Source organism: Amycolatopsis sp. NPDC057786 (assembly GCF_042797905.1).
GTDB lineage: Bacteria > Actinomycetota > Actinomycetes > Mycobacteriales > Pseudonocardiaceae > Amycolatopsis.
The window spans coordinates 284,667-329,533 of the sequence record NZ_JBHVKW010000001.1 but is presented as its reverse complement, the minus strand read 5'-3'; the positions used below and the strand labels follow the sequence as shown (position 1 = coordinate 329,533).

The 44,867-nt window shown below is 68.3% G+C and carries 46 protein-coding genes and 3 tRNA genes; 22 read left to right on the top strand and 27 right to left on the bottom strand.

What is annotated here, in order from left to right; genetic code table 11:
- Positions 1-153: 153 nt before the first annotated feature.
- Entirely contained in the window at positions 154-855 is a 702-nt protein-coding gene (locus ACFVM3_RS01670) for a hypothetical protein (RefSeq protein WP_378434577.1), read from the top strand.
- Here the strand turns inward: ACFVM3_RS01670 and ACFVM3_RS01665 are convergent.
- On the bottom strand, positions 825-1,487 hold the full coding sequence (locus ACFVM3_RS01665) for a response regulator (protein WP_378434575.1): 663 nt from the start codon (positions 1,485-1,487) through the stop codon (positions 825-827). The genes ACFVM3_RS01670 and ACFVM3_RS01665 overlap by 31 nt on opposite strands.
- Positions 1,484-2,743, bottom strand: coding sequence for a sensor histidine kinase (locus ACFVM3_RS01660; RefSeq protein ID WP_378434573.1), 1,260 nt, complete (start codon positions 2,741-2,743; stop codon positions 1,484-1,486). Before ACFVM3_RS01660 ends, ACFVM3_RS01665 begins: the two co-directional genes overlap by 4 nt.
- A gap of 132 nt (positions 2,744-2,875) precedes the next feature.
- Here ACFVM3_RS01660 and ACFVM3_RS01655 point away from each other — a divergent pair, with 132 nt between their 5' ends.
- From ACFVM3_RS01655 to ACFVM3_RS01635, 5 genes are all read left to right on the top strand, one after another.
- Positions 2,876-3,559 (top strand): DUF998 domain-containing protein, encoded by a 684-nt coding sequence (locus tag ACFVM3_RS01655; RefSeq protein WP_378434571.1) that lies wholly within the window; start codon positions 2,876-2,878, stop codon positions 3,557-3,559.
- A complete protein-coding gene (locus ACFVM3_RS01650) occupies positions 3,510-4,382 on the top strand; it encodes an ATP-NAD kinase (RefSeq protein ID WP_378434569.1) in 873 nt (290 codons plus the stop codon). Before ACFVM3_RS01655 ends, ACFVM3_RS01650 begins: the two co-directional genes overlap by 50 nt.
- Before the next feature lie 72 nt (positions 4,383-4,454).
- The gene (locus ACFVM3_RS01645; protein ID WP_378434567.1) at positions 4,455-5,732 is read left to right on the top strand and encodes a GAF domain-containing protein; all 1,278 of its coding nucleotides are present in this window, start codon (positions 4,455-4,457) and stop codon (positions 5,730-5,732) included.
- Positions 5,733-5,838: 106 nt separating this feature from the next.
- Positions 5,839-7,233, top strand: a complete 1,395-nt coding sequence (locus tag ACFVM3_RS01640; protein ID WP_378434565.1) for a hypothetical protein — start codon at positions 5,839-5,841, stop codon at positions 7,231-7,233.
- Positions 7,233-8,198, top strand: coding sequence for a glutamate ABC transporter substrate-binding protein (locus ACFVM3_RS01635; RefSeq protein ID WP_378434564.1), 966 nt, complete (start codon positions 7,233-7,235; stop codon positions 8,196-8,198). The genes ACFVM3_RS01640 and ACFVM3_RS01635 overlap by 1 nt, the downstream gene beginning before the upstream one ends.
- 43 nt (positions 8,199-8,241) lie before the next feature.
- Here ACFVM3_RS01635 and ACFVM3_RS01630 read toward each other — a convergent pair whose 3' ends face one another.
- From ACFVM3_RS01630 to ACFVM3_RS01620, 3 genes are all read right to left on the bottom strand, one after another.
- Complete coding sequence (locus tag ACFVM3_RS01630) at positions 8,242-9,717, bottom strand: PPE domain-containing protein (RefSeq protein ID WP_378434562.1); 1,476 nt, start codon at positions 9,715-9,717, stop codon at positions 8,242-8,244.
- 19 nt (positions 9,718-9,736) lie between these two features.
- Complete coding sequence (locus tag ACFVM3_RS01625; RefSeq protein WP_378434560.1) at positions 9,737-10,177, bottom strand: hypothetical protein; 441 nt, start codon at positions 10,175-10,177, stop codon at positions 9,737-9,739.
- 92 nt (positions 10,178-10,269) lie between these two features.
- Positions 10,270-10,821 carry a DUF3558 family protein gene (locus ACFVM3_RS01620; protein ID WP_378434558.1) on the bottom strand — a complete coding sequence of 184 codons (552 nt, stop codon included), beginning with the start codon at positions 10,819-10,821 and terminating at the stop codon, positions 10,270-10,272.
- Between the two features lie 2 nt (positions 10,822-10,823).
- Here ACFVM3_RS01620 and ACFVM3_RS01615 point away from each other — a divergent pair, with 2 nt between their 5' ends.
- On the top strand, positions 10,824-10,943 hold the full coding sequence (locus ACFVM3_RS01615) for a hypothetical protein (protein ID WP_378434556.1): 120 nt from the start codon (positions 10,824-10,826) through the stop codon (positions 10,941-10,943).
- A 400-nt stretch (positions 10,944-11,343) separates the two neighbouring features.
- On the opposite strand, the gene ACFVM3_RS01610 is transcribed toward ACFVM3_RS01615, so the two are convergent.
- Positions 11,344-12,096 (bottom strand): ESX secretion-associated protein EspG, encoded by a 753-nt coding sequence (locus ACFVM3_RS01610; RefSeq protein WP_378434554.1) that lies wholly within the window; start codon positions 12,094-12,096, stop codon positions 11,344-11,346.
- A 135-nt stretch (positions 12,097-12,231) separates the two neighbouring features.
- On the opposite strand from ACFVM3_RS01610, the gene ACFVM3_RS01605 reads away from it, so the two are divergent.
- On the top strand, positions 12,232-14,907 hold the full coding sequence (locus tag ACFVM3_RS01605) for a tetratricopeptide repeat protein (protein ID WP_378434552.1): 2,676 nt from the start codon (positions 12,232-12,234) through the stop codon (positions 14,905-14,907).
- 23 nt (positions 14,908-14,930) lie between these two features.
- Here ACFVM3_RS01605 and ACFVM3_RS01600 read toward each other — a convergent pair whose 3' ends face one another.
- The 6 genes from ACFVM3_RS01600 to ACFVM3_RS01575 form a co-directional block, all read right to left on the bottom strand.
- Positions 14,931-15,515 (bottom strand): PaaI family thioesterase, encoded by a 585-nt coding sequence (locus ACFVM3_RS01600; protein WP_020633063.1) that lies wholly within the window; start codon positions 15,513-15,515, stop codon positions 14,931-14,933.
- A gap of 9 nt (positions 15,516-15,524) precedes the next feature.
- On the bottom strand, positions 15,525-16,940 hold the full coding sequence (locus ACFVM3_RS01595; RefSeq protein ID WP_378434550.1) for an MFS transporter: 1,416 nt from the start codon (positions 16,938-16,940) through the stop codon (positions 15,525-15,527).
- Positions 16,941-17,154: 214 nt separating this feature from the next.
- Complete coding sequence (locus ACFVM3_RS01590; RefSeq protein WP_378434549.1) at positions 17,155-17,613, bottom strand: hypothetical protein; 459 nt, start codon at positions 17,611-17,613, stop codon at positions 17,155-17,157.
- A gap of 4 nt (positions 17,614-17,617) precedes the next feature.
- Positions 17,618-18,175, bottom strand: a complete 558-nt coding sequence (locus ACFVM3_RS01585) for a SigE family RNA polymerase sigma factor (protein WP_378434547.1) — start codon at positions 18,173-18,175, stop codon at positions 17,618-17,620.
- Complete coding sequence (locus tag ACFVM3_RS01580) at positions 18,176-18,529, bottom strand: hypothetical protein (RefSeq protein ID WP_378434545.1); 354 nt, start codon at positions 18,527-18,529, stop codon at positions 18,176-18,178.
- A gap of 294 nt (positions 18,530-18,823) precedes the next feature.
- Complete coding sequence (locus tag ACFVM3_RS01575; protein WP_378434543.1) at positions 18,824-20,065, bottom strand: Ig-like domain-containing protein; 1,242 nt, start codon at positions 20,063-20,065, stop codon at positions 18,824-18,826.
- 421 nt (positions 20,066-20,486) lie between these two features.
- Here ACFVM3_RS01575 and ACFVM3_RS01570 point away from each other — a divergent pair, with 421 nt between their 5' ends.
- A complete protein-coding gene (locus ACFVM3_RS01570; RefSeq protein ID WP_003097368.1) occupies positions 20,487-20,690 on the top strand; it encodes a cold-shock protein in 204 nt (67 codons plus the stop codon).
- Positions 20,691-20,809: 119 nt separating this feature from the next.
- Here ACFVM3_RS01570 and ACFVM3_RS01565 read toward each other — a convergent pair whose 3' ends face one another.
- Positions 20,810-21,229, bottom strand: a complete 420-nt coding sequence (locus ACFVM3_RS01565) for a hypothetical protein (RefSeq protein WP_034310430.1) — start codon at positions 21,227-21,229, stop codon at positions 20,810-20,812.
- 518 nt (positions 21,230-21,747) lie between these two features.
- Here ACFVM3_RS01565 and ACFVM3_RS01560 point away from each other — a divergent pair.
- The 4 genes from ACFVM3_RS01560 (at position 21,748) to ACFVM3_RS01545 (ending at position 22,519) form a co-directional block, all read left to right on the top strand.
- On the top strand, positions 21,748-22,005 hold the full coding sequence (locus ACFVM3_RS01560) for a hypothetical protein (RefSeq protein ID WP_020633070.1): 258 nt from the start codon (positions 21,748-21,750) through the stop codon (positions 22,003-22,005).
- 234 nt (positions 22,006-22,239) lie between these two features.
- Positions 22,240-22,312, top strand: a tRNA-Glu gene (locus ACFVM3_RS01555).
- Positions 22,313-22,340: 28 nt separating this feature from the next.
- Positions 22,341-22,414 (top strand) — tRNA-Asp (locus tag ACFVM3_RS01550).
- Between the two features lie 31 nt (positions 22,415-22,445).
- A tRNA-Phe gene (locus ACFVM3_RS01545) sits at positions 22,446-22,519 on the top strand.
- 131 nt (positions 22,520-22,650) lie between these two features.
- Here the strand turns inward: ACFVM3_RS01545 and ACFVM3_RS01540 are convergent.
- On the bottom strand, positions 22,651-23,430 hold the full coding sequence (locus ACFVM3_RS01540) for a S1 family peptidase (protein ID WP_378434541.1): 780 nt from the start codon (positions 23,428-23,430) through the stop codon (positions 22,651-22,653).
- A 157-nt stretch (positions 23,431-23,587) separates the two neighbouring features.
- On the opposite strand from ACFVM3_RS01540, the gene ACFVM3_RS01535 reads away from it, so the two are divergent.
- Positions 23,588-24,409 (top strand): arylamine N-acetyltransferase, encoded by an 822-nt coding sequence (locus ACFVM3_RS01535; RefSeq protein ID WP_378434539.1) that lies wholly within the window; start codon positions 23,588-23,590, stop codon positions 24,407-24,409.
- 3 nt (positions 24,410-24,412) lie between these two features.
- Here the strand turns inward: ACFVM3_RS01535 and ACFVM3_RS01530 are convergent, their stop codons facing one another.
- From ACFVM3_RS01530 to ACFVM3_RS01515, 4 genes are all read right to left on the bottom strand, one after another.
- Positions 24,413-24,712 carry a GNAT family N-acetyltransferase gene (locus tag ACFVM3_RS01530; RefSeq protein ID WP_378434537.1) on the bottom strand — a complete coding sequence of 100 codons (300 nt, stop codon included), beginning with the start codon at positions 24,710-24,712 and terminating at the stop codon, positions 24,413-24,415.
- Positions 24,709-27,486, bottom strand: coding sequence for an EAL domain-containing protein (locus tag ACFVM3_RS01525; RefSeq protein ID WP_378434535.1), 2,778 nt, complete (start codon positions 27,484-27,486; stop codon positions 24,709-24,711). The genes ACFVM3_RS01530 and ACFVM3_RS01525 overlap by 4 nt, the downstream gene beginning before the upstream one ends.
- A 431-nt stretch (positions 27,487-27,917) precedes the next feature.
- Positions 27,918-28,160, bottom strand: a complete 243-nt coding sequence (locus tag ACFVM3_RS01520; protein WP_378434533.1) for a hypothetical protein — start codon at positions 28,158-28,160, stop codon at positions 27,918-27,920.
- 90 nt (positions 28,161-28,250) lie between these two features.
- A complete protein-coding gene (locus tag ACFVM3_RS01515; protein WP_378434531.1) occupies positions 28,251-29,600 on the bottom strand; it encodes a nucleobase:cation symporter-2 family protein in 1,350 nt (449 codons plus the stop codon).
- Between the two features lie 131 nt (positions 29,601-29,731).
- Here ACFVM3_RS01515 and ACFVM3_RS01510 point away from each other — a divergent pair, with 131 nt between their 5' ends.
- The 3 genes from ACFVM3_RS01510 to ACFVM3_RS01500 all read left to right on the top strand — a co-directional run bounded on the left by ACFVM3_RS01510 (position 29,732) and on the right by ACFVM3_RS01500 (position 32,813).
- The gene (locus ACFVM3_RS01510) at positions 29,732-30,946 is read left to right on the top strand and encodes an NAD(P)/FAD-dependent oxidoreductase (RefSeq protein WP_378434529.1); all 1,215 of its coding nucleotides are present in this window, start codon (positions 29,732-29,734) and stop codon (positions 30,944-30,946) included.
- Between the two features lie 32 nt (positions 30,947-30,978).
- Positions 30,979-31,698 carry a Clp protease N-terminal domain-containing protein gene (locus ACFVM3_RS01505; protein ID WP_378434527.1) on the top strand — a complete coding sequence of 240 codons (720 nt, stop codon included), beginning with the start codon at positions 30,979-30,981 and terminating at the stop codon, positions 31,696-31,698.
- Positions 31,699-31,853: 155 nt separating this feature from the next.
- Entirely contained in the window at positions 31,854-32,813 is a 960-nt protein-coding gene (locus ACFVM3_RS01500) for a hypothetical protein (protein ID WP_378434525.1), read from the top strand.
- An 81-nt stretch (positions 32,814-32,894) separates the two neighbouring features.
- On the opposite strand, the gene gndA is transcribed toward ACFVM3_RS01500, so the two are convergent.
- Positions 32,895-34,334: an NADP-dependent phosphogluconate dehydrogenase gene (gene gndA / locus ACFVM3_RS01495; protein ID WP_378434523.1), complete on the bottom strand. Its 1,440-nt coding sequence runs from the start codon at positions 34,332-34,334 to the stop codon at positions 32,895-32,897.
- 450 nt (positions 34,335-34,784) lie between these two features.
- Positions 34,785-35,693 (bottom strand): MBL fold metallo-hydrolase, encoded by a 909-nt coding sequence (locus ACFVM3_RS01490; RefSeq protein ID WP_378434521.1) that lies wholly within the window; start codon positions 35,691-35,693, stop codon positions 34,785-34,787.
- Positions 35,694-35,912: 219 nt separating this feature from the next.
- Between ACFVM3_RS01490 and ACFVM3_RS01485 the strand changes: the two genes are divergently transcribed.
- The 3 genes from ACFVM3_RS01485 to ACFVM3_RS01475 are packed head-to-tail and all read left to right on the top strand — an operon-like array spanning position 35,913 to position 38,459.
- The gene (locus ACFVM3_RS01485) at positions 35,913-36,770 is read left to right on the top strand and encodes a helix-turn-helix transcriptional regulator (RefSeq protein ID WP_126733165.1); all 858 of its coding nucleotides are present in this window, start codon (positions 35,913-35,915) and stop codon (positions 36,768-36,770) included.
- Position 36,771: 1 nt separating this feature from the next.
- Positions 36,772-37,587, top strand: a complete 816-nt coding sequence (locus tag ACFVM3_RS01480; RefSeq protein ID WP_378434519.1) for an SAM-dependent methyltransferase — start codon at positions 36,772-36,774, stop codon at positions 37,585-37,587.
- A gap of 14 nt (positions 37,588-37,601) precedes the next feature.
- Complete coding sequence (locus ACFVM3_RS01475) at positions 37,602-38,459, top strand: SAM-dependent methyltransferase (protein ID WP_378434517.1); 858 nt, start codon at positions 37,602-37,604, stop codon at positions 38,457-38,459.
- A gap of 4 nt (positions 38,460-38,463) precedes the next feature.
- On the opposite strand, the gene ACFVM3_RS01470 is transcribed toward ACFVM3_RS01475, so the two are convergent.
- The gene (locus ACFVM3_RS01470) at positions 38,464-38,727 is read right to left on the bottom strand and encodes a hypothetical protein (RefSeq protein WP_378434515.1); all 264 of its coding nucleotides are present in this window, start codon (positions 38,725-38,727) and stop codon (positions 38,464-38,466) included.
- Positions 38,728-38,732: 5 nt separating this feature from the next.
- Entirely contained in the window at positions 38,733-39,005 is a 273-nt protein-coding gene (locus tag ACFVM3_RS01465; RefSeq protein ID WP_378434513.1) for a hypothetical protein, read from the bottom strand.
- 350 nt (positions 39,006-39,355) lie between these two features.
- On the opposite strand from ACFVM3_RS01465, the gene ACFVM3_RS01460 reads away from it, so the two are divergent.
- Positions 39,356-39,610 carry a DUF397 domain-containing protein gene (locus tag ACFVM3_RS01460; RefSeq protein WP_364200540.1) on the top strand — a complete coding sequence of 85 codons (255 nt, stop codon included), beginning with the start codon at positions 39,356-39,358 and terminating at the stop codon, positions 39,608-39,610.
- A gap of 58 nt (positions 39,611-39,668) precedes the next feature.
- Here ACFVM3_RS01460 and ACFVM3_RS01455 read toward each other — a convergent pair whose 3' ends face one another.
- The 5 genes from ACFVM3_RS01455 to ACFVM3_RS01435 form a co-directional block, all read right to left on the bottom strand.
- Positions 39,669-40,217: a hypothetical protein gene (locus ACFVM3_RS01455; RefSeq protein ID WP_378434511.1), complete on the bottom strand. Its 549-nt coding sequence runs from the start codon at positions 40,215-40,217 to the stop codon at positions 39,669-39,671.
- Positions 40,210-41,343 (bottom strand): hypothetical protein, encoded by a 1,134-nt coding sequence (locus ACFVM3_RS01450; protein ID WP_378434509.1) that lies wholly within the window; start codon positions 41,341-41,343, stop codon positions 40,210-40,212. The genes ACFVM3_RS01455 and ACFVM3_RS01450 overlap by 8 nt, the downstream gene beginning before the upstream one ends.
- An 18-nt stretch (positions 41,344-41,361) precedes the next feature.
- Positions 41,362-41,769 (bottom strand): FixH family protein, encoded by a 408-nt coding sequence (locus tag ACFVM3_RS01445; protein WP_378434507.1) that lies wholly within the window; start codon positions 41,767-41,769, stop codon positions 41,362-41,364.
- Positions 41,766-43,214: a hypothetical protein gene (locus ACFVM3_RS01440; protein WP_378434505.1), complete on the bottom strand. Its 1,449-nt coding sequence runs from the start codon at positions 43,212-43,214 to the stop codon at positions 41,766-41,768. The genes ACFVM3_RS01445 and ACFVM3_RS01440 overlap by 4 nt, the downstream gene beginning before the upstream one ends.
- Before the next feature lie 84 nt (positions 43,215-43,298).
- Positions 43,299-44,174 carry an alpha/beta fold hydrolase gene (locus ACFVM3_RS01435; protein WP_378434503.1) on the bottom strand — a complete coding sequence of 292 codons (876 nt, stop codon included), beginning with the start codon at positions 44,172-44,174 and terminating at the stop codon, positions 43,299-43,301.
- A 54-nt stretch (positions 44,175-44,228) separates the two neighbouring features.
- Here ACFVM3_RS01435 and ACFVM3_RS01430 point away from each other — a divergent pair, with 54 nt between their 5' ends.
- Positions 44,229-44,765: a CGNR zinc finger domain-containing protein gene (locus ACFVM3_RS01430; RefSeq protein WP_378434501.1), complete on the top strand. Its 537-nt coding sequence runs from the start codon at positions 44,229-44,231 to the stop codon at positions 44,763-44,765.
- Positions 44,766-44,867: the final 102 nt, after the last annotated feature.

Sequence of the window (44,867 nt, the reverse complement as noted above, 5' to 3'; positions counted from 1 at the left end):
GCCTCCTTCCTTGCGCCAGGCGCAAGGAAGGAGGCCATCATGTACTCACGGTCGGCCCTAACCGTCCTCGTGGTCTGATCCTGACGAAAGTGCAGGCTCCCGCCTGACCTTCGCCCGCTGTCCAGCGTCGTCCCTATCGGCGACGCTTCCGCCATGAACGGGAAAACCGGCCGATGGATCGGCGGACTGGCACTGATTCTCGCCCCGCTCGTGTGGTTCGCGGGCCTGTTGCTGCGGCATCTGGTGCTCAAGGACTTCACGCCGGAGCAAGTCGCGTGGTTCGACCAGCAGCCCTTCGCCGCGCCCGGACAGCTGGCCGCGTACGCCGCGAACCCGGGCTTCGTAACGGCCGCGTACTCGGTCTTCCTCCTGGGAGCGGTCCTCCTGTTGCCGGCCTTCCTGATGCTGGCGAAGGTCGTCGCGGCGAAGGCGCCGGCGCTGGCCGCCTGGGGTTTCCTGCTACTCGCGTTGGGTTTGTTCGCGCGGGTCTACTTCGCCGGTGTCGACCTGAACGCCTTCGAGCTCGTCGACAAACTCGGTCTGGACCAGGCGACGAGGCTGGTGATGGACGACTACGTCGACCTCTCGTACGGGTTGTGGCGGCTCCCGGTCACCGCGTCGGTCGGCCAATACGCCGGGGGATTGCTGCTGGCCATCGGGGCGTTCCGGGCAGGCACCTTCGGCATCGCACGGGCGCTGCTGTTCCTCTGGCCGTGCACGCTTTGGATGGGAGTGCTGAAGGAAAGCGAGTTCCTGAGCGTCGTCACCGCGGTGGCTCTCGGCCTGGCGCTCGTCCCGCTCGGCGTCCGCGTGCTGTTCGACCGTCAGGTGGGGGAGACGAGCCCCGCCTCGTAGGCGAGGACGATCGCCTGTGCCCGGTCCCGCAACCCGAGTTTCGCCAGTATCCGGCCCACATACGTCTTGATGGTCTGCGCCGAGAGCACCAGATCCGCGGCGATCTCCGGATTCGACCGTCCTTTCGCGATCAACCGCAGCACTTCCCGCTCGCGTTCGGTGAGCACGTCGAACCTCGCCGGGGACGGCCGCGGAACCGGCGCGCTCGCCACGAAGTTCGCGATGAGCCGCTTCGTGACCGCGGGGGAGAGCAGGGCGTCACCGGCGGCGACCACTTCGATGGCGTTGATCAGTTCGGCCGACGGCGCGTCCTTCAACAGGAACCCGCTCGCGCCCGCCCGCAACGCTTCGTAGACGTAGTCGTCCAGATGGAACGTCGTCAGGACGAGCACTTTCGGCTTCTCGCCGTCACCTTCGAGCAGTCGCCTGGTCGCTTCGAGACCGTCCATCACCGGCATCCGGATGTCCATCAGGACGACGTCCGGGGGCGTGGCCAGCGCGGAGACGCCCGCGAGCGCCGCGATCCCGTCGCCCGCTTGGCCCACCACGTCCAGACCCGGTCGCGCGTTCAGCAGGCCGGCGAAACTCTCCCGCACCAAGGCCTGGTCGTCGACGATGAAAACGGTCGTCACGTGTCGTCCACCCCCGGGAGATCCAGCTTGACGGCCACGCGGAAACCGCCGTCGGCCCGCGGCCCGGCCTCGTGGGAACCGCCGATCAGCGTAACGCGTTCGGCGATCCCGGCGAGGCCGGTGCCGTCGCTCGAACCAGGCTCGGTGGGCCGTGCGGGCGGTCCGTTCTCGACGAGGATCTCGAGCTCGGCGGGTTTTCGCCGCATCACGACGTCCACTTCCGCACCTGGGCTGTGCCGGGCCGCGTTGCTCAGAGCCTCCTGAAGGATCCGGTACGCGGCCAGTTCGATCAGCGCGGGAACGCCTTCCCCGCCGGAGATCTCCGCGCGGACCTCGATTCCGGAGGCCCGGCAGCCGTCGATCAGCGACGGCACCTCCGCGAGCCCCGGCTGTGGTTCGTGCTCCGGCTCGGCCTCCGCGTCCCGCAGCACGCCGACCAGCCGCCGGGCCTCGTCGAGCGCTTCCCTCGCCGCGACCCCGATGGCGCGGAACTCGTCCTCCGCGGCCTCGGACACGTCCGGGACGCGGTAGCGCGCGCTGTCGGTCCGCAGCGCGATCAGCGAAAGGTGGTGGCCGATGATGTCGTGCAGTTCCCTGGCGATCAACGCGCGTTCCTGCAACGAGGCCCGTTTCGCCCGCTCCTCGACCGTCGTGCGCTCGGCCGCGTCGGCCTGCTCCAGTGCCCGGCGGCGTTGCTGCATCCCGTAGCCGGCCACGATGGTCGCGGCCACCACGATCAACGACCACACCAAGGTCTTCGTGCCCGCGCGCGGTAACTGCGCGATGCCCGCCGCGACGGCCAGCGTCACGGCGATGGTCGAGATCCCCCTGCCCTGCCCGGGTTTCGTGCGGGCGAGCGTCAACGCGAGCACCGGGAGATACGGCAGGACGTGGACCTGCAACGGCCAGTCCGACAGGGTCGGGCCGAACAGCGTGCGGCCGGCGGGGAAGTTGACCGCGATGATCGCGCTGACCATCCCCGCCGCCGCCACCCGGACGGCGGTCAGCGGACGCTTGACGACCAGCAACGGCGGCACGATCTGCAGGAGCAGCAGGAAGAAGACCAGCGGCACGCTGCTGCCGCCGAGGTAACGCGCCCATGTGCCGTAGGTCAGGCCCACCAGCACCGTGAGCGCGGATCCGGCGAGGAGTGTCTTGACCCAGACCGGGCCGCGCCACCAGGCCGACGGCGGTTCCAGATCGGCGTCGCGTCCGGTGAGGAGCGCCCACCCCAGTGAACCGCCGTACGAGTCCATGGCTCGACGCTAACGACGCCGCGGACCGGGCACATCCCCTCGTTGGGGACACCGGGAGTCCCCAACGAGGTGACGCGGACTGCTCGCTCGGGCGGGATGTGCCGGACGGTGGCACGCGGTCAGGCTCGCCTCATGAACGACATCAGAGGGCTGATCCGGCTGTCCGCGTTCGCGTGGCTGTCCGTGGGACTGGTCATCGCGGTCTACGTCGAGATCGTCAACGCCGGCGCGGTCGATCCGCTCGCGACCACCTTCAGCGAGTACGTCCACGTCGGCGAGGGCACGCGGCTCGTCGGGGTCGCCATGCTGGCCGTCGGCTTCGGCGCGCTGACCGTCGCGGGCGGCGTCCACCTGTCCGGGGCGGTGTGGGCGGCCAGGCTCGTCGCCCTGTTCGGCATCGGGCTGTGCGTGCTCGCGGTGTTCCCGCAGGAGCCGATGGATCAGCCGCTGACCTGGTACGGCGCGATCCACCGGCATGCCGCGCTCGCCGCCTTCGCCGCGTTGCCGCTGGCAGGACTGGTTCTCGGCGCGGCCCGGCGGCTGTCCTACGCCGCGCTGGCCGCGATGGTCGTCTTCGTCGCGACGTTCCTGGTCGACGCCCGCGCGGTGAGCGGGCTGGCCGAACGGATCCTGCTGATCCTCGAGCTCGCGCTGCTGGTCGCCTTCACCCGCCGCGGTGGCTTTGTGATGCAACCTCGTGCAACTCTTTCTTTCGTGGCCCGGACGTCGTTTCCTTGTAGGGACTTGGCGCGGCAGCGGAGGACATGTGGGCGAAGCGGTTGCGGGGATCGTGGCGAACCCCGCTTCGGAGCGTGACATCCAGGGCCTGCGTTCGGCACTGAGGGTGGCCGGCGTCGGCCGCGTGATGGTGTGGACCGACGCGGGGAAGACCATCGGCGCGGTCCGCCGGATGGTGGACGCGGGTGCCAGCGTGATCATCTGCCTCGGCGACGAGACCATGATGCGGGCGGCGGCGGCCGCCTGCGGCGACGTGCCGCTGCTGATGTTGCCCGCCGGAGGCGCCGACGAGTCCACCGTCGCCGGGCTCGCCGCCGGGCTCGTGGCCACCCATCAGGTGGACACGGACCTGGTCACGAACCGCGCGACCGTGCTCGAGGTCGTCACCAAGGCCCGCCGCGAGATCGCGCTGACCGACGTCAGCGTGTGCTCCGAGAGCCGGTGGGACTCCGCGTCGCTGACCGAGCTGTACTGCACGTTCGCCGTGCCGGACGGGGTCGGGCTGTCGAGTATTCCCGGGCGGCTGTGCCCCAGTCCGAAGTCCACTGTGGATGGTGTCGCGGTGTCGCTCGGGCCGGTCGACGAGACGCCGTACGTCGTGCAGGCGCCGATCGCGCCCGGCGAGGTCCGGGCGGTGGGCGTCCGTGGCTGGAGCGTGCTGTACGCCGGGGTCCGGGTCGATCTCGCCGCCGCCGGCGGCTCCATCGCGCTCGACGGCCAACCGCATTTCGTGCTCAAGCAGGGAGAGAGCGCTTTCGTGGAGCTGAAGCCCGACGGCCCGTGGTGCGTCGACGTCCGCGCCGTGATGGCCGAGGCCACCAGGACCGGTCTGCTGCTGGGCCGGAAGCCTGCGGAGGTCGTTCCCACGCCCCGCCTCGCGGACGCGCCCTTCTCCGGGTAAGCCGCGCCCAGGTCACAGAGACCTTCCGCTCCCCGGGACCTCCGGGCACACTGGCCTGAACAGAGCAGAGGAGTGGGCCAGGTGCAGCTGGAGGCGGCGCTGCCGGTCGGCGCGGACCCGCGGCGGCACGCGCGTGCCCTCGCCGAGGTGCGCGAGGCGGCGCTCGCCGGAACCACGCTTCCGAGTGCTCCGCGAGCGGTCATCGGCGCCTCCTGGCAGCGTATGCGGCGTCTCGGCCTGGACCCGGATCGCGGCTCGCCGTCGTCCGCGCTCACCCCGGACCAGCTGGAATCCCGCCGTCGCGGTAGCGGCCTCGCCTCCGTCCTCCCCGTTCTGCGCGGCGGCCTGATCAGCCTCGCCGAGCAGGCCGCGCACATCATGGCCGTCGTCGACGCCGACGGCCGTGTCCTCTGGCGTGACGGCAGCACCGCGGTCCGCCGCCGCGCCGACGGGCTCGGGTTCGTCGAAGGGGTCGGCTGGCACGAGCGCGCCGCGGGCACCAACGCCATCGGCACGGCGCTGGTCGCCCGGCATCCGGTCCAGGTCTACTCGGCCGAGCACTACGTCAGCAACCAGCACGATTGGACCTGCGCCGCCGCGCCGCTGCACGATCCGAGGGACGGCAGGCTGCTCGGCGTCGTCGACCTCTCCGGGCCGGCCTCCACCGTGCACCCGACGACTCTCGCCCTGGTCGATACGGTCGCGAAGCTCGCCGAAGCGCATCTGCGCACCACCCATCTCTCGGATCTCGAACGGCTGCGTGGCCTCGCCACGCCGCTGCTCGCCAAGGTGAAGGGCCGGGCGGTCATCGCCGACCCGCACGGCTGGATCGCGGCCTCGGCCGGTCTCGTGCCGGTCGGCCGGATCGCGTTGCCGAACGACGCCGCTCCCGGCCGCACCTGGCTGCCGACCTACGGCGAATGCCTGCTGGAGCCGCTGCCCGGCGGGTGGCTCGTCCGGCTCACCGAGGGGGAGGACGCGCCGCCGACACGGGTCGTACTCGATCTGAGGTCGTCGCGTGAGAGCACGCTGCGCGTCTCGGGCGCGGCGGGGACCTGGTCGCATCGGCTGAGCCCGCGGCACGCGGAGATGCTGTACGTCCTCGCGCGGCATCGCGAAGGCAGGTCGGCGTCGGAACTGTCGCGCGACCTCTTCGGCGACACCGGCCGCACCGTCACCGTCCGCGCGGAGATGTCCAGGATGAGGCGGCATTTCGGCGGGTTCCTGCTGGCCAGGCCGTACCGGTTCGGCGACGACGTCGAGGTCGTCGTGGAGCGGCCGTCCGACGGCGAGGTGCTCCCGCATTCGGTCGCGCCCGCCGTCCGCGCCGGCCTGGAAAAAGGCCTTTGACCCTGTCCGGAGATCACGTGCCGATGACACACGCCGGTGTCACTGGCTGCGCTGATCCGGACTCGGATACCTTCTTTGCGGGTAGAGCCAATGGGGAGGATCGGCGATGACGAGCACAGTGACCCGGCCGGGGCCGCCGGGGAGCCCCGAGCCGCCCCCCGCGCCGGGAGGTCGCGGAGGGATCGCCGGGCTGCTCGAACTGCCGGGCAACGGGATCCGCGCGGTCGTCCGGTCCGCGGCGACCACGCCGGGCAGGCTGTCGGTGATCGCGATCGGGCTCGTCCTGCTGTCGCTGGTCGCGGGCCTGTTCGGCACGCTGGCCGCGCAGGACAAGAAGGACACGATCAACGGTCTGATCGACCACCGCGAACCGCTCGCCGCCGCCGCGCAGCAGGTCTACCGCGCGCTTTCGGACGCCGACGCGACCGCGGCCAGTTCCTTCCTCTCCATCGGCACCGAGCCGCTCCCGATGCGCCAGCGGTACGAACGCGACATCGCGGAGGCCGGGGCGGCGCTGGCGAAGGCGGCATCGGACTCCTCCGGTGTCGGTGAGGCGGCCGAGCAGATCAACATCCTCAGCCGCGAGATCCCCGTCTACACAGGACTGATCGAGACCGCGCGCACCTACAACCGGCAGGGTTTCCCCGTCGGTGCCTCGTATCTCCGTGAGGCGTCGGAGCTGATGCGGTCGAAGATCCTTCCCGCCGCACAGGAGCTCTACCGCACCGACACCGACCGGCTCGCCGCCGAACAGGACGACGCGACCGGATTCCCTTGGCTGGCAACGGCTTTGGTGCTCGCCCTGCTCGCCGCGCTGATCGTCACCCAGGTGCACCTGACCCGGAAGACCAACCGGGTGCTGAACGTCGGGCTGGTCGTCGCGACGGTGTCGGTGGTGGTGGCCCTCCTGTGGGGCGCGGCTGCGCTGATCGTGCAGAGCTCCCTCGTCGGCAGCGGTGAAGATGACGGCTCGCACCAGGTGGACGTCCTCGTCCGCGCCCGGATCGCGGCATTGCAGGCTCGAGCCAACGAAACGCTGACCCTCGTCGCCCGTGGTGACGGCGCGGCGTACGAAAAAGACTTCATCGATCTCGCCGGGCAACTCGGCGGGACGGACGGCCAGGGCGGCCTGCTGGGTGAGGCCCGCGGTCTCGCCGCGGGTGGCGCGGCCGCGGACAAGGTGGACGCGGCCATCCAAGCGGCGTCGGCCTGGTTCAAGGCGCACGGTCAAGTGCGGCGGCAGGACGACGACGGCTCCTATCAGGACGCCGTCGACACCGCCATCCGTGACGACAAGCAGGACGGCGCCGCCAGAGCGTTCCTGCGGCTCGACGAGAACCTGGTGGCCGCGATCAACGTGGGACGGCAGGAATTCCTCGACGACACCCGCGACGCCGAACGCGCGCTGACCCTGCTCGCGCCGGGAATCGCGGTACTGGCGCTTATCGCGGCGGCAGGGGCCGCGTTGGGAATCCGTGAACGGCTGAGGGAGTACCGGTGATGCGGAACGGTCTGCGAACGGCCGTGCTCGGCGCGGTCTTGGTGCTGGCGACGGCTTGTGGCAGCGCGGGGACACCGGTCGACCCGGCCCCCGTCGGCGAGGTCGCGCCGCCGCAGCCCGCGAACGTCGGCGGTGCCGACAACGCAGGCGGTGGCGGAACGACCGACACGAGCTGCAATCCGCTGGCGAGTCTGCGGCCGACCAACGGCACGTCGATCACGAGCGGTTCGACGATGGCGAAGATCAAGGAGAACGGCAAACTCGTCGCGGGGGTCGACCAGACGACGTTCCTGTTCGGTTTCCGGAATCCGACTTCGGGTCAGCTCGAAGGCTTCGACATCGACATGGTCAACGAGATCGCGAAGGCGATCTTCGGCAGCGCGGAAGGCCGTGTGCAGTTCCGGGCGATCCCGTCGAAACTGCGGGAAGAAGTGCTCGAGAAGAAGCAGGTCGACATCGTGGTGCGGACCTACAGCATCACCTGCAGCCGGCTGAAGAAGGTCAATTTCTCGACGGCGTATTACCAGGCGGGGCAACGGATCCTGGTCGAATCCGGGTCGAAGGTCGGGAACCTGTCGGACCTCGGCGGGCGGCGGGTGTGCGCGACCAAGACGTCGACCTCGCTGACGAAGATCGCGGCGGATCCGTCGAAGCCCGTGCCGGTCTCGGTGGACAACTGGTCGGACTGTCTGGTGATGCTGCAGCAGAAGCAGGTCGAGGCCGTGTCGACGGACGACGTCATCCTCGCCGGGATGCTCGCGCAGGACCCGACGCTGAAGATCGTGGGGAGCCGATTCACCGAGGAGAACTACGGCATCGGTGTCCCGAAGGAGAACGAGGACATGGTGCGGTTCGTGAACGCCGTGCTGGAGAACGTGCGTGGCGGCGCGTGGCAGGCGAGCTACGCGAAATGGATCGGCAACAAACTCGAGGGCGGGACGCCGCCTTCGCCCGTGTACAAGTGAGAACGGGCCGTTCGGGTTTCGCTCCCGAACGGCCCGCTTCGGCTCAGGGGGATTTCTCGCCGATCACCGGCGGCACCGGCTTCGTTTCGCCTTCGTAGCCGCCGAACAAGACGTCGGCGTCCTCCTCCTGCAGGTAGTTCGGGGCCTTCTTTTCCTTGTCCTCTTCCTTCTGGCCCCTGCCGCCCGGAGCGCCGCCGGCACCCATCGCGCCCGGCCCGCCGCTCTTGCCCGCGGCGGCCGCGCCACCCCGGGTGATCCGCTCCTCCGGCAGCTTGCCCGCCCCGGACCCGCCGCCCTTGCCCGCGAGCTTCTCGGCCTCACCGGCCGAAACCTTGCCGCCCGCGAGCCGCTCGGCGACATTGCCCGACCCGCCATTGCGCCCGAACCCGCCGCCTCCGCCACTGGTCAACCGGTTCGCCGCACTGCCGCCGGGTCCGCTCGTCGTCCGGCCGGGTTTGCCGCGATACTGCTCGCTGCCCAACCGGCCGAGCCCGCTGGGGCCGGGCGTGTTCAGCGCTGCCAACCCCGGCGTCGGCCCAGGCCTGAAGGGCCCCGGCTGCCCGCCGACCGGCTGCCCCGGCGCCGGCCCTCCGGTGTGCCCGCCACCCGTGGTGATCCCAGGCCCCGGCGCCGGCCCGCTCGGACCACCCGGCCCGGGCGTCGCGGGGCCGCTGTTGGGGCCCGGCCCGCCGCTGAAACCGTGGACCTCGGTCCCCCCGGAGAACCCGGACGCCGACGTCGAGTCACCCATTTCCGGCGGCGGGGCGAACGTGGGCTGCTTGGAGTTGACGTCGAAGAGCGACTGGTCGTAGGTGTGCATCACCTGCGCGGCCTGCTGGTGCGCCTGGAACGACTGCTCCTGCTTGGCCGAGATGTTGCCGACCGTGTCCACCGCGCCGGCGAAGTTCCCCGTCGCGAGCTGGTTGAGGGCGTTCTTGTACTCGGCGTTGCGGTCGAAGGGGACCTCTTCGGGCATGGAGTTCTTCGCGGTGGTGGCCGCGGCGGCGGACTGGGAGAACCGGTTGGACGCGAGATACGCGCCGTCGCCCGCGGTGTCGGCCCATTTGCTGATGTCGGCGAAGAAATCGGTGACCGACTTGGCGCCGTCGCCCTGCCAGTGCTCGCCCTCTTTGCCGATCGCGTCGCGGACGGCGTTGCTGAAGGTGTTCAGGGAGTTGCCCTGGTTGTTCCAGAGCTCGCCCTTCTCGTCGATGTCCTGCGGATCGAGGTCCTGCGTGACCATGTTCTTCAGCTCGCCGTGCGGGACCGCTTCATAGCGCTGGTCCGACGGATTCAGCCCGGCGCGGAACTGCTGACCTTGCGCCAGCGTCGCTGCCTGGTCGGCCGAGTACTGCCCCGCCTTCGCTTCAGCCGTCAACCTCGCCGTCAGGGAGTTGCCGCCGGGACCGGCGTTGGCCTCGTCGTACGTTTCGGAGTACCGCTTGGCCTCGTACGTCCGGCCGGTGTTGCCCATCGCCGAGAACTTGCTGTCGAAGTCGTCCTGGCCGACGTTGACCATGGTCCCTCCCGTTCCGTAGTCAGTTGCCTCTGGGCAGTTTCGGTTCGGCGGCCGTAGCCATTTCCCTGGACAGCGCGCAGGCTTCCTCGTTGGTTCCCTTGTTCAGGCCGGTCGATGCCGTCATCCGGGCGTTCGGCGTGACGGCGATCGCCACTGTGCAGGCTTGCTTACCCGCGTCGCCAGGGATCTCCACGGCATCACGTTCGCCGACCTTCGTTGGAATCTTGGTTCCTTGACCGGCGGACAGTTGCTCGATCCCCGCCTCGGGGACGAGGTAAAGGGTCACAGAGCCGAATCCATACTTCCGCGTGCCGCACCCGTTGTCGCTCTCGTAGGTCTCCTTGGCAGGAGGGTCGAAGCCTTTGGCCGTAGTCGTCGGCTCGAGCAAGTCGCAGGCTTGCAGCTCTCCGAAAACATCGGCCGACTGAGTGCTGGACTTGATTGCCGTCGCCTGAGGCACGGCATCACCCCGAAGGTCGGATGAACACGCACTAGCGACCGCGAGTACCGCGATCGGTGCGATCAGAGGACCTCGACGCAAGCGAAGGACCATCAGCCCACCTTTGGAAGCTTGGGCTCAGCGGCGACGGCAAGTTCCCTGGCGAGTGCACACGCTTCTTCGTTCGTGCCCTCGTTGAGGGACGTCGATGCCGTCATCCGGGCAGTGGGTGTGACAGCGATCGCGACGGTGCAAGCCTCGGTGCCAGAGTCACCTGGAATTTCGACGGCCTCACGGCCTCCGACCTTGGTCGGGATCTTGGTTCCTTGGCCAGGGGACAGTTGGTCGATGCCAGCTTCGGGAACGAGATAAATGCTCACGGATGCGTATCGACGTTTCTGAGCGGCACAGCCGTTGTCGCTCTCGGCTGTCTCCACAACTGGTGGATCGAAGCCTTTTGGTGTCGTGGTCGGCTCGAGAAGGTCGCATGCCTTCAGGTCGCCGAATACATTCTCGGAGTCATTTCCATGCGAAGCCGAGGGAGGGGTAATCGGGCTCGTAGCAGGGGTGGCGTTGCCGGGCTCTTCTGATGAACAAGCGGTGATAGTGAAAGCAAGAGCGGCAATCAGCACGGCGAGAAACCGGAACTTTGACTTGGTGGTCATCGGTGATCTGTCAGTCCTGTCGCAGGGATCTTCAACTGGTCCGCGGTGTCCGAATCTCGTTGGTGGTATCGAGCCTTAGCCAGATCGATGGCTTCCTTGGCGCGGTTGAGCACGTTCTGTAGGGCGTCTAGTTGCTTCTTGGCCGACAGTTCGTCACCGTCTGCTACCAGCGAGGCGTGATGGCCAACCTGCTGGGCGAACGGACCAGTGCCGAGTTTGGGTTTCTCGGCAAGTCGGTTGAAGTGTCGTTGGTTGTTCGTCCAGTCGTCGATGTAGTCGTCGATGGCGGTCTTCAAGGCCTCCCCGGCCTCTTCGCTGACCTTGAACCGCCCCTCCTTCGCCGCCGTCACCATCCGATCGGCCTGCGCCGAGAAGTCGCCCAGAATGTCCGAGAAGTTGCCCGGCGGTCCGCCGCCACCTTCAGTCATGGTCTCTCCCCTGTACCAAGTCCCGGTTACTCATAGCGCTCGTCAGATCACGATATCAGCGGAAACGGCCCCAGAGCCCGCCTTCCGGCGAGGATCACGCGCTGCCGACGCGGGCGGCTTCGACCAGGTCGTGGACCCATCGTGCCAGGTGAGAGCCACTCGTCGGGGTGAACGTGCGGCGGACTTCGCCGTCGGGGAAGCGGTCGGTGGCGAGCATGAAGCGGCCCTGGACGCTGTCGAACCATTGGACGCTCTTCTGCTGCGGTTTGCCCCGGTCGTCGCGCAGGGTGACGCTGACCGTGCCCAGCCGCGCGAGCGGGTGTTCGAAGAAGCGACCGGCGGCGCCCAGGCGGAGGTTGTCCGGGTCTTCGTCGAACGGGTCGTCCGGTCGTTTGGACGGGGGGAGTGTGCTGGACGTCGTCACCCGTCCGGGGAACGGCTGCAGTGACGGCAGATAGCCGAGGAGGGTCGCGACGACCTGTTCCGGGTAGACCGGCTCGAAGAGGATGTCGAATCCGCGTTGCTGGCTCACGACGCCCAGGCGACTGTTCCACGCACCCCGATAGAGGTATTCGGCGTCCTGCTCGACCTCGTGCGCCTCCATGGTGAGGACGAAGTCGCCGGTGGCCCAGAGGCGGAGGGTCTGGTCGTAGTCGCGCAGGAGTTCGCCGCCGCGGGCGAAACCCCGGTCGGCCAGCTCGGCCCAGATCTCTTGGCGGTGCCGTTCGCGTTCGGAGTTGGTGGTCCCGACCGTCGGGATCTCGAAAGGCAGCACGAATCTGCCGAGCCCGAGATCTTCGAGTACGACGTCGAGCTGGGCCATCGACATCGAAAATGACGCAGGCACCGGTCCCTCCCCCTCATCACCTGCTGAATCGGTTCTCCATCGCACCGTAGCGGGTTCGACCCGGTGCGGACACGACCTGCCTGCTCACCACTAGGATCGGTGGCGACGCCGTCGCGGGGATTTCGGGAGGTACCAGTGTCGGAAGAGCCGCGCCGTCCTCGGCACGCAGCGCCGGACGAGGCCACGCCGGACCGTGAGGCGGAGTCCGCCTCCTGGACGCCGCCGGCGCCGGTCCGCTGGGAAACGCCCGAACCGTCCATTTCCGGCAGGCTCGATCTCGCGGAGCCATCGCGGCCCAAGCCGGAGCCCAGGCCGGAGAAGGACGCCGAGCGCACGGCCATCCACGCGCCCGTCCAGCGCCCGCAGACTCCGCCGCGCGGCCAGCAGCGGTCGATCCCCGGAGCCGAGGACCCGACGCGCCCGCCGGGCGACATGGCCCCGGTGAGCCCGAGGACCCAGGTCGTCCGTCCCGATTGGCAGGCGCCCGCCGGCGCGCCGCAGCCGACCAGCGTGCTCGCCTCACCGGCGCCCGAGACGCAGAGCATCATGCCGCCGACGCCGCGCGTCGACAACGGGCCGGGGCCGCTGCCGGACCCCGGCACGGAAAGTGTCCTCCCCGAACGCTCCAGCGAAAGCCGCGGAACCGGCACCGGGACCGGATCGGGCAGCCGGGGCACGGGCACCGGCACCGGAACCGGCTCGTTCCCCGGGACCGCGCGCCGGACGTCGTCCCGCACGTCGCGTCGTGGCCGTCTCGGCGCCGGGCTCGTCGACGTCCCGCAGGTGCCGTACCGCGACCCGGCGTCCGCGGTCCTCGAGAACCCGATGGTGTCGGAGGAGAAGCGCTTCTGCGGCAGCTGCGGCGCCAAGGTCGGCCGCGGCAAGGACGGCAAGCCCGGTTCGCCCGAGGGCAACTGCGAGAAGTGCGGGAACCCGTTCTCCTTCGTCCCGAAGCTGCGGCCGAACGAGATCGTCGGCGGCCAGTACGAGGTCCTCGGCGCGCTCGCGTACGGCGGCCTCGGCTGGATCTATCTCGCGCAGGACCACAACGTCAGCGACCGCTGGGTGGTGCTCAAGGGCCTGATCGACACCGGTGACGCCACCGCGATGGCGGCCGCGGCCAACGAGCAGCGGTTCCTCGCGGAGGTCGAACACCCGAATATCGTCAAGATCCACAACTTCGTGCAGCATCCGGACGGCGACACCGGTAACTCGGTCGGCTACATCGTCATGGAGTATGTCGGCGGCCAGTCGCTGCGGCAGCTCGCGCTCGCGCACCACCGCGAGACCAAGCGCCCGGAGCCGCTGCCGATCGGCCAGGTGATCGCCTACGGGCTGGAGATCCTGCCCGCCATGGGCTACCTGCACGGCCAGAACCTGCTGTACTGCGACCTCAAACCCGACAACGTCATCCAGACGCACGAGCAGCTCAAGCTGATCGACCTCGGCGCGGTCCGCCGCATCGACGACTACGAGAGCCCGCTGTTCTTCACCACTGGCTACAGCGCCCCCGAGCTGGCGACGCACGGTGCTTCGGTGGCGTCGGACCTGTACACGGTCGGCCGCACGCTCGCCGTCCTCAGCTTCGAATTCTCCGGCTACACCACCAAGTACAAGACGACCCTGCCCGGCCCGGACGTCGTCCCGTTGTTCGCGCTCTTCGGTTCGTATTACCGGTTCCTGAAGCGCGCGACGCATACGGACCCGGATCGCCGGTTCATCGCGGCCGAGGAGATGGCCGACCAGCTCACCGGTGTGCTCCGCGAGATCATGGCGCTGGGTACCGGGAAGCCGCGCCCCGGCGCTTCGACCGTGTTCGGCCCCGAGACCCGCACGTTCGGCGTCGACATGGTCGTCCCGGAGCACGGCGGCAGCGTGCCGTTGCCGGATCCCGGCGAGGTGGTCGCAGGTCTGCCGATCCCACAGGTCGACACGGACGACCCGGCGGCTGGTGTGCTCGCGTCGACCGTCGCGCTCGACCCCAAGGGCGCCATCGAGTCGCTGGCCGGAGCACCGCGCGAGTCGATCGAGGTCCGGCTGCGCATCGTCCGCGCTCGCATCGAGCTCGGCGAGCTGGTCGAGGCACAGCGGCAGCTGCAGGCCGCGCAGTACCTCGCGATCAAGGCCGGTTTCCCGCACGACTGGCGGATCGACTGGTACCGCGGGCTGATCGAGCTCGCGGGCGGCCGGTCCCGTGTCGCGCACGTCGCGTTCGAAGCGGTGTACGACGACCTGCCCGGCGAGATCGCGCCGAAGCTGGCCTTGGCCGTCAGCGCGGAGGGGGTCGGGGACTACTTCGGCGCCGCGCGCTACTACGAACTGGTGTGGCGAACGGATCGGTCCTACGTCAGCGCCGCCTTCGGCCTCGCTCGCGTGTATCTCGCGCAGGGCGCCAGGGCGAGCGCTATCGAGGTCCTCGAGGCCGTCCCGGCGTCTTCGACGCACTATGTCGCCGCGCAGGTGGCCGCGATCAAGATCAAGACCAGGATCAACGGCGGTGGCAAGGATCCGGTGATGGTGTCCGAGCGGGATCTCGTCGACGCCTCGACCAGGCTGGAGCGTCTGCAACTCGACGCCGAACGTCGCACGCGTTTGTCGGCGGAGGTCCTCGAAGCGGCGTACGGCTGGCTCAACTCGCAGAACCGGCCGACGCCGGGGGCGAAGGTGCTGGGCTGCGACCTGGACGAACGGGGTCTGCGGTTCGGGCTTGAGCGCTGCTATCGGACGTTGGCCCGGTTGGCGGGCTCGGTCGACCAGCGTGTCGAACTCGTCGACAAGGCGAACGCCATAAGGCCGAGGACCCTTACCTAGTACGCGTTCAGAGGACGAAACGCTCAGGGGTTGATGTCCCACTCGCGTTCGCGTTTGGCCTTTTCGTGCGCGGCGGCGAGCTTCTGCAGCGCCTCGGGATCCCCGTGGGTGCTGAAGTGCTCGAATTCGACCCGCACGAACAACGCCCGCGCGCGCACCGCGACCGGGCCGTCTTCGGCGTCGAGCCGTCCGTCGGCGCTCACGTAGATCTTCCGGCCGGCGACGCCGTCCAGTTTCGTGGCGATGTACAGGGTCGAGCCGACGGGGACCGGCCGGAGGAAATCCGTCTCCAGCTTCCCGGTGACGGCGGGGCGGCGCAGCAGGTTCCCGACGGTCGCGCCGAGCGCCTCGTCGAAGGCGCAGGCGAGGAGACCGCCGTGCGCGAGGCCGGGCGCACCCTGGTGGGCGGAGGTGACGGTGAACTTGGAGTACACCGTCGTCCCTTCGCCCACCGTCGAATGCAGGTGGAGCCCGGCCTCGATCTCGTCGCCGCACCCGAAACACTCACCGAAGTGGATGCCGAGGTGGCTGCCCGGCTGCGGGGCTTTCGGGTGGACGGTCGCCGGTTCGACTTCGACCGGCGGCCACGGCTGCGAGATACGGCTCATGGAGAGACGTTAACTCGCCGGTAGCTCCGAGGTGCTGCCGGGAGTGGCCGTTTCCGGTTTCCGGCGCCGCACGATCCGCGAACTCACGATGCGACGCAGGGACACCCCGGCCGTTTCCGGCAGCAGCAGGATCGGGATGGCCGCGATCGCCGCCGCGCCCATCAGGTAGTACGCGGGCCACAGGTTGTCGCCGGTCGAGGTCACCAAACTGCCGATGATGTACGACGCCGTGCCGCCGAACGCCGCGGTGGAAACGCTGTAGCCGATGGAGAAACCGCTGTAGCGCTCCTGCGTCGGGAACATCGCCGGCAGCGTCGCCGCGAGGACGGCGAGGATCAGCACCAGCGGCACCGCGATCATCACCAGGCCGAGCATGAGCTGCCAGGCGTTCTGGTCGTCCGCGGCCGCGCCCATCAAGGAGAACGCCGGGATCGGCAACACCAGGAAGCTCGCGCAACACGTGATCAGGATGGGTTTTCGCCCGATGCGGTCGGACAGCATCCCGACCGGCACGATCAAGATCAACATCAACCCGATGGTCGCCATGATGATCAGCAAGGGCGTGTGTCCGCTGAAGCCGACCACGTCCTTGAGATACGTCTCCAGATAGGTGATCACGATGTAGTCGGCGACGTTCAGCAACACCACGATGCCGATCAGGTGCAGGATCGACGTCCAGTGCTTCTTGAGCAGCGCCTTCAGCGGTGACTTCTCGACCTGGTTCTTCTTCTCGATCTCCTGGAACAGCGGAGTGTCCTCCAGCTTGTTCCGCAGGTAGAGACCGACGATGCCGAGCGGGCCCGCGATCAGGAACGGCAGGCGCCAGCCCCATTCGCGCATGGCCTCGTCGCCGAGGACGACGGTGAAGATCGTGACGAAGCCGGCGCCCATCGCGAACCCGACGAGCGTGCCGAACTCCAGCCAGCTGCCCCAGAAACCCCGGCGCCGGGCGGGCGCGTACTCCGCGATGAACGTCGCCGCGCCGCCGTACTCACCGCCCGCCGAGAACCCTTGGATGGTGCGCAACAGGATCAGCAGGACGGCCGCGGCCGGGCCGATCGTCGCGTAGGACGGCAACAGGCCGATGATGAACGTCGACCCGGACATCAGGATGATCGTCAGCGCGAGCACCTTCTGGCGCCCGATCTTGTCCCCCAGGGGGCCGAACACGAAGCTGCCGAACGGCCGCACGATGAAGGTGATCGCCAGTACCGCGAAGGTGGCCAGCGCACCTTCGGAAGTGCTCGAAGCGTTGAAGAAGACCTGCCCCAGGATGGCGGGCATGAAGCCGAAAACACCGAAGTCGTACCACTCGATGCAGTTACCCATCGCCGCTCCGGCAACGGCCTTTCTGATCTGTTCAGGAGGGGCCTCCGCCGGTTCCCCTTTTTCCTGATGTGACGCGCTCAGCGCCTCTTCGGCCATGGGTTTGACCTCCCGACCCACCCGTTTACTTACCCATCGTCGAGGGTTTGTTCCCTCGACCGTAGGCGTTCAAACGTCCTGGTTCAGCGCTTTGGATCGGCCGATCGTGCGCCGTTCCCCCGTATCGGTGACGAAGCACCAGGTAAAGCCGATGTCGGAGAATTTCCGATTACTTTGGGTCACACTTCGGGAATCGGACGTTCCGGGCGGAAGATCAGTGGGTCGCGGCCGTCGCCGGAGGCTCGCTCGGCCCCTTCGTCGGCAAAGGAGCACGAGGCGGAGCGGACGTCGTCGTACGTCCTGGCAGCACGGTCCTCGGCGTCGAGCGTGTCTGCTCCGTCTTCGGGGCCGTCGCGGGTGGGGGCGGCTTCTCGGGGGAGACTTCCGGACGGGGAGTCGTCTCGGACGGCGCCGGCGAAACCGGTGCCGGGGAGATGGTCGACAGGCCCGGCCCAGCGGGCTGTACCGGCGCGGAACCCTCGCCGCCGCGACCACCGACGGCGAGCGCGCCGACCACGATCACCGCGACCGTCGCCAGCGAACTCCCCGCCACCGCCAGCCGTTTGCGCCGTCGTCGGATCCGGCCACCCCGCTCGATGATGTCCGCCGCCCGGATACCGAGCGGGGGACCGCTCGCCCCGTGCGAAAGCACGCCCTTGATGTCCTCGTCCATCTCCTCACCTCCCATCGTCATGCGCTCCGCTCAAGGCCAGTTCGCTGAAATGCGGTCCGAGCCGCTTGCGCAGGGTCGCCAGACCCCGCGCGGCCTGGCTCTTCACGTTCCCGGTGCTGCAGCCCAGCGCCGCGGCCGTCTCTTCGACGCCGAGATCTTCGAAGTAGCGCAGCACCAGTACGGCCCGCTGCTTCGGGGCGATGCCGGACAGCGCGTGCCTGACCAGCATCTCCTGTTCCGTGCCGCCCGCCTCGTGCGGGACGTCGGGAAGGGCGTCGGTGAGCTTCTCCCGTTTGCGCCACACCCGCCGATGCTCGGAGAGGAACGTCCGCAGCACGATCTTGCGCGCGTAGCCGTCGAGCGCGTCGTGCCGGGAGAGCCTCGGCCAAGCCAGGTACAGCTTCAGCAGCGCGGCCTGGGTGATGTCTTCGGCCTGGTGCCAGTCGCCGCACAAGAGGTACGCGGTGGCACGCAGGCTGTGCGCGCGCTCGTCGAAGTACCGGGCGAACTCGCCGTCCCACGGCGAGCCCGACCCGGTCTTCGGCGAGCGGCTCAGCGACACCTAGTTACCGGCTCCTTCGACGATGGCGGGGAGGTGCAGATCCCCGGTCGGCCCGGCGGGAACGGCCTTGGGCACGCGGTGCTCACCCGGCTTCACGACGCCGGGGCGGGTCGTCTGCGGGGCGGGCTCCGGACGCGGCGGGGCGGTGGTGACGCGGGTCGGTTCGCCCGGTGCCACGGTGGGCGCCTTGGTCGGCGGCTGGGGCGCCTGGGTGGTCGTCGGCGACGGGGCGCTCTGATCGGCCGACGCCAGCGACGTGGTCGCGAAGGCGGCGCCGCCCGCCAGCAGCAGCGCGCCGAGGGAAAGAGCGATACGAGTACGCAAGAGTGTCTCCTCGATCCGGGCGCCGCTCATTGGCCGCGGCGCCTTACGTCGTCAGACATGCGTCCCGCCCCGCAACCGGTTGCATCGAGTTTTCGAAAATCTCCCGAGACGTCTCCCAAGGGCGCCCCGCGCCCGACGGAGACTTCACCCGTGCGCCCTCTTTCGGGCCGAAGGCCCACTGGAACCTTTTGCGGGGCGCCCTTCGCGCAGACTGAGCCTGATCGCGGAGTCGCGCCCCTCGAAGGTTCCAGTCAGCGCACGGCAACAGACACGAACGGCCGGAGACCTCGAAGGTCTCCGGCCGCCCGGTTCCATGGAAGTACTTCAGCTCGCGAGAGCGGACAGCTTGGTCCACTCTTCCCAGGAGTAGGTCCAGTCGCTGTAGTCACGCGCCCGGTTGATCTTCACCGTGCTGCCCTCGATCTCGACGGGGTCGCCGACCAGGGCGCCGTCCATGTACGCCTTGGCGTTGGCCGGCGCCAGGTTCACGCAGCCGTGCGAGATGTTCTTCTTGCCCTGCGCCCAGATCGAGGGCGCGTAGCCGTGGATGAACTCGCCGTTGGTCGAGAACCGCACCGCGGACGGGACCACGATGTTCTCGTAGTTGTAGCGCTCGTTGGTCATCGAGTACGTGTCGTGCTTGGACATCACCACATGCGTGCCGCTCGGCGTGACGCGGCCAGGGTCGGCGTCGAGGCCGTAGCTGGCCGGGTAGTCCGCGATCTGCTGCCCGTCGCGGATCACCACGAGCCGGTGGGTCTGGGTGTTGCCCTTGACGATCTGCGAGCGGCCGATCGTGAAACTCGCGGAGCGGTCTTCCTTGCCGTACACGCCGTCGCCGATCTTGACGCCGTAGATCTTGGCGTTGAACTTCACCGTGGTGCCGGGCTGCCAGTAGGCCTTCGGCCGCCAGTGCACCGAGGTGTCGTCGTGGACCCAGGCCCAGGAGCCCTCGGTCTTCGGCGTGGTCTCGACCGACAGCGCCTTCTCGACCGACGCCTTGTCGGTGACCTTGCTCGGGAACGTCAGCGTGATCGGCATGGCGACGCCGTACGTCTGCCCGTCGAAGACGTTGATGTTCGCGCCCACCTGCTTGCGCGGTTTGACGGTGGTGAAGGTCCCGCCGATCTCGACGGGTTTGCCGTCGGTGCCGGTGGCCTTGCCGGACCACGTGTAGGACTTGCCGTAGCCGAGCTGTTCGGTGGTGGACCAGCTCTTCTTGTCCTCGGACGGCTGGCCGGCGACCTGCTTGCCGTCCGGATTGGTCAGCACGACCTGGTCGAGCGTGCCGTCGGCGACCGTGACCTTGATGGGCTGCCCCGGCGCGACATCTTGCGCGCCCGCCGCGGGCTCGTAGGTCAGCTTGGCAGGCGCGGGCGCCTTCCCGCCGGTGTCGCTGCTGACCGGCCCGCCGCCGTCCGGCCCGCTGGCCGAGACGGTCGGCTCGCTGCTGCACGCCCCCAGCGTCAGAACCGCGACCAACCCCAGTGCCGCGAACGCCGCCCGGCGGCGCGCGGTTTCAGTGAACCTCAAAGCATCCCCTTTGCTCCCCTGTACACCGACCATGACGTCCGGACCGCCTCTTAAGTTGATCCCACGGAGAGTGATGCGAGTCACAATCGAGTGGGCGGTGGTTCACGATCGGGGCATGACCGACTTCGGTCCGTGTCCGGCGATGACCTGAGGTCGGCGTGCGGCGAAAGGGTAGCGAGGGGGTCCGACAGAAGCCGGATCCGCGTACGACGTTCCGGTGACCTTGGTACTTGGGGCCGCCCAGAGTCCGATCACGGGCTTCAAATATGGCCAGATCCCGGTACGCTGCCATCAGGCCGTCGTTTTGCGTGTTCGTGGCTTCACACTCGCGGAACTTCTGACGCGAGCCATGAGCCGGTGACGCGCTTATCGCTCGACTCGTTGGAACCGCCCGGGACGGTCTGGGTGTCGCTTCGGAGGCACTCGAAGCGGATGTGCAACGAGGAGTACAGCGGTGGCGCAAGGCACTGTGAAGTGGTTCAACGCGGAGAAGGGCTTCGGCTTCATCGCGCAGGATGGCGGCGAGGGCGACGTCTTCGTTCACTACTCGGAGATCGAGGGTCGCGGCTTCCGCACGCTCGAGGAGAACCAGCGAGTGGAGTTCGAGGTCGGTCAGGGCCAGAAGGGCCCGCAGGCCCAGAAGGTCCGCGCGATCTGAGTCCGCCCTTCAGGCGTTGCTCAGACTGAGTCAGAAGAGCCCCCGGCGATCTCGCCGGGGGCTCTTCTCTTGCCTTGAAGGCTTCTTCCGTTGTGCTGTTCCGTTCCGGGTGACGGGGGTCAGCGGGGGACGGGCTGCTCCCACGCGTTGGCGTCGAAGCGGAATTCGTCGGTGTGGGCTTCCTCGTGGCGGCGCTGCTGGGCCGAGTTGGCCTGCGATTCCCACGAGAGGCGCTCGAGGATCCATTCCTGCGCGAGCGCCTGCGGCGACAGGTTGCGCTCGGCGGCGGCGTCCTTGAGCTGTTCGCAGGCGATGAGGTTCATGCGCAGCTGGAACACCTGCGCTTCACCGAAGCGCTTGCCGGTGCCGGTGCTTTCCGGGTCGTTCTCAGGGGCGAGGGCACGAAGGTAGCTGGTGAGCTCCGTGTCTTCGACGACCGCTTCGGCCTCCTTGGAGGCGGAGTTGCGGTGGCGACCCGGGTTGACCGGCTTCAGGTTCGTGCGGCTGCCGCTACGACGGCTCAAGGAAGGAAGGGGCACCGGGCCACGATAACGGTTCGGTCTCGGCAAACCAACCACAGTGAGCCACGACACACCGGTTTCTTCGTCCCGAATGGCCCAACCCCACAAGAAACCCTTTCCCCATGATCACAACCCGCAACCAAGCGAGAAGAACGATCAACGGACCGGTCCGGGGCTGCCAACCGCCGCCGCCAGGAACCTGGGGGTCTGGGGGGTGGCCCCCCAGAAAACGGAGCGACCCCCGCGCCAGGGGGAGGAACGCGGGGGTCGGAGGGGATCTCCACAGGCGCTGACCGGGGGTGTGTCAGCAAATCGATTGTTGCACGGTTTGCTGAGAAGGGCGAGTGGGCGCGGGCAGAATTCCGGGCAGGGCGCCACCTGTGGTTCGCCTGTGGTTCATGTGGCGCGGGCCGTACGAGTGATCGCTCTGCGTTGTGCGGAGCGTGGCGACAGGTTCACTCTCCGGGGGGCTGTGTGTCGCGGCCGGCTCTGGTTAGCCTCGCGGCCAAGCTGTTCGTTGGCCGTCTGGAGGAACCATGGGTGGGTCTGTGGAAGTTCGGCAGTTCCTCCTTCGGTACGAAGGTGCCGATGGGGGAAGCTCGACGACGTTGGCCGGTGGTCTGCCGGCGCAGCGCACGGGTCAGGGGGACGCGCAGCGCGTGTCCGACGACCAGGTGCGCCGTGCCCGGCTGGCGGTGGCCAACGGGGCGTTGGGCGTCGATGACTGTGTCCAGTTGCTGGACATGCTGGGGTTGACGTTGGACGAGGACGGGCAGGCGCCCGTTCAGCGCTGAGTTCGTTCACAGGGCCCGGTCGCGCGGGGTGTGCCGCGCGACCGGGCTTCGTTTCGGGTCCGGGCGGCTGCTCGGGCCTGATATCCTGAACTCACCGCGTTCTCGCAGGTCCCAGCCCTGTGAACAACTAAGGGACCCCCTGTGCGGAAGCGGAAACGGGGGTGTCCTATAGTTATGTTCGCTCCCGGGGACACCGGAGAGCGCGGGTCGGTCGGTTCGCCGAAACCGAACCGGGCTCCCATCGTCCAGCGGCCTAGGACTCCGCCCTTTCAAGGCGGCAACGCGGGTTCGAATCCCGTTGGGAGTACGCAGTACAGTTACACCGCAGTATGCAAGGCCCTGTGGCGCAGTTGGTTAGCGCGTCGCCCTGTCACGGCGAAGGTCGCGGGTTCGAGTCCCGTCAGGGTCGCAAGATCGTTCGGCTCCTTGCCGGCGTTCCCGGCCAGGTAGCTCAGTTGGTACGAGCGTCCGCCTGAAAAGCGGAAGGTCGCCGGTTCGACCCCGGCCCTGGCCACCGCTCAACGAACCGCCTTGATCCAGATCAAGGCGGTTTTTTCATGCCTGGGGCGGGATTCACGGCATCGCGCGGTGGCGGCCGATGTCGCAGGAGCATCGGGCGCCACCGCGCGGGCGCGGACTCGGTGTCTACTTTCCGGTCTGCTGCTTGATCCAGTCGCCGAACGCGGTCACGTCGGTGTAGATACCCGGCATCTCCGGGCAGCTCGCGGTCTGGCCGCGGCTGGTGGCGCCGACCAGCGTCCACTTGTCGCCCGCCTTCACCACGGCGGGGCCGCCGGAGTCGCCGTAGCAGGCGCTCGCCTTGCCGCCCTGGTTGTCCATGCACAGCTCGGTCTGCGCGTCGTAGGCGCCGGAGCCGGAGCACCCGCTGTCCTCGGCGACCTTGGTGTCGAGCTGCTGGAGTACCACCGGGGCGGAACCGCAGCCGCGCGTGGGGCAGGTCAGCCCCCAGCCGATCTCCCGCACGTCGGTACCCGCGGCCGGGGACTGGCCGATCTCGATCGGCGCCGCCTCCGCCGGCTTGGTCAGGTGCACCAGGGCGATGTCGTACGGACCCGAGCCGTCGTACTTCTCGTGGACCACGAACTTGTCCACCTCGGCGACCTCGCCGCCCTTGGTGTGGTCGGTGGTGTTGAGGCGGTACTGCCAGTTCGACGGCTGCTCACCCTCGACGCAGTGCGCGGCGGTCACCAGCCACTCCGGCGAGATCAGGGAGGCACCGCAGTTGTGGTCACCGCTCTTGGTCTGCATGGACGCCATGAAGCTGTAGGTCTCGGTCGCGTCCACACCGCCCACGATCAGCGGCTGAACGCCCGAGGGCGGTTCGGCGGCGGAAGCCGGCATCGCCAATCCGAGCACGGCGGCCGCTCCGGTCAGCAGACCGGCGACGAGGGTACGAGTCCTCATCTGCTTTCTCCTTCCACACCGGTGTGTTTCACCGGCTCTCTCCGGAAGGGTGGCCAATCGTCACTCGTCCGTGGAAGTGACGAAAGTCGGTGGCCGTTGCCAGTTACCAGTTGGCGGACCTTGACTTCGAGTTAAGTGGAGGTGTCAATCTCGCAGCATGACAACCGCACCTGAGCAGGTCGACGAATGGACCGTCGACACCCTCGACCTCGACGCGTACCTCGGCAGGATCGGCCAGGACCGCGCGAAGCCCTCCGCCGCCGCGTTGCGTGAGCTGGCGAAAGCTCATGTCCTGGCCGTCCCGTTCGAGAACGTCGACGTCGTTTTGGGGCAGCACAAGGGAATCGGGCTCGAAGACGTGATCGGAAAGCTCGTCCGCCGCCATCGTGGCGGCTACTGCTACGAGCACGGAAGCCTTTTCGCGGCGGCCGCGGAGCGGCTCGGCTACCCCGTACGCCGCCTGGTCGCGCGGGTGCAGCCGCAGAAGAACGGGCCGTACACGCATATGACGCTCGTGGTCGAGGCGGACGGTGTCCCGCATCTGGTCGACGTCGGATTCGGCGCCGGGATGCTGGTGCCGATGCCGCTGGTCGACGGCGCCGTGGTGGATCAGGCGGGCTGGCCGCATCGGCTCGTCGCCGACGGCGATTGGTGGCGCCTGCAGAAAAAGGAGGGCGACGACTGGACCGACCTGCACGCCTTCACGCTCACGCCGATGCACCGGATCGACTACGAGGTCTACCACCACTACACGTCGACGCATCCGCGGTCGCCGTTCACCGGGCAGCTGGTGGTCATGCGCCTGGAGGAAGGGCTCAGCCGCAAGCTCGTCGGCGAGGAGTTCATCGTCGAACGCCCCGACGGGACCAAGGAGACCACCACGATCCCGCCCGAGCGGCTCGACGCGACATTGCGCGAGCTGGACGTCGTCCTCACCGAGGACGAGCTCGCGAAACTGCTGACGATCTATCCGGGCTGAGGCTCAGAGTTCGAATTCGGCGCGCTTGTCCTCGGGGACGAGATCCTCGTACTCACGGTGCTTCGCGATGAAGGAGCGCACGTACGGGCAGTAGGGCAGGACGGACCTGCCCTGCGCCCGGACGTCGTCGAGCGCCGCGGTCACGAGCTTGCCCGCCAGGCCCTGTCCCGCGAAGTCGTCCGAGATCTCGGTGTGCAGGAACAGGATCGCGTCCGGGCGAGTGCGGGTTTCCAGGAACCCGGCGTTCTCCCCGTCCACGACGATGTCGTAGCGGTCTTCTCCGGCTTTGATCTCGACACTCATCGCATGGCTCCGAAAAGTTCGTCCGGTGGCGCGGGGCGACCGAGATGGAAGCCCTGCGCCTGGTCACAGCGCAGCTCACGCAGGATCGCGAGCTGCTCTTCGTCTTCGACGCCTTCGGCGACGACGATCAGGTCGACGGCGTGCGCCATCGCGATGATGCTCTTGACGATCGCCGCCGCGTCACGCGATTCCGCGATGCCGGTGACGAAGGTGCGGTCGATCTTGAGCGTGTCCAAGGGCAGCCGTTGCAGCTGGGCGAGCGACGAGTAGCCGGTGCCGAAGTCGTCGATCGCCAGTGAGACACCGAGATCCCGCAACGACGTCAGGACTTCGGCGGCCGCGGCCTGGTCCCGCATCAGCGCGCTCTCGGTGACCTCCAGGGTCAGCGCGTGCGGCGGGAGCCCGGTGGTCTTCAGCGCGTCCTGCACCCCGGCGACCAGGTGCGGGTCGTCCAGCTGCCGGGCCGAGAGGTTCACCTTGAGGTTGAGGTCGACGCCGAGTTGCTCGCGCCGTCTGGCGATCTCGCGGGTGGTGGTGCGCAGGACGTACTTGCCGATCAGGTTGATCAGGTCGCTTTCCTCGGCCAGCGGGATGAACTCGGCGGGCGAGATCGTGCCGTGCGCCGGATGTTTCCAGCGCAGCAACGCTTCCACGGCGACCATCTCGCCGGATTCGATGTCAACGACCGGCTGGTACGCCGTCCAGAGTTCCTCGTTCTGCAGCGCGTCGCGCAGGTCCTGTTCCATCCGGAGCCGCCGCTGCATCCGCTCGCGCAGCTCGACGTCGAAGAACTCGTAACGCGCCCGGCCGAGCGTTTTCGCTTGGTACATCGCGACATCCGCGTCGCGCAGGAGGTCTTCGGCGGTCCGGGTGTCGTCGTTGGCCGCGGTGACGATGCCGATGCTGGCGTCGATGTGCAGCTGCCTGCCGTTGACGGTGATCGGCTCGGTCAGCGCTTCGCGCAGATGCTCGGCCAGCGCCTTGATCTCCTGCGGCTCGGTGATTTCCGCGGTCACGACGACGAATTCGTCGCCGCCGAGCCTGCCGACGAGATCGTTCTCGCCGATCCCCCGGCGCAGCCGTTCACCCGCGATACGGAGCACCTTGTCGCCGACCGAATGCCCGAGGGAATCGTTGATCACCTTGAACTTGTCGAGATCGATGAACAGCAGCGTGGTCAGCTCGGCGCGGCCGGCGCCGGACAGCGCCTCGGCGAGACTGTCGAGCACCAGCGTCCGGTTCGCGAGTTCGGTGAGCGGATCGTGTGTCGCCTCGTGGGCGAGCCGTTCACCGATGGCGCGGCGTTCGGTGATGTCGGTGAACGAGGCGACCACGGCCTGGGCCGACGGGTCTTCGGGCGTCAGCAGCCGCGAGGTCAGCGAGATCCAGACGTCGTCGCCGGCGGGCCTGCGCAGCCGCAGCACGAGACCGGTCAGCGTAGCCCCGGTGCGCCGGGTGATCACCGACGGCATCCGGGCGGGCGGGATCCGGCCCTGTTCGTCGTACAGCTCCAGCGTCACGCACGGGACGCCGATGAGGTCGTCGTGGCCGACGCCGATGATCCGGCACGCCGCCGGGTTGGCCGATTCGATGAGTCCGCCGGGGCCGATCACGACCACGCCTTCGTCGAGGGACGCGACCACCGTGCTGTAGTGCTGTTCGGCGCGCCGCCGGGCCGTTTCGTCGGCGCAGACCAGCACGAACCCGTCGTTCATCTCCGCGGCCGAGATGCGGATGGCCAAGGTCGAACCGTTGCGATGGCGGTGGGTCGTCTGCATGACGCCGCCCCGGCGCAGCACCGTTTCCGGATCCAGCTCGGCGCCGACGAGCTCGCTGACCGTGCCGCCGATCGCCTCTCCGGCCGTCCAGCCGTAGACGTTCTCGGCGGCGGGGTTCCAGCTGGTCACCACGCCGGTGCCGCTGGTCGCGATGATCGCGTCGCTGACGTGGCTGATCAGCGCGGCCTGGTAGCGCAGGGTCGCTTCGGCGGCCTTCTGCGCGCTGATGTCGCGCATGATGACCTGGAACGCGGGTCTGCCTTCCCAGGTCGTGCGTACCGAAATGCTCTGGACCAGGTACTTCGTGCCGTCGAGGCGGAGCATGACGGTGTCGGCGGGGTCGGTCGACGCGCCTTGACGGTGGAGCGACGCGATCCTGTCGAGCAGGGCCGGGAGCGACTCGTCCGCGACGAAGTCCATGATCGGCCGCCCGATCAGCTCGGCGGTCGAAGATGCTCCGAGCGCGGCGACGGCCGCTCGGTTGACGTACGTGACAACGCCGGCTTCGTGGACACAGACGGCGTCGGGGCTGAGTTCCACCAAAAGCCGGTAACGGTCAGTGAGATCTTCGAGGGCTTGCCGGTTCTCGCGGACGTCGGTCACGTCGGTGGCGATGCCGAGCAGGCCCGTCGAGCCGGTGTCGTCACCGATGGTGCGCGCCCGCAGACGGACCCAGCGGACCTCGCCCGCCGGGTTCCGGAACGACTGCTCGAGTTCGAACTCGCGCCACGGCGGGGAAGCGCGGGTGCCGGAGGTCAGCGGTGCCACCAGATCGGCGAGCCTCGACTCGATCTCGGCTTCGGTGAGGATGCCTCCACCCAGCAGGTTCTCGAGTCCTGGCAGCCAGGACAGGGTCTCGTGCTCGAAGTCGTACGACCAGATGGCGGCGTGATCGCCCGCGAGGCCGAGATCGCCGACCGGCCCGTTTCCGAGCGGGGCGCCTGCCGGGCGACCGGAATTACCGGCTCCGGGCACGGCGAGGGCGTCAGCCTCCATGATCCGTCCGAACCCCCTCCTCCGGTGCTGGCACCGTCGATTACACCACCCGCGGGGGGCGCTGTATACGCGAACCAAAGGTCGGTCACCGCCGATATGAGCGGAAGCGGTTGAATACACGCTGTGTGACTGGCCTACGCTGGCGTCTTCCATCGGGTGAATAATTTTTGGTTAACTTCACCCATTCGGCGGTGAGTTGCGGTAAAACTACTCCTCGCCCGTTACCGGTGCGAAAGGTTTCAGCTGGTGGATGACGACGATGTTTCGGTCGCCGACCTGCTTATTCGCGAGGGCTGGGACGACCACGAGGAGTCACGGGCAAAGTCACGCTGGAGAGTTGTCGCGGTGGTGATCGCCGTGGTCGTCGCCTGCGGCGCGGCCGCTGTTCTCGTCGGGTTCGATTCGGACCCGGAACCGAATGCGGCGCCGCATCAGATGAGCGTCATCGAGATGCCGAAGCGGCCTTCGGATAATGGTGGAGCCGGCGCGACGTCGGCGGTCCCGTCCACCGAGACGGTCGAAACCGGCGTCGGGGAACCTACGTCGCGCCCCAGCCGGACGACGTCCAGCCGTCGCACGTCGAGCTCGGCCGCGTCGACGTCCGACTCCCCGGATCCCACCACGCCGACGTCGTCGAACGGGCCCGCCGAGCCGCCCAGGACGACCGGGTCCACCGTCGTTCCGCAGCCGCCCAATCCGACTCCGCCGCCGCCTTCGACGACGCCGACCGAAGAGTGCAACCTCTGGCCGAAGTGGCTGTTCTGCTAAGGCGCTTGCAGTAGATCCGGGTCCCGGCGTTTGCCGAGGTGGTTGAACAGCAGGTTGAGGGTGAAGGCGACGATCGCGGCGACCGTGATCGGGCTGCCGCAGATGGTCTGAAGCCACGCCGGGAAATGCTGGAAGAAGATCGAGTTCCCGAACCGGTTCGTGGCGAACGCGGGCAGCAATCCGACCCCGACCGACACCGCGACGATGAAAGTGTTGTGGTTGCCGGAGAACTCCACCTTCTTCAGGTTCTGCACGCCGACCGCGGCGACCATCGCGAACATGACCACCGCGACCGCGCCGATCACCGGCTCCGGGACGGCCGCGACGAAGGCGCCGACCTTCGGTACCAGTCCCATCAGCACGAGCAGGCCACCCGCCATCGCGACCACCCACCGGCTGCGCACCCCGGTCATCTGCACGAGGCCGACGTTCTGCGCGAAAGCGGTGTCCGGGAACGAGTTCATCGCGCCGCCGAGGATGGCCGAAAGGCCGTCGGTGGCGAGACCGCGCGCGAGGTCGGAGTCGGTCGCGGGCCGTCCGGTGATCTCGCCGACGGCGACGAGGTCCGCGGTGGATTCGGTGTAGGTCACCAGCATCACGACGCACATCGAGAGCACGGCCGCGATCGGGAAGGTCGGCGGGCCGAAGTGGAACGGCGACGCGAGGCCGAACCAGCCGGCGTCGGCGATCCCCTTGAAGCTCACCAGGCCCATCGGGATGGCCGCGACCAGGCCGAGCAGCAGCGCCAGCAGCGGGCCGATCTGGCTCGCGAACCCGCGCAGTACCCGGGTGAACAGGACGATCACCGCGATCACGCCGAACGCGAGCGCGATGTTGGCGGGTTTCGCGTAGTCCGGCGATCCGGTGTCGTGTCCGGCGATCAGCCCGACGCCAGGGCCGATGAGCGAAATGCCGATGACCATGAGCAGCGTGCCCGAAACCAGCGGCGGGAAGAACCGGATCATCTTCGCGAACGGTTTCGCGATGAGCAGGCCGAAGACACCCGACGCGATCATCGCGCCGTAGACGGCTTGCATGCCGTACTGGGACGCGATCATGATCATCGGGTTGACCACGGTGAACGTCGCGCCCGCCACCACCGGCAGCCGGATGCCGAAGATCCTGCCGATCCCGACCGCCTGTATCAGCGTCGCGATGCCCGCGACCAGCAGATCCGCGTTGACCAGCAACGCGATCGTCGCCGCGTCCAGGTTCAGCGCGCTGCCCACGACGAGCGGAACGGCCACCGAGCCCGCGTACATGATCGTCATGTGCTGCAGGCCGAGCAAGGTCAGCTTCGGCAGCGGCGGGCGGGCGTCGACCGGGTGGACCTCTGGCCTGCTCATGGAGCCCCCTTCTCACGTGCGGGAACAAGCAGTGGACTCGCCGGGCATGACCGTAGCGCGTCCGCCGCGTGAGGATCACGTTGCGAAGAAGCGGTGTTGAATGGACGTCGGGCACAACGGAAGGAGCGCCGATGGAGACCGTCCTCGTCGTAGGGGCCGGGCAGAGCGGGTTCGGAGTGGCGACCTCGCTGCGGGACAAGGGATTCGACGGCCGGGTGGTGCTGATCGGTGACGAACCCGGCCTGCCGTACCAGCGGCCTCCGCTTTCGAAGGGCTACCTCGCCGGGACCGCGGGCGACGCCCAGTTGCGTTTGCGGCCAGAGGACTTCTTCGCGGAGAAGGACATCGAGCTGATCCCCGGCCGTGTCGCGTCGGTGGATCGCGATGACACGAAGGTGGTACTCGAGGACGGGAGCGCCCACGAGTACGACCACCTCGTCCTCGCGACGGGCGCGGACAACCGTGTCCTGCCGGTTCCGGGTTCCACTTTGGACGGTGTGTTCACCCTGCGTACCAAGGACGACGCCGACGTGTTGCGCGCCGCGCTGGAAAGCGCGGAGAACGTGGTGGTGGTCGGGGGCGGCTTCATCGGGCTCGAATTCGCCGCGCACGCCGGACGGCCGGTGACGATCGTGGAGGCGCAGGACAGGCTGCTGGCCCGTGTCGCGACTCCCGAGGTCTCGGCGTACTTCGCGGCTCTGCACGAGGGGGCCGGGCACACGATCCTGCTCGGCACGGGGGTCGCCGCGTTGCACGGTGACGGCCGGGTGGCCGAGGTGGAACTGAGCGACGGCAGCCGTCTGCTCGCCGACCTGGTGCTGGTCGGGGTCGGGGTGGTGCCGCGGACACGGCTCGCCGAAGAGGCGGGGCTCGCCGTGGCGAACGGTGTCGTCGTCGACGAACACCTGCGCACGAGCGACCCGAAGATCTCGGCGGTGGGGGACTGCGCGAACTTCCCGTGCGTCCAGGCGGGGACGGCGACCCGGCTGGAGTCGGTGCAGAACGCCGTCGACCAGGCGCGGGCCGTCGCGTCCGTCATCGTCGGTGAACCCGCGCCCTACGAGAGCCTGCCGTGGTTCTGGACCGACCAGCTCGGCGCGAAGCTGCAGATCGCCGGGCTGCTCACCGGGGCGGACAAGACCGTCGTGACCGGCGATCGGGAGGGCGGGAAGTTCTCGGTGCTGTCGTTCCGCGACGGTGTGCTCGTCGGGGTGGAGTCGGTGAACCGGCCGCCGGACCACATCGCCGCGCGCCGCCTCCTCGCCGCGGATCCGGAGCCACGGTTCGAGACGCTGGAGGCCAACGGCTTCGACCTCAAGGCCACCTTTGCGTCAACCCGTGGTTGACGATTGCTTATCGTCAACCTAAAGTTGACGGCATGACGAACCCAGTCCGGCTCGACGACCTCATCTCCCATATCAAGCAGCAGCATCCCGACGGCGACGTGCTCGGCCAGCTGTCCGACGCGGTCTTCCTCGGCGAGCACCTCGGCGAAGTGGCCGACCATCTGATCGGTCACTTCGTCGACCAGGCGCGACGTTCCGGCGCGTCCTGGACCGAAATCGGCAAGAACATGGGGGTGTCCAAACAGGCCGCCCAGAAGCGCTTTGTCGACTCCAGCGGCTCTTCGCTGGAAGACCTGGTGAAGGTGTTCAGCCGCTACACCGATCGCGCGCGGCACGTCGTCGTCGCGTCACGAGACGCGGCGGTCTCGGCTAAGAGCCCGCAGATCGAACCCGTGCACCTGGTTCTCGGTCTGCTTTCGGAACCGGCCGCGCTCGCCGCCGGGGCGATCGTGGCGCAGAACGTGACTCTCGAAGCCGTCCGTGAGGCCGCGGAGGCACGGCTGCCGGAACCCGCCGACGAGCCGGCGGAGGCGGCGAAGATGGCGTTCGGCGCGCAGGCCAAGAAGGCCCTCGAACTGACCATGCGGGAGTCGCTGCGGCTCGGGCACAACTACATCGGCACCGAGCACATCCTGCTGGCTCTGTTCGAACTCGGCGACGACCTGCTGACCGGGCTCGGGCTCACGAAAGAGAAGGCCGAAGCGACGATCTTGGGGGCACTGGAGGAGATCGTCGCGTCCAGGGAGGGCTGAAAGCGTCCTTCACCGCATGTCGCGCGGTGAAGGACGCTTTCGTCTCATGTGATGCGGGGAAAGTCCCCTTCAGCGCTTATCCACAACACCCCAGTTGTCCACAGGTGCGGGAATCGGTTCTGGGCAGGCGTCGTGGCGGCCACCACGATCGAAGAATGAAAAAAGGATCATGGGGCGACGACCCCGAACTCCTGCTGGAGAACAGCGACCACGGCGTCATCCGCGTGATGCGCCTTCAAGAAATGGGGGTGTCCTCGACCACGACGTATCGAAGATGCGGGCCGAGCGGCCCTTGGACAAGGCTCTTGCCTGGCATTGTCCTTCTCTTCAACGCACCGCCTTCTCGCGAACAGCAGATCGCCGCGGCGATGCTGTACGGCGGCGAATCCGCTCTGATCACCGGTGGTGAAGCGTGCCGGATCCATGGCCTGCGTAATGTGCCCGACACCGGCGACGAGGTCCACCTTCTGGTACCGCACGAACGGAAGCTGCACAACTACGGCTTCGTGGTTGTCGAGCGGACCCAGCGGATGCCTCGAGCGATCAACCGAGAAGGTCGCCCGCTGGCGGAAATCACCCGCGCGACTCTCGACGTCTGTCGCAGGCAGACGGAAGTCAGGCCAGTCCGGGCCCTGATGAGCGAAGTGGTTCAGCGCAGATTCAGCTCTTTTGAGCGGTTGTGCCACGAACTGGCCCATGGCAGCCGGCGGGGCAGCGCAGTGCCTCGTCTTGTGCTCGCGGAACTGGCTTCCGGGCAGGAGTCGATCGCCGAGATCGATGCCCGGCGAGTTTGGGAACGATCCGGCCTGCCGGAACCGATGTGGAACAAGAAGCTGTACGACGCCGCGGGCGGATATGTCGCCAAGCCAGACGGCTGGTTCGACGATGTGGGGCTGGCTTGGGAGGTCGACTCGCTGTCATTCCATCTCCAGGTCGTGGACGGGTTCGACCGGACCTTGGCGAGGAACGGGCGGTATGCGGCGGCGGGTGTACTGGTTCTTCAGACCTTGCCGTCGCGGTTGCGGTCCGAGCCGGACAAGGTGGCCGCCGAGTTGCGGGCCGCCCATGCCGCGGCCGCCGCTCGGGCTCGGCCGGACGTGCGCATCGCGAGTTGACGAAGGGGCCCTTCACCGCATGCCATGCGGTGAAGGGCCCCTTTGTGGCGTCTTATGCGGGGAAAGTCCCCTTCAGCCCTGTCAGGCGGAGGACTCGGGGCGGCCGTCGGCTGCCCAGGCGGTGTGGAACGAACCCTCGCGGTCGACGCGGCGGTACGTGTGGGCACCGAAGTAGTCCCGCTGCCCCTGCACCAGCGCGGCGGGGAGCCGCTCCGCGCGCAGACCGTCGTAGTAGGCGAGCGCGGTCGAGAAACCCGGGGTCGGGATGCCGAGCCGCACGGCCGTGGAGATCACCGAACGCCAGGAGTCCTGTGCGTCCTCGACCGCCTTGCGGAAGCCGCCTGAAGTCAGCAGCGTCGGCAGCGCGGGCTCTTCGGCGTACGCGGCCGTGATGTCGTTCAGGAACTTCGCGCGGATGATGCAGCCGCCGCGCCAGATGGACGCGACCTTGCCGAGGTCGATGTCCCAGCCGTACTCGGCGCCGCCTGCCTGGATCTGGTTGAAGCCCTGGGCGTACGCCACCACCTTCGACGCGTACAGCGCCTGCTCGACGTCGTCCGCGAAGGTGTCCAAAGCGGACCCCGTCAGCGGAGCGCGCGAGGGACCGCCGAGCCCGCGGGAGGCCTCGCGCAGGCTCGACGAGCCGGACAGCGAACGCGCGAAGACGGCTTCGGCGATGCCGCTGATCGGCACGCCCAGGTCCAGTCCGATTTGGACGGTCCAGCGGCCGGTGCCCTTCTGCTCCGCCTGATCCGCCACGATGTCGACGAACGGCTTGCCGGAAGCGGCGTCGGTGTGGGCCAGCACCTGCGAGGTGATCTCGATCAGGTACGAGTCCAGCCTGCCCGAATTCCAGGTGCGGAAGACCTCGGCGATCTCGGCGGGGGAGTAGCCGCCCGCGCCGCGCAGGAGATCGAACGACTCGGCGATCAGCTGCATGTCGGCGTACTCGATGCCGTTGTGCACCATCTTCACGAAATGCCCGGCGCCGTCCGCGCCCACGTGCGTGCAGCACGGTTCGCCGTCGACCTTCGCCGAGATGTCCTCGAACAGCGGACCGAGCGACTGGTACGACTCCTTGGACCCGCCCGGCATGATGCTCGGCCCGTGCAGCGCGCCCTCCTCGCCGCCGGACACACCGGTGCCGACGAAGTGGATGCCCTTCTCGCGCAGCGCGGCCTCCCGGCGCCGGGTGTCCGCGAAGTGCGCGTTGCCCGCGTCGACGATCACGTCGCCCTTTTCCAGGAGCGGGACGAACTCGTCGATCACCGCGTCCGTCGGCGCGCCGGCCTTGACCATGATCACGACCTGGCGCGGCCGCTCCAGCGCGTCGACGAACTCCTGCGCCGAATACGCCGGGATGAAGTCGCCTTCGTCGCCGAACTGCTCGACCAGTTCCTTCGTCCGCTGCTCGGAACGGTTGTGCAGGGCCACCGTGTGCCCGTGCCTCGCGAGGTTCCTGGCCAGGTTGCGGCCCATGACCGCCAGGCCGGTGACCCCGATGCTCGCCTTCTTGCTCATCCGCACCCTTCCGCTTTGTTTCCCGTGCCGAGCCTATCCCCGTTGAGGGATACGGCGCCGGGGCGAGAAGGGATCAACGGGGAGTTGTCCACAACCTGGCCTGTCTGTGGACAACTCGACTGACGCGCCCCGACCCGCCCGTCGCGCCGGTACGCTGGGTTCGGGGTCGCCCCCCAGGGACGGGTGGGGGCTGCGTGTGGGGCTTTTCGGGGGTTTCAGGATGGCTTGAAAGGGTCTTTCAGGACGCAAAGTGTCTTGAACGACCCTTTCATGACGTTCGGGTGCGGGGGCGCTGGGAGGGCGCGGGTGCCGGGCGGGAGGGTTGTGAAAGCCACTTTCGTAACCTTCAACGTTGGGAAAGTGGCTTTCGCAACACCGGCAGCAGCACCGGCAGCGCAACAGTGACAGCACCGGACAGTGACAGCAGCGGCGCCGGGGCGGCGCCAGCCGTCAGGAGAAGCACCGGATCGGGGCGCCGTTGAAGGTGACCATGTCCGCCAGCGCGGCTCCGAGATCGATCGCCCCACCCCACTCGAGACCGTCCAGTTCGGCATACGCCCGGTGCAGGTTCGCCGGCAGCCGCTCCTGTTCGGACAGTGCCGCGTAGGGTCCCAGATCCGCTTCGCGAGCGGCCTGGAGCGGCGTCAGCCCGGCGGCCTTCCCGTACGAAGCGAGTTTCTGCAGAAAACCCAGGTACCCGTCGACGACGTCGATCGCTTCGGGGCCGCACACCGGCCCGTGGCCCGGCACGATCGTCTCCGGCTCCAGTTCGCGGACCAGGTCCAGCGCCTTCCGCCAGCCGGCGGGTGAGCCCATCAACGCGAAAGGGCTGCCGCCGTTGAAGATCAGGTCGCCGACGAACAGCACCCGCCGCTCCGGCAGCCAGACCAGGACGTCGTTGGTGGTGTGCGCGGCGTGTCCGGGATGGATCAGCTCCAGCCGGACGTCGCCGGCGTGAACGGTCAGCCGGTCGTCGAACACGACTTCGGGCGGCCGCAGCTCGAGATGCCCCCAGTCGTTGCCGGTGAACGAGTCCTCGTAGGTGTTGATCCCGGTCGCGACCATCACCTCGCGCGTCTTCCGGTGCCCGACGATCGTGGCGCCGGTCGCCAGGTGGTTGCCGTTCGTGTGGTCGCCGTGGTGATGCGTGTTGACCACGGTGGTCACCGGCGCCCCGCCCACCGATTCCGCCGTCGCCAGCAACGCCCTGGTACGCCGTTCGGTGGAACACGTGTCGATCACCACCGTGTGCTCGCCCGCGGCGACGATCCCGCAGTTGTTGATCCACCACGAGCCGTCCGGCTGGACGTACCCGAACACACCATCGGTGACCTGCCTGGCGAAGGGGGATTGGTCCACTCGGTCACTATGCCCGACCGGCGTGCCCGAAATGTGACGAGATCGCTCCGCCACCAGGGTGACGTACCAGGTGACTGGTGTTTTCGGCCGTTTCCTGGAACGCTGCGCAATGTCATCATCGAACCCCTCAAGGTGAAGTACCCTGGGTGGGTTCGAGTATTCGCGCGCAGGACCGCGGGCAGCCGCGGTCCTGGTTATGTGGTCCGGGAGAGCAAGGCGATGGCCAGCACCGTCACCTCGCGCCGGAAGCAGCTCGGGAACGAGCTCCGGCATGCCCGCAACGCCGCGCGGATGACACAGCAGCAGGTCGCCGAGGTTCTCGGCTGCACCCAGGGCAAGGTCAACAAGATCGAGTCCGGTGCCGTCGGGGTCAAGCTCGGGGATGTGCGATCCATGCTGAACGCGTTCGGGATCAACGGCGACGAGGCCGACACGTTGATGAACCTGGCCCGCGCCGCGGCCGGGCAGCGCGGCCACTGGTCCGGCTACCGATCCGTGGTGCCGCACTGGTTCCGCACCTTCACCGACCTCGAACCCGCGGCCGCGGAGATCCTCACCTGGCACGGCGAGCGCATCCCCGGCCCGTTGCAGTCCGAGCACTACATGCTCAAGCAGTTCACCGAAGCGGGCGCCACCGACGTGACCTCACTGGTCCGCAACCGGCTGGACCGCAAGGCCGTCTTCGAACAGCAGCAACCGCCCTACTACCGGTTCATCATCAGCGAAGGCGCCTTGCGCCGCGCTCCGGGCGGCTCCGCCCCGGCGGTGATGCTGGACCAGGTCGAGCATCTGCTGGCGCTGGACAAGCATCCGCGCGTGTACGTGCACGTGTTGCCGTTCGGTGCGCGGCTCGCCGCGGTGCCCAACGACTTCACCATCATGCGGTTTCCCGATCGCACCAGGGATTTCGTCTACATCGAACATTCCGCGGGTGGGTTGTACCTCGACGACGTCAAGGATTTCAACATCTTCGTCGACTCCTGGGACCGGCTGCGCGGCGCCGCGCTGGAACGCCAGGAGACCCGGCAGTTCCTCAAGGAACTCGCCGAGCTGTACAGAACCCAGATGCAATCCTGAGATGGATCCGCGGTTCCTGCCCGACGGTGTGGATCTCGAGCGGCCCAACGCCGCCCGGATCTACGACTGGGCGCTCGGCGGAACCGCGAACTGGGCGGTGGACAGGGAATTCGGCGAGCAGCTGGTCAAGGCCTTCCCGCTCGTGCGCACCGCGGCCAGGGCGAACAGGGCCTTCCTCGGCCGTGCGGTGCGGTATTGCGCCGAGCACGGCGTGAACCAGTTCCTCGACCTCGGTTCCGGCGTGCCGACGGTCGGCAACGTCCACGAGATCGCCGACGACGTAGACGACGACAGCCGGTGCGTGTACGTCGACAACGAGCCGGTCGCCGTGGCGCACGCCAGGATCCTGCTGGAGAGGAACGGGGATCCCGCCAGGCACGCGGTGCTCGGCGGCGACCTGCGCGACCCGGACGACATCTGGGAACGCGCCATCGACACCGGCGTGCTCGATCCGGCGAAACCGGTGGCCCTGCTCACCGTCGCGGTCCTGCATTTCGTGCCGGAGCCCGAACTCGCCGACGTCATCGCGCGCTACCGGCGCCTGCTGCCCGCGGGCTCCTTCTACGTCCTGTCCCATGTCACGATGTCCGGTGTGGAAGGTGACGAGCTGGAACAGGTCCAGCGCGTCGTGAAGCAGTACGAGCAGTCGAGCACGCCCGCGTCCTTCCGCGACAAGGAAGAGATCCTCGGTTTCTTCGGTGATTTCGACCTCGTGGCACCGGGTCTCGTCCCGGTCGGAGCATGGCGGCTGGACGACCCCCACTCGCCTGCGGTTGACTGCGCCATCGGCGGGGTCGCCCGCAAACCCGGTTTCTGACGAGGTGTGACGGTATGACGACGCAGCAGGACCCCATCGACCCGGTGGCCCCCGAAGGTGTCGATCTCGAACGACCCAACGTGGCCAGGGTGTACGACTGGTTCCTCGGCGGTTCGGCCAACTGGGCCATCGACCGCGAGTTCGGTACGCAGGTGCTGAAGCAGTTCCCGGAGGTCAAGACGTTCGCCCGCGTCGGCCGTGACTTCCTCGGCCGCGGCGTGGGTTACCTGGCCCGTCAAGGGATCACGCAGTTCCTCGACATCGGCTCCGGCGTGCCCACCGTCGGCAACGTCCACCAGATCGCGAGCGCGGTCAATCCGGACTCGCGGGTCGTGTACGTCGACATCGAACCGGTCGCCGTCGCGCATTCCCAGCTGCTGCTGGAACGGGAGGGTCTGCTCGGGCGGCACGCGGTCCTGCAGGGTGACGTGCGGGATCCCGCCGACATCTGGAAACGCGCCCTCGAGACCGGGGTGATCGACCCGCGGCAGCCGATCGGGCTGGTCATGGTCGGCCTGCTGTACTTCCTCGGCCCGGAGGAGCCCGTGCACGAGATGGTCCAGCGGTACCTCGATTTCCTGCCGTCGGGTTCGTACTTCCTGTCCTCGCATCTGACCGAGGACGGCGTCACCCGCAAGGAAGGCGACAACCGGGAGAACGTCCAGGAGCTGTACAAGAAGACGAGCGCGCCGTTCCACCTGCGGTCCCGCGCGGAGTTCGCCGCGTTCTTCGACGGGCTGGAGCTGGTGGAGCCCGGCATCGACTGGATGGCCACCTGGCATCTCGACGAAGCGGATTCCCGCGCGAGCGACCGGTTCGCGGACGACCCGACCTTCACCGGCGGACTCGGCGGACTCGGCCGCAAGCCCTGAGCGGTCAGGCCCGGCCGGTCAGATGCCCGATCAGGGGTGTCAGCTCGAACTGACCTTCGAGCGGCCGGCCGGTCCTGATCAGGTCCCGGTGCGCGCCGGGCGCGTCGACTTCGGAGTTCCACGGCGGCTGTTTGCGCAGCGGCGCCTGGATGAGGCTGAACCCGAACCGCTGACGCAGTTCGAGGCCGATGGTGCGGTGGTGGTGCTTCGCCGAGGCCAGGCGTTCGTCCTCACGGCGGAACAGCAGCGTGGTCAGACGGACGGCCATGGCGATCACACTCCCCGGCTCGGACGCGGCAACCGCGCCTGATCGGCCGAACCGGCGAGGCCGAGGCAACGCTCGCAGGGCATCCCCGAACCGACGGGGACCCATTCCAGGTGGTCGTACGGCATCGCCGCGCCGCAGCGGGCGTGCAGGAACTCGGGGTGCGAACCCCCGGTGTGCAAGTCGAAGAGATGCGCGGAGCGGCGGCTTTCGCCCGCCGTACCGGCCATGAGCCTGCCGACGGCGACTACCGTCGCCGGCATGGTGTCCTGAATGATCACGCTGATCCTCCCCCACGAGGTCGGCGGTGGGTGGTCATGCGCCGCGGGGTGGGTGTCCCTGCCGGTCACCTGCCGTCGGTGGCCTGCCGGAACGGCGAAACTCCCTGCTGACGCACCCGGTGACGTCCGTCGCCGGGATGTCCGCGTACTGCGAGCGAATCACCAACAACCGAGCCCCGGCCGCTGCGATTAATCCTACTCCTGGAATAATCTTCATGTCGAGGGTGGGCGGAGTTGATCACCCACTTGGCCGTGCGGGATAGTCCCGTTGAGGCAGGGAGAAGCCGGGACGGTGACGGTTCGCGCAGGTCGCGGCCCGCACCCCCGACCGACGTTCGGAGGTACGACCAATGGCCGATTATCCATCGGCGGCGGATTACGATCCGACCACGGCCGTGTCGCTGTTCGACGACTCCGCGTGGGAGAAGTCCTTCGCGAGTGAGCCCAACGGGGGGAACTGCGTCGAGGTCAACCTCGCCAACGAAGGCCTGGTGGGGGTCCGTGACACCAAACTGGCCAACAGTCCCGTCTTCGTCTTCGATTCCGGTGAGTGGAACGCCTTCCTCAAGGCGGTCAAAGCCGGACAGTTCGATTTGAGCCCATGACGAAAGGCTCGCGTGCCCATCGGGACACGCGAGCCATCCGATCTTCGGTCACTTCGAGTCACACCGTGGCGGGGAGCCCGTTCCCGCGCAGCCTCGATTTCGTTCGGCGCCAGGCGACGGCGATCAGGACGGCGAGGACGATCAGCGGGATCAGGCTGATCGACCAGCTCACCGCCATCGGCGGTCCCGGCTGTTCGAGCACCGCCAGATCCCGCAGTTCTCCCGCGCCCTTGCCCGCGGGGCCCTCGATCTCGAACCGGAACGTCCACGAGCCCTGTGTCTGCAGGGCACGGATGTCCAGCCCCCACACCTCCAGTTTCCGCGGATGTTTCGCGAGCGGCTGCGGACGGCCCAGCCGCCCTGTCTCCGGATTGACGAACGCGAGCGTCCCCGACTTCCCGGCGATCCCGTCGTCCGGGATGAACGTGAAGTCCAGCGATTGCATGGCGCGCAAGGGCCACGTGCTGAAGCCGACCGTCATCCCGTACGGACCGACCTGGACCCGTTCGGTGTGGACGATGTTCACCGGTTCGTAGGCGTTCGCCGCGGGTGTGGTCGCGAACAGCAGACCGATCGCCGCCGCCAGGGCCAGCAGTGTCTTACGCATGCGTGTGTTCCCCCTTCGCCGGGGCCAGCAGCCCCAGCATCCCGCCGAAACGCCACCCGGCGAACCCGCCGAGCAGCCCGACCACCGCGCCGGCGGCGGCCGTCGTGAACACGATCGGCCACCTGATCGAGTCGGCCCCGTAGACGATCGCGTTCTGGATCGGCATGCTCGCGCCGACCAGGAGTCCGCCGATTCCGCCTGCCAGCAAGGAAACGCGGCCCGCGGACCAGCCGCGCCGCGAAAGCAGATACACCGCTTCGAGTACGGCCGCGATGGGCAGCAGCGCCATCGGCATCATCGAGGGCATCGCGGGCACGCCGTCGATGTAGTCGCGCATCGGGAGGCCGACGGCGCCCGCGTACGCCTCGGCGGCCCACGGCGAGAACCACCAGGTGATCGCCTGGATGACCGCCAGCGCCGCGGCGACCCGGACCGCTCCGCCGGGCCTGGCCCGGAATCCGGCGCCCGCCGAAACCAGCAGCACCGAAAGCAACGCGATGCCGACGGAGACGACGTCGAGCCCGTCGACGTCGATCTGCTGCAGCCCCAGCACCGTCACCGTGCTGAACGCGATCAGCACACCGAGGCTGCCGACCACGCCGACGGTGCCCCAGCGGTGTTCCCGCGCGGCCGCGAACACCATGACCGTGCCGATGATGCTCAGCGTGATCGACAGCAGCAGCCCGATATGCGGTGGCGAGTCGATCACCGCGTCGAAGCCGTAGAGACCGTGCCACCACTGGTCCCACAGGCCGTACAACAGGAACATCGCCGCGCCCGTGCCGGTCACCAGATAGCCGGCCGGTGCGGCGAAGACCTTGCCGAAGACGTTGATCGCGCGGCCGCCGACCCTGGCGTCGATCGGACGGCCCGCCCGGCGCGCGGCCGTGGTCATCAGCACGACCACGAGGCTCGCGAGCCCGGAGATCGCGCTGCCCGAATACAGGAACAGATGCGGCATCGTGAAGAACGTGTCCGGGCCGACGTCGCCGTGCCATTGGATGTCCCAGGTCAGCCCGATCAGCGAGATCACCGATCCGGCCAGCACCGTGCCCGCCGGTATCAAACCGTTGCGTTCACTGCGTGCCACCGAGACGGCCCTCGCTCCTCCCGCGGTGAGATCCATACCCCCGACTCCCTCTCTTTACTTGACCAGCAAAGGAAAAACGTGCTGCGTGGCGCCGGATGGCCCGCGCAGTGAAATGGTGATCTCCCATTGCCCCGACATCGGCAGCAGAACGTCGCCGGTGCGGAACTTCCCCGGCCCCTCCGCGATCGCGGGCGACGGGGCGAGCGCGTGCCCCATCTGCGGCATCACCGGTTCGAGGGTGACGACGTCCGGCGTGGCGCCCGTGACGGTCAGCGCGAAGACGTTCCCGCCCTGATGCGGATCGTCGACCGACAGCTGCACCGTGTACGGACCCTGTGTCGAGCGCTGCACCTGTGCCCCGCCGCCGCTCGGCCACACCAGCCAGGCCACGATCGCCGCCGCGAGCACCGCGACCACGGAGATCAGCAGGACGGGTTTGCGTCCGTCCACTGTGGAGTTCACTGCGGCACCCCTTCCGCCGGGACCTCGATCCGCAGGGGCACGGTCAGCACCGTGTAGTCGCGTTCGGCCTGCAACCAGATCCGGTACTTGCCGGGCGCGGAGAAGGTGTAGGTGAACGGGACGTCGGGGCCGTACGCGGCGACGGTCTCATCCGGTTTCCCCGGCATACCAGGGGATTGCGGGAGCATCGAGTGCACATGGGCCCAGGTCGGCGCGGCAGCGGCAGCCGCGCCGACCCGGCTGTCGTCGGTGATCGGGCCGACGACGATCAGGTGGCCGAGCATGCCCAGCCAGGGTTGGAGATCCGCTTTGCCGAACCGCGCGGTGATCGTGGTCGGCGTTCCCGGTTTGACTTCGACGTCGACCGGGGTCCCGTGTACGACCCGCTTTCCCGCGCCGGCCGGCACGGGTTCGGCGGGGGAGTCCGTTCCGGCGGCGACACCCAGCGTGGTGCGGGCCAGCTGCACGCCGCCGCCTCGCCGGGCGAGTTCCGCGGCGACGGCGTAGGTCCCGGCCTCGGGCGGGGTGAACTTCACCCGGTAGTCACCGGGCCCGACCCGCACCGGATGCAGATGCCAGAGCCTGCCCGTCGGCGAGATGACGACGAGATGGATCAAAGCGTTGTCGTGCACCAAAAGGTCGTCGACGGGGCGGCCGGTCGCGCCGTCGGCGATGGCGATCCGGACCTCGGTGAGCGCACCCGATCGCGCGTTCGGCGAACGCACGGCCAGATTCACCGGCGGCCGCGAGAAGTCCACTGTGGACATCTGCGCGTTCGCGTACGGGTCCTGGATGTTGTCGATCGTCGGGTCCAGTGCGGTACCGGGCGCGGGCGGCGGCGGGGTGGACGCGGAGAGCATCGCGCCGGTGACCGCGACCGCGAGCGCGGCGACCATCCCGCCGGCCGGGATCAGCGCGAGCTGCGGCCGCTTGACGCGCAGCGCGATGACGAGACCGAGCACCAGGAAAACGCCGGCGGCGACAAACCCGCCGAAGGTGGCCTTTTCCCACGGCGGGATGACCCTGGCCGGGACGATGAACGGGATCGTCGCGGTGTCCGTCCCGTCGTCGAGGCCGAGTTCCCACGGCCCCGGCTGGTCGACCCGCAGCCGCGCCGCATGGGCGCCGGGTTTCCCGTCCAGCCGGATCGTGGTTTCGGAGAACGTCGTCCCGGCGGCCGACGCGCGCAGTTTCAGCGTTCCCGGCGCGCTTCCGGTGTGCGTGACGACGTCGACGTGCAGTGGCCCGGGCGCGATGTCCATCCGCCGCAGGATGACCGTGAGATCCCGGGTGCCGAGCGTCTGCGCGACTTGGACGTCGGCGCCGCTCGACACGCCGTCGGCCTGGGCCGATCCGCCCAGCAGCAAGGACGCCAGCGCGCAGAGCACGAGTACGCGGGCGATGACCGACGGCGTCGTGCGCCGCCCCCTCGGTGAATTCCCCATCCCGGCTGAAGTTAACGACGATGGTCTCCGAAAGCGTCACGGCGCGGGGTGAACCGGGGTCCCCCGTAAAGGGGACGATGACCCTTACCGCAGGTGGGGGTCTCCGCCGAGCAGAAACGGTTTCAGGTTTTCCAGTACGGCGTGAGGACGTTCTTCGGCGAGGAAATGGCCGCATTCTTCGATCGCCGTGCCGGTGACGTCGTTCGCGTAGTCCTGCCAGATCTCCAGTGTCGGCAGCTTTCCCAGCAGGCCGCTCGCGCCCCACAGCGCCAGCACGGGGAGTTCGAGACGGTGACCCGCGTCGAAATCGGCATCGTCCGCTTCCGCGTCGTGCGGGAAGGACGCGCGGTAGTCGTCGAAACCGGCCCGCAGGGCGCCCGGAGCGGAGAACGCGCGGATGTATTCGTCGACTGCCTCCCGGCTCAGGCCCTGCCGCTGATGCGTCCAGCGTTCGAAGAAGTAGCCGAGGTAGGCGGCGATGTCCCGGCCGGCGAGCAGTTCCGGCAGATCCGGCTGGAGGTGGAACAGCCAGTGCCAGTAGGCGCGGCCGATCTCGGCGTCGAGGCGTTTCCAGAGTTCCCTCGTGGGGATGATGTCGAGGACGGCGAGCCGGTCGACCTGATCGGCCCGGTCCAGCGCCCAGCGGTGGGCGACCCGGCCGCCGCGGTCGTGCCCGACGACGGACACGCGCTCGAAACCCAGGTGTGTGGCGAGGGCGGCGACGTCCGCCGCCATCGTGCGTTTGTCGTAGCCGTCGCGGGGCTTGTCCGATTTGCCGTAGCCGCGCAGGTCGGGGGCGATGACGGTATGCGTTTCGGCCAGTTCGCCGATGACCTCGTGCCAGCAGAAGGACGTCTGCGGCCACCCGTGCAGGAGGAAGAGCGCGGGGCCCTCTCCGGCACGCAGGTAGTGCAGGCGGATGCCGTTGACCGAAGCGGTCTCGCTTTCTAACCGGTTCATGGGGTTAGACGGTAGACCGACCTCCTAACCGATGACAAGGGTTAGAATCGCCGGATGGAGTGGGTCTTCGACGGCGGGCGACCGTGCCTCGACCTCGTGAACACCGTGCGCGAGCGGCACGAGGACGGCCGGGAGCTGCTCACCGACCCTGCCGCCCTGACGGAATGGTTGCGGCTCATGGGTTTCGCCGTCGTCGAGGCGAGCGCGGACGAACTGTCGGCCGCGCGGGCACTGCGGGAGGCCGTCGACCAAGTGCTGTTGGGTGATCCGCGGCCTGAGGATGTCGTTCTGGTCAACGAGATGGCGTCCGACGCGCCGTCGCCGTGGTTGCGTTACGACGACGGCAAGCCGGTGAAGGAGCTGAGGCCGATGTCGGTCGTCGCCGCTCTCGGCGCGCTCGCGGCCGACGCGATCGACCTCGCCACCGAGGACATCGCGGTCCGGATCTGCGCCGCCGACGACTGTGGCCTGCGGTTCTGCGACGCCTCGCCGAGGCGGTCGCGCCAGTGGTGCTCGATGGCGCGCTGTGGCAACCGGGCGAAGGCCCGCGCCCACTACGCCCGCACCCGAAAAGCGCGATTAGAGGACTAAATGCGGGGTAAGGCAAAGGCGTCGGGCGCGGTGGGGGGTACCGCCCAGGTGTCGCGAAAGCCACTTTCGGGACATCAGGTGTCGCGAAAGTGGCTTTCGCGA

Excerpts from the sequence above, each read along its gene's own strand:
- ACFVM3_RS01670 (WP_378434577.1), top strand. The coding sequence starts at position 154 with ATGAACGGGAAAACCGGCCGATGGATCGGCGGACTGGCACTGATTCTC.
- ACFVM3_RS01660 (WP_378434573.1), bottom strand. The coding sequence starts at position 2,743 with ATGGACTCGTACGGCGGTTCACTGGGGTGGGCGCTCCTCACCGGACGC.
- ACFVM3_RS01655 (WP_378434571.1), top strand. The coding sequence starts at position 2,876 with ATGAACGACATCAGAGGGCTGATCCGGCTGTCCGCGTTCGCGTGGCTG.
- ACFVM3_RS01640 (WP_378434565.1), top strand. The coding sequence starts at position 5,839 with ATGACGAGCACAGTGACCCGGCCGGGGCCGCCGGGGAGCCCCGAGCCG.
- ACFVM3_RS01635 (WP_378434564.1), top strand. The coding sequence starts at position 7,233 with ATGCGGAACGGTCTGCGAACGGCCGTGCTCGGCGCGGTCTTGGTGCTG.
- ACFVM3_RS01630 (WP_378434562.1), bottom strand. The coding sequence starts at position 9,717 with ATGGTCAACGTCGGCCAGGACGACTTCGACAGCAAGTTCTCGGCGATG.
- ACFVM3_RS01620 (WP_378434558.1), bottom strand. The coding sequence starts at position 10,821 with ATGACCACCAAGTCAAAGTTCCGGTTTCTCGCCGTGCTGATTGCCGCT.
- ACFVM3_RS01600 (WP_020633063.1), bottom strand. The coding sequence starts at position 15,515 with ATGAGCCGTATCTCGCAGCCGTGGCCGCCGGTCGAAGTCGAACCGGCG.
- ACFVM3_RS01595 (WP_378434550.1), bottom strand. The coding sequence starts at position 16,940 with ATGGCCGAAGAGGCGCTGAGCGCGTCACATCAGGAAAAAGGGGAACCG.
- ACFVM3_RS01590 (WP_378434549.1), bottom strand. The coding sequence starts at position 17,613 with ATGGACGAGGACATCAAGGGCGTGCTTTCGCACGGGGCGAGCGGTCCC.
- ACFVM3_RS01580 (WP_378434545.1), bottom strand. The coding sequence starts at position 18,529 with ATGAGCGGCGCCCGGATCGAGGAGACACTCTTGCGTACTCGTATCGCT.
- ACFVM3_RS01575 (WP_378434543.1), bottom strand. The coding sequence starts at position 20,065 with ATGGTCGGTGTACAGGGGAGCAAAGGGGATGCTTTGAGGTTCACTGAA.
- ACFVM3_RS01560 (WP_020633070.1), top strand. The coding sequence starts at position 21,748 with ATGGGTGGGTCTGTGGAAGTTCGGCAGTTCCTCCTTCGGTACGAAGGT.
- ACFVM3_RS01540 (WP_378434541.1), bottom strand. The coding sequence starts at position 23,430 with ATGAGGACTCGTACCCTCGTCGCCGGTCTGCTGACCGGAGCGGCCGCC.
- ACFVM3_RS01535 (WP_378434539.1), top strand. The coding sequence starts at position 23,588 with ATGACAACCGCACCTGAGCAGGTCGACGAATGGACCGTCGACACCCTC.
- ACFVM3_RS01530 (WP_378434537.1), bottom strand. The coding sequence starts at position 24,712 with ATGAGTGTCGAGATCAAAGCCGGAGAAGACCGCTACGACATCGTCGTG.
- ACFVM3_RS01525 (WP_378434535.1), bottom strand. The coding sequence starts at position 27,486 with ATGGAGGCTGACGCCCTCGCCGTGCCCGGAGCCGGTAATTCCGGTCGC.
- ACFVM3_RS01515 (WP_378434531.1), bottom strand. The coding sequence starts at position 29,600 with ATGAGCAGGCCAGAGGTCCACCCGGTCGACGCCCGCCCGCCGCTGCCG.
- ACFVM3_RS01510 (WP_378434529.1), top strand. The coding sequence starts at position 29,732 with ATGGAGACCGTCCTCGTCGTAGGGGCCGGGCAGAGCGGGTTCGGAGTG.
- ACFVM3_RS01505 (WP_378434527.1), top strand. The coding sequence starts at position 30,979 with ATGACGAACCCAGTCCGGCTCGACGACCTCATCTCCCATATCAAGCAG.
- ACFVM3_RS01500 (WP_378434525.1), top strand. The coding sequence starts at position 31,854 with ATGAAAAAAGGATCATGGGGCGACGACCCCGAACTCCTGCTGGAGAAC.
- gndA (WP_378434523.1), bottom strand. The coding sequence starts at position 34,334 with ATGAGCAAGAAGGCGAGCATCGGGGTCACCGGCCTGGCGGTCATGGGC.
- ACFVM3_RS01485 (WP_126733165.1), top strand. The coding sequence starts at position 35,913 with ATGGCCAGCACCGTCACCTCGCGCCGGAAGCAGCTCGGGAACGAGCTC.
- ACFVM3_RS01480 (WP_378434519.1), top strand. The coding sequence starts at position 36,772 with ATGGATCCGCGGTTCCTGCCCGACGGTGTGGATCTCGAGCGGCCCAAC.
- ACFVM3_RS01475 (WP_378434517.1), top strand. The coding sequence starts at position 37,602 with ATGACGACGCAGCAGGACCCCATCGACCCGGTGGCCCCCGAAGGTGTC.
- ACFVM3_RS01470 (WP_378434515.1), bottom strand. The coding sequence starts at position 38,727 with ATGGCCGTCCGTCTGACCACGCTGCTGTTCCGCCGTGAGGACGAACGC.
- ACFVM3_RS01460 (WP_364200540.1), top strand. The coding sequence starts at position 39,356 with ATGGCCGATTATCCATCGGCGGCGGATTACGATCCGACCACGGCCGTG.
- ACFVM3_RS01455 (WP_378434511.1), bottom strand. The coding sequence starts at position 40,217 with ATGCGTAAGACACTGCTGGCCCTGGCGGCGGCGATCGGTCTGCTGTTC.
- ACFVM3_RS01450 (WP_378434509.1), bottom strand. The coding sequence starts at position 41,343 with ATGGATCTCACCGCGGGAGGAGCGAGGGCCGTCTCGGTGGCACGCAGT.
- ACFVM3_RS01440 (WP_378434505.1), bottom strand. The coding sequence starts at position 43,214 with ATGGGGAATTCACCGAGGGGGCGGCGCACGACGCCGTCGGTCATCGCC.
- ACFVM3_RS01435 (WP_378434503.1), bottom strand. The coding sequence starts at position 44,174 with ATGAACCGGTTAGAAAGCGAGACCGCTTCGGTCAACGGCATCCGCCTG.
- ACFVM3_RS01430 (WP_378434501.1), top strand. The coding sequence starts at position 44,229 with ATGGAGTGGGTCTTCGACGGCGGGCGACCGTGCCTCGACCTCGTGAAC.